The sequence below is a fragment of the Variovorax boronicumulans genome, assembly GCF_009811375.1.
In the GTDB taxonomy this organism is placed as follows: Bacteria; Pseudomonadota; Gammaproteobacteria; order Burkholderiales; family Burkholderiaceae_C; genus Variovorax; species Variovorax boronicumulans.
Map to the genome: position 1 here is coordinate 395022 of NZ_BKDH01000003.1, position 56781 is coordinate 451802.

Consider the following 56781-nt stretch of genomic DNA (forward strand, 5'->3'; position numbering starts at 1 on the left):
CTGATGCGCCGCGCCGCCAAACAGCTCATGAAGGCGGTGATGGGCGACGGCCCGCTGCCGCGCGACATCGTGACGCGCAAGGCGCTCGAAAACGCCTGCGCCGTGGTCTCGGCCACGGGCGGCTCCACCAACGCCGCGCTGCACCTGCCGGCGATCGCGCACGAGGCCGGCATCAAGTTCCACCTGGACGACGTGGCCGAGATCTTCGCGCGCACGCCGCTCATTGCCGACCTGCGCCCCGGTGGCCAGTACCTGGCGCGCGACGTGTACTACATCGGCGGCGCGGGCGTGATCCTGCGCACGCTGCTGGAGCAGGGCTTCCTGCACGGCGACGCCCTCACCTTCACCGGTCGCACGCTGGCCGAGGAAGTGGCCGACGCCTCCGCGCCCGACGGCCGCGTGGTGCGCGAAGCCGGCAACCCGATCACGCGCGACGGCGGGCTGGCGGTGCTCAAGGGCAACCTCTGCCCCGACGGCGCGCTGCTCAAGACGGCGGGCCTGAAGACGCTGGTGCACCGCGGCCCGGCGCGCGTCTTCAACTCGGAAGAAGAAGCCCAGGCGGCCGTGCAGAACCGCCGCTACGAAGCGGGCGACGTGATCGTCATCCGCAACGAAGGCCCCAAGGGCAGCCCCGGCATGCGCGAGATGCTGGGCATCACCGCGCTGCTGTACGGCCAGGGCATGGGCGACAAGGTGGCACTGCTCACCGACGGGCGTTTTTCGGGCGCCACGCGCGGCCTGTGCATCGGCTACGCGGGGCCCGAGGCGGCCGACGGCGGGCCGATCGCGGTGCTGCGCGACGGCGACATGGTGGCCATCGATGCACGCGCCGCGGCGCGCAGCATCTCGGTCGAACTGAGCGCCGAAGAAATCGCGTCGCGGCTGGTCGGACGTGAGGTAAACGCGGGGGCGGCGCACGGTGGTTTGTTGGAAAAATACGCGCTCACCGTGCGCCCTGCCCACCAGGGCGCCGTGACCCACTCGGGCGCGGTCACCTGGCTGCGCGACGAGTCGTGATCCTGTTCCCTCCTCACCCACCCGAAAAGAGACAGACATGACCTTCACCCGCCGCCACATGCTGCAGTCCACCGGCGCTTCGGCGCTGCTCGCCAGCCTCGGCCAGCAGGCCTTTGCGCAGGCTGCCGCGCTCGAGAACGCCACCATCGTCACCGGCTTCGCGGCCGGTGGCACCTCGGACACCACCTGCCGGCGCCTGGCGCTGAAGCTGAGCCCCGACTACGCCAAGACCGCCGTGGTCGAGAACCGCACCGGCGCGGGCGGCCAGATCGCCGTGAGCTACGTGAAGGGCCGCCCGGCCGACGGCACCACCATCCTGCAGACGCCCACGTCGATCCTCACGATCTACCCGCACATCTACAAGAAGCTGCCCTACGACCCGATGGTCGACCTCACGCCCGTGAGCCTGGCCTGCATCTTCGACTTCGGCTTCGCGGTCGGCCCGGCCGTGCCGGCCACCATCAAGACGGTGCCCGAGTTCCTCACCTGGGCCAAGGCCAACCCGGCCGGCGCCAACTACGGCTCGCCGGCCGCGGGCTCCACCCCGCACTTCATCGGCGCGCTGCTGGGCAAGCAGGCCGGCGTCGAGCTCAAGCACGCGGCCTACCGCGGCACGCAGCCGGCCATGCTCGACCTCTTGGGCGGCAACATCTCGGCGGTGTCGGGCCCCATCGGCGACATCACGCAGCACCTGCAGTCGGGCAAGGTGCGCATCCTGGGCGTGTCGGGTGCCAAGCGCAGCCGCTTCGCGCCCGATGTGCCGACCTTCGGCGAGCAGGGCATCAAGAACATGGCGCACAGCGAATGGTTCGCCTTCTTCCTGCCGGCCAAGGCCTCGCCCGAGCTGGTGACGAAGCTCAACACGGCGATGAAGAACGCGCTCGCACAGAAGGACGTGATCGACGGCCTCGGCACCTTCGGCCTGGAAGCCATGTCTTCCACGCCGGCCGAGCTGGCCGATCTGTTGAAGAAGGACACCGCCAAGTGGGCGCCGATCGTGAAAGAGGTCGGCTTCACGGCTGAAGGTTGATCACATGAAGGAACTGCCATGAACACACTCGCCACCGCGCCGTCGGCGCTGGTCCATCCCTCGATCCATCCCGACGAGCGCGCCGCGCGCGAGGAGCTCGCGGCCTGCTACCGCGTGTTCGCGATGCTGGGCTGGACCGAGATGATCTACAACCACATCACGGTGCGGCTGCCCGACAGCGTGACGGGTGGCGAGAAACAGTTCCTCATCAACCCCTTCGGCCTGCACTACAGCGAGGTGACGGCCAGCAACCTGGTGAAGATCGACCTGCAGGGCAAGGTGCTCGACGGCTCGACCTACCCGGTGAACCCGGCCGGCTTCGTGGTGCACGCGGCCATCCACGACGGCCTGCCCGGCGCGCACTGCGTGATGCACACGCACACCACGGCCGGCGTGGCCGTGGCCTGCCTGCAGGGCGGCCTGCAGCAGACCAATTTCTATACCGCCCAGCTGCACGGCATGGTGGCGTACCACGACTTCGAGGGCATCACGATCCATGCCGACGAAGGCCCGCGCCTGCTCAAGAGCATCGGCGATCGCAACGCGGTGATCCTGCGCAACCACGGCCTCTTGGCCTGGGGCCAGACGCTGCCGCAGACCTTCGCGATCCTGTGGACGCTGCAGCGCGCCTGCGAGATCCAGATGGCGACCTTCTCGATGGGCGCCGCCATTCCGGTGAGCGAAGAGATCGCGCAGCGCTGCACGCGCGACGCGCTGCAGTTCAGCCCCGCGCACGGCGCCGGGCAGGACGTGTTCAATGCATTGGTGCGGCAGGTGGACCGCATCGACCCGAGCTACCGCAACTGAGGCGCCTGTTCCCATGAAGATTTGCATCTACGGCGCCGGCGCGATCGGCGGATGGATCGGCGTCGGCCTCGCACAGGCAGGCCAGCGCCTGAACGTGGTGGCGCGCGGCGCCACGCTCGACGCGCTGCAGAAGGACGGCCTCTCGCTCATGCGCGGCGACGTGCGCACGCGCGTGCCGGTGAACGCGGTGGCCGACCCCGAGGCACTGGGCGTTCAAGACCTGGTGGTGATCGCCGTGAAGGCGCCCGCGCTGGCCGGCGTGGCCGAACGCATCGGGCCGCTGATCGGGCCCGACACGATCGTGCTGGTGGCCATGAACGGCGTGCCGTGGTGGTTCCTCGAAGGCGGCTTCGGCGGCGAGATCACGGGGCACCGGCTCGCGGCCGTCGACCCCGAGGGCGCCATTGCCAAGGCCATTCCGTCGCGCAACGTGATCGGCTGCGTGGTGCATGCCAGCTGCTCGCTCGACGGGCCGGGCGTGGTGCGGCACCACTTCGGCAACGGGCTGATCGTGGGCGAGCCTTCGGGCCAGGCGACGCCGCGCGTGCAGAAGCTGGTCGAGCTGCTGAAAAGCACGGGCATCGACACCACGCTGTCGCCGCAGATCCAGAAGGACGTGTGGTTCAAGCTGTGGGGCAACATGACGGTGAACCCGATCAGCGCGCTCACCGGTGCCACCACCGACCTGATCATGGGCGACGACTACGTGCGCGGATTCATCTCGGCGGTGATGCTCGAGGCCAAGGAGATCGGCCGGCGCATCGGCATCGAGATCACGCAGAGCCCCGAAGACCGGCACGCGGTGACGATGAAGCTCGGCGCGTTCAAGACCTCGATGCTGCAGGACGTGGAGGCGGGCCGTTCGGTCGAGCTCGACGCGCTCGTCACCGTGGTGCGCGAGCTGGGCGAGCTGACGGGCGTGGCCACGCCGTTCACCGATGCGCTGCTGGGGCTGGCGCGGCTGCGCACGCGGCAGCTCGGGTTGTACTGAGCGGCCTGCCGCTGGCTACCAGCGGTTTTCAGGCGCGGCGCCGATGGCCTCGATGCAACGGGCCACGATCTTCACGCGTTCCTCGCGCAGCCGCTGCCAGCCGTCGGCCTGCCACTGGGTCCAGGTCAGCGGCTCCGATTCGTAGCTGCAGCCGATCGGCGGGCGCATGAAGCCCGCGCGCCCCAGCGAGGCGCCGAACTTGAGCCGGAACAGTTCGTCCGAGCCCATCAGGTTTTCGTAGACGAGGTGCCACGACCCCGGGACCAGCGGCGAGTCGGCCTCTTTCGGCGTCTGGCGCGCGGCCTCGATCTCTTCAGGCGTCGAGCCGTCGGTCAGCGCGGTGGCGAGCGCGGTCTCGGTGCGGCGGCGGTAGATGTCGGTGGCGATCTTGCTCAGGGCCTCCTGCAGGTCGCTCATCGCCGGGTTGACGCTCACCGGGTCGTCGCGCAGCGCTTCGAGCGTGGTGCCGCCGAGGCCGTCCTTCGAGAAACCCTGCACGGCCGCACCGGTGCCGAGCACGGCGAACGCGACGTTCAACGCGACCTGGCCGGCCACGCGGCCCACCGTGTCTTCGCGCCGCACCACGCGCAGGTGATCGGCGCCGCTCTGCTGGGGCATGCGCAGGTAGCGCACGCGGGTTTGGGATGGGGGTGCGGCTGGGGTGGCTTCGGCGGGTGCCGAGGCTGCGGCCATGGGCGGTGCGGCCGCTTCGGTCTGGGCTTGTGCCGAGAAGCCGGCGATGGCCAGTGCCAGGCCGAGGGCATGCCGTGTGGCACGCGACGGCGTTCGTTTCTTCGTCGAATGGGTCATTGAACTGTTTTCCTCCGGCGCGGATTGTCTCCGGCGTGGCGGCTCGGTTCTATCGACGATGTTCAGGGCGTGTGCACAGGCCACCGGGTACTTCCCTCCGCGAATGTCCTCCGGCCTGCGGCCTCCCCCTTGATTTCGCTGCGGGAAGCACCCAGTGTCCTGCGCACGGGACACGCTGCGGGTGCTCGCCGATCAACGACCACTGCTGATGACGCTCACGCCGATGCGGTGCCTTGCGCAGCGAAATCAAGGAGGAGGGGCGAAGCCCCGGGGGACATTCGCGGAGCAAGGTACCGCGTCGGCGGGAGCGTCGCCCTGAATGTCAGGCGCTCAGTTCAACCCGCCAACCCGACGTACACGTTCTGCACGTCGTCGTTCGCATCGATCGCGGCAAGAAACGCCTCGACCTCTTCCAGGTCCGCCGCACTCAGGCTCGCCGGATCGACCGGGTTCTTCGGCCGGTAGCCCAGCTTGGCCGACAGCACGGTGAAGCCCTGGACCGGGAGCGCGCGGCTCACCAGGTCGAGGTCGGCGGGCTCGGTCAGGAACAGGGTGGTGCCGTCTTCGGCGCCCGGCTCGAAGTCTTGCGCGCCGGCTTCGATGGCGGCCACTTCGGCGTCGGCGTCCTTGCTGGCGGGCTCGGCTTCGATCATGCCGAGGTGGTCGAAGTCCCAGGAGACCGAGCCGGAGGTGCCGAGCTGGCCCTTGCGGAAGAGCACGCGCATTTCAGGTGCGGTGCGGTTCACGTTGTCGGTCAGGCACTCGACCATCACGGCCACGCGGTGCGGGGCGAAGCCCTCGTACATGACGTGGTCGAAGTGCACCGCCTCGCCCGTGAGGCCGGCGCCCTTCTTGGTGGCGCGGTCGAGCGTGTCCTTCGGCATCGAGACCTTGCGGGCCTGCTCGACGACCAGCCGCAGCCGCGCGTTCGAGGCCGGGTCGGGGCCGTTGCGCGCGGCCATCATGATTTCCTTGGCCAGCTTGCCGAACAGCCGGCCCTTGGCATTCGCGGCCACGTCCTTGTGCTTGGCTTTCCATTGCGCGCCCATGTCTGCATTCCTTGGTGTTGTGGGGGGCGGCGAAACGCCGCAGCCCCCGAGGATGCCACGAGCCGGGGGCCGCGCCCAGCCGGCCCCCTTCCGCCGTCAGGGCCGCCCCGTCTGCTCGCCCCCCTCCGGCACCAGGCTCACCCACAGGGCGGCGCCCACGATCAGCAGGCCGCCGGCCCAGCCCCAGGCGCCGATGCGCTCGCCCAGCCCGAGCGCCGCGATGGCCGCGCCGAACACCGGCTCGCTGCCCATGAGCAGCGACACCCGGCTCGGGCTGCTGCGCGAGGCCGCATGGTTCTGGGCGAAAAAGGCGAACACGGTGCACAGCAGCACGAGGTAGGCCATGCCCCACCAGAAGCCGGCCGTGGCGGGCGGCAGGTGCCAGGCGCGCCCGCCCGATGCGGCCACCAGCGACAGCGCCGCCGCGCCCAGCGCCATCACGCCCGACTGCACGGCCGTCAGCGTGAGCGCCGGCAGGTTGTGGCGGCCGGCCAGGCGGCGCGTGAGGCACACCATGACGGCGCGCAGGACGGCAGCGGCCAGCATGAGGGCGTCGCCCCACCCCATCGACAGGTCGGCGAGCGAGGGCGCCGACAGCAGGGCCGCGCCCACGGCCGAGAGCCCGGCCGCCCAGAACACGCGCCGCGCGGGCCGCCGGCCCAGCAGCCACCATTCGACGAACGGCGTGATCGCCACGCACAGGCTGATGAGAAAGGCGGCGTTGCTCGCCAGGGTCAGCGAGACACCGAAGGTCTCGCACAGGAAGATGGCGAGCAGGTTGGCGCCCAGCAGGCCGCCCACGGCGAGCCCTTGGCGCCACTGCGGGTCGCGCCACAGCGGCCGCAGCGCAGGCAGCAGCACGAGAAAGGTGAGGCCGAAGCGCAGCGCGACGAACTCGAGCACGGGCAGCTGCTGCGTCGCCTGCTTGGCCACGGCGTAGCTGCCGCCCCAGACCGCCGCCACGAGCAGCAGCATGAGTTCGGCCGGGCCGAAGCCGGCCGTCCACGACCCGCGCCCCGCCGGGACCGCACCTTGCAACGCCTTTGAATCCATACTGTCTGCCCGCGGCCCGGGGCGCCTGAAAGAAGAAGAGAAGGCGCATTGTTCCGGGCGGCACCAGGGCCGCACAGCCGTCGGCCGGAACAGGACTCTTGCGTGGTCGGAACGAATTCATTTCTCAAGGTGCTGCCCGAGATGGTGACCTTCGTGCGGGTCGCCGAACGGGGCAGCTTCTCGGCCGCCGCCGACCTGCTGGGCATCACGCCCTCGGCCGCGAGCCGGCAGGTGAAGCGGCTCGAACAGGAGATCGGCGTGCAGCTGCTGCAGCGCACCACGCGCCAGCTGCGGCTCACGGAGCCCGGCGCCGAGGCTTTTGCGCGCTGCCGCGAGCTGGTGGCGGCGGCGCAGGGCGCGATGGACATCGGCGCGCAGTTCGCGCGCACGCCGGCCGGCCGGGTGCGCCTGAGCGCGCCGAAGGCCTTTGCGCGGCGCGTGCTGCACCCGCACCTGCTCGACTTCCTGCGCGCCTATCCGGAAGTGGACGTGCAGCTGATCGTGGCCGACCGCGACATCGATCCGATCCGCGAAGGCGTCGACCTCGTGGTGCGGCTGACCAAGGCGCCGCCCGAGGGGCTGGTGGCGCGGCAGCTGATGGCGGTCGAGCACATCCTGTGCGCCACGCCGGCCTACCTGGCGCGCCACGGCGCCATCGCGCACCCGCACGACCTGCGCGCGCACAGCTGCCTGTCGCTGGGCGAGCACGAGCGCGACAACCACTGGCGCTTTCGAAAAGACGGTGAAGACGAGGTCGAGGTGGTGGTGGACGGCCGCTATGTCTGCAACCACAGCGAGATGCGGCTCGACGGCGCGCTCGCGGACCTGGGCGTGGCTTGCGTGCCGGCCTTCACGGCGCGCGAGGCGCTGGACGACGGCCGCGTGGTGCGCGTGCTGCCCGACTGGGCGCTGCAGGGCGCCTACCAGGGGCACGCGTGGCTGATGTACCCGCCCAGCCGCTACCTGCCACCCAAGTGCCGGGTGCTGGTCGAGCACCTGCTCAGCGCGGTGCCTTCCCCGTGAGCACGCGCACGGCTTCGGGCAGCGAGTGGACCTGCGGCATGAAGTGGTCGATGAGCGCGCCCAGCGCCACCGCGCAGACCACGGCGCCCAGCAGCGGCTTCCAGGTGAGCCGCACCGCCGCCATGAGCCAGCCTTCGCGCGCCACGCGCACGGCGGCGCGGGCCGACACGTAGGAGAAGGCGACCTCGATCGCCACGGCCAGCAGCGCGTCCCAGCTGAAGTACAGCAGCACGAGCGAGCCCGCGCCGAGCACGACGGCCACGCACAGCAGGAAGATGGCGAGCACCGGCACGACGATGATCGCGCCTTCGTCGGCGCTGCCCGCGGCGTCGAGCGCGCCGCTGGCGACATCGGAGAGCCCACTGCCGCCGTCGGTGGCGTCGGTCGCGCCCCCGTGATCGTCCGAGCCGTCGGAGCGAATATCCAGGTCCTCATCGGGCGGCTCGAACTCGGTGCGCCGCTCCACCAGCCGCTGCGCCCACCAGCGCAGCACGCACAGGTACCCGACGTAGCCCACGCCGAGCGTGACGAGGTAGCGCACGGCCAGCGACTCGACGTGCAGCAGGTGCATCTGCAGCGCCGACACGCCCCACATCAGCAGCAAGGTGAAAGTGCCGATCAGCAGGCCGTGCGTGCGCAGGCTGTGGTCGCGGTGCAGGTCGCGTTCGACCTGGGTTTCCCACAGGCGCACGGAGCGCCAGTTGGAAAGAACCTTCACGTCATTCGTCGGCAGGTGCGAAGGGCACCCGCGGCGCGACCGCGCACATGAGTTCGTAGCCGACGGTGCCGGCGGCCTGGGCCACCTCGTCGATGGGCAGCACCGCGCCGGTCAGGGCCGAGCGGCCCCACAGCGTGACCTCGGCGCCGAAGGCGGCGTCGGGCACGGGCGTGAGGTCGACGGTGATCATGTCCATGCTCACGCGGCCCACCATGCGGGTGCGCACGCCGTTCACCAGCACCGGGGTGCCGGTGTCGCAATGGCGCGGGTAGCCGTCGGCATAGCCGACCGCCGCGATGCCGATGGTGAGCGGGCCCTCGGCCGCGAAGCGCGAGCCGTAGCCGATGGTGTCGCCGGCCTTCAGCGTCTGCACCGAGATGAGCCGGGTCGACAGCGTCATGGTCGGCTGCAGCTGCCAGTGCGCCGCGTCGTGCTCGGGGAAGTCGGGGGCGCTGCCGTACAGCACGATGCCGGGGCGCACCCAGTCGCCGCGCGTGCGCGGCGCGTGGCGCAGCGTGGCGGCGCTGTTGGCAATGGAGCGCTCGCCGGGCAGGTCGCGCGTGGCGCGCTCGAACACCTCGAGCTGATGCTCGATGCCGCGCGGGCCGTCGGCGTCGCTGAAGTGCGTCATGAGCGAGATCTCGTCGACCTGCGGGAGCGCGTTCAGGCGCGTCCAGGCCGAGCCGAAGCGCTCGGGCGAGAAGCCCAGGCGGTTCATGCCGGAGTTCATCTTCAGGAACACGCGCTGCGGCTTGAGGGTCTTGTGGGCCGCGAGCATGTCGATCTGCTCGTCGCAGTGCACCGAATGCCAGAGGTCGAGGCGCGAGCACAGCTCCAGGTCGCGCGCGTCGAACACGCCTTCGAGCAGCAGCACCGGGCCGCGCCAGCCCAGCGCGCGCACGCGCTCGGCCTCGGCCAGGTCGAGCAGCGCGAACCCGTCGGCGCCGCGCAGGCCCTCGAAGACACGCTCGATGCCGTGCCCGTAGGCGTTGGCCTTGACCACGGCCCAGACACGGGCGTCGACGGCCGAGCGGCGGGCGCGGTCGAGGTTGTGGCGCAGGGCGGCGGTGTGGACGGTGGCGAGAATGGGGCGCGGCATGGCGGGTGTTGGGGTGGTTTCAGACCACGTTTTAGCATCTTCGGGAATGGGGTCGAATCCCGTGGGGATGCCTGAATTCGCGTCGTACCCCCATGCTATAACCGCCCATTCGCGCCTGACGCGACACTTTTTCACTACCGCCAGCAGACCCTCTGGCCAGCCAGCCCATCGATGAAGCGCGGTTTTTACACGATCATGTCGGCCCAGTTCTTTTCGTCGCTGGCCGACCAAGCGCTTTTCGTCGTTGCCGTCGATCTCATGCGAAGTTCGGGCGCTCCCGAATGGCAGCGGGCCGCCCTGGTGCCGATCTTCGCGGTCTTCTATGTGGTGCTGGCCCCGCTGGTGGGCGCCTTTGCCGACGCGCTGCCCAAGGGCAAGGTGATGTTCATCAGCAACGCGATCAAGGTCGTGGGCTGCCTGATGATGCTGTTCGGCTCGCACCCGCTGCTGTCGTATTCCATCGTGGGCCTGGGCGCCGCGGCCTACTCGCCGGCCAAGTACGGCATCCTGACCGAGCTGCTGCCGTCGTCGCAGCTGGTCAAGGCCAACGGCTGGATCGAAGGGCTGACCATCGCCTCGATCCTGCTGGGCATCGTGCTCGGCGGCATGCTGGTGGGCCATGCAGTGTCCAGCCAGCTGCTGCTGATCGACCTGCCGTTCATCGACACCGGCATCGACTCGCCGGCCGAAGCCGCCATTGCGGTGCTGATCTTCGTCTACGTGCTCGCGGCCTGGTTCAACACCCGCATCCCGCACACCGGCGTCGAGATGCGCCCGCTGCGCTCCAACCCCGAGCAGAGCATGGTGCGCAACCTGGCCGGCCTGCTGCCCGACTTCTGGCATTGCAACGCCCGCCTGTGGCGCGACCGGCTGGGCCAGATCTCGCTGGCGACCACCACGCTGTTCTGGGGCGCGGGCGGCAACCTCAAGTACATCGTGCTGGCCTGGGCCGCCGTGGCGCTCGAATACAACACCACCCAGGCCTCGGCGCTGACCGGCGTGGTGACCATCGGCACCGCGGTGGGCGCCATCGTGGCCTCGATGTACATGCGGCTGGACATGGCCACGCGCGTGATCCCCATGGGCATCGCGATGGGCCTGATGGTGATCTGCATGAACTTCATCGGCAACGTCTGGCTGGCAGTGCCGTTCCTGATCATCCTGGGCGGCCTGGGCGGCTTCCTGGTGGTGCCGATGAATGCGCTGCTGCAGCACCGCGGCCACAACCTGATGGGCGCGGGCCGCTCCATTGCCGTGCAGAACTTCAACGAGCAGGCCTGCATTCTTCTGCTGGGCGGCTTCTACAGCGTGTGCACGGGCCTGGGCCTGTCGGCCTACGGTGCGATCAGCGCCTTCGGCCTCGTGGTGGCCGGCTGCATGTGGATCATCAAGCGCTGGCACGAGAACAACCTCAAGAAGTATCCTGAGGAAGTCGAGCACCTCCTCGCGATCGCCCGCAGCGACAAGCACCACTGATTTCGCGCGACCGCGTTGGTGCAATGGCCGGCGCGCCGAGCGCCCCCCCTCCAACGCCCCATGCCCGCCCTCGCCCTGATGTTCAACGCCTTCGTGTGGGGCGTGTCCTGGATTCCGTTCCGCCAGATCGCCAGCCACGGCCTGCATCCGCTGTGGACCACCTGCCTGATCTACCTCGTCATCGCCACGGCCATGGGCCTCGTGCGCCGGCACGCCTGGAAGGCCTTTGCCGCGTTCCCGATGCTGGTGGCGCTGGGCCTGGCGGCGGGCTTCACCAACGTGGGTTTCAACTGGGCCGTGACGCAGGGCGACGTGGTGCGCGTGGTGCTGCTGTTCTATCTGATGCCGCTGTGGAGCGTGCTGCTGGCCTGGCTGCTGCTGGGCGAGCGGCCCACGGGCGGCGCGCTGATGCGCGTGGCGCTGGCGCTCACCGGCGTGGTGGTGGTGCTGAAGGCGCCGGGCACCGACTGGCCGGTGCCCTCGAGCCTGCCCGACTGGCTGGGCGTGGCGGCGGGCTTCGGCTTTGCCGTGACCAACATCGTGCTGCGCCACCTGCGGCATGCGCCGGGCGAGTCGCGCGCGCTGGCGATGTTCTGGGGCTGTACCGTGGTGGCGGGCGTCGGCGCGGTGAGCGGCACCGCGTTCGGCGGCATCGATTCACCGCTGCTCGCCTCGCCGGGCTGGCTGGGCTGGGCCGCGCTGCTGGGCACGGGCTTCATCGTCGCCAACGTGTGCCTGCAGTACGGCGCGCCCAAGCTGGCGGCCAGCGCGACCTCGGTGATCATGCTGTCGGAAGTGCTGTTCGCCAGCGTCTCGTCGGTGGCGCTGGGCGCGTCCACCATGAACTCGCGCATCCTCGTCGGCGGCGCGCTGATCGTGCTGGGCGCGGTGTGGTCGGCGTTTGCGCGAACCCCGCCCGCGCGCGATGATGGCGTTTCCGCGTCCACCTGAGGAGCTCTCTCCATGACCAGCGTCTACGACTTCCAGGCCACCCGCATCGACGGCAAGCCGGTGAAGCTCTCGACCTTCCGCGGCAAGGTGCTGCTGATCGTCAACACGGCGAGCAATTGCGGCTTCACGCCGCAGTTCGAAGGCCTGGAAGCGCTGCACGAAAAGTACGCCGGCCAGGGCCTCGCGGTGCTGGGCTTTCCCTCCAACCAGTTCGGCGGCCAGGACCCGGGCACCAACGAGGAAATCGGCGCCTTCTGCATGACCAACTACGGCGTGAGCTTCCCGATGATGGAGAAGATCGACGTCAACGGCAGCAACGCGCTGCCGCTGTACCAGTGGCTCACCAAGGAAAAGCCGGGCCTGCTGGGCAGCACGGCCATCAAGTGGAACTTCACCAAGTTCCTGGTCGGGCGCGACGGCGCGGTGCTCAAGCGCTATGCGCCGCTGGACACGCCGGCCTCGCTCACGCGCGACATCGAGGCGGCGCTGGCCGCTGGCTGAAGTTCAGAAGCGGAAGTCGGCGCTCTTCGGCGCGCCGCCGACCGTCACGGTCTGGCTCCTGGTTTCGCCCGTCGACGTGCTCACGTCGATCACGTAACGCCCCGCCGGCAGGTCGATGAGGCACACCGGGCCGGTGGCGGTGAAGGCCATGGCGGCGGACGAGTTCGCGTCGCCGCCCTTGATCGCGACATTCAGGTTGGCCAGGTAGGCGCCGTCGGCGCGCGCGAACAGCAGCGACAGCGGATGGTTCTTCATGGCGGCGCGCATGGCGTTCGACTCGTCGGAGCCGATGCCGCCGCACACATAGCGCGTGGTGCCGATGCCCTGCCAGGGCGGCAGGGCCGAGGGCGGCTGCTGCGCCTGCGCGGCGACGGTGCCTGCGATGCAGGCGGCGGCCAGCAATGCGCGGCGCAGCGGAAAAGCAGAAGCGAAAGACATGGCACGAACTCCTTGCAGCGTCTTCGGTTCGCCATGATGCGCCCCGAACGCGCGGTGCGCACGTCGGACGGCAGCGTGCCCTGCCGTGCGCGCGCGCCCTACCCTGCGGGCGGCTGCAGCGCCGCGTCGAGCAGCTCGACCCAGTGCCGCACGGGCGTGTCGCCGCTGCCGCTTTGCAGGTGCGTGATGCAGCCGATGTTGGCCGAGGCGATGGTCGTGGGCTGCAGCTGCTTCAGGTGGCCGAGCTTGCGGTCGCGCAGCGGGTAGGCCAGCTCGGGCTGCAGCACCGAGTAGGTGCCGGCCGAGCCGCAGCACAGGTGCGATTCGTTCATCGCCACGCGCACGTCGAAGCCGAGCGCGCGCAGGTGCGTCTCGACGCCGCCGCGCAGCTTCTGGCCGTGCTGCAGCGTGCAGGGCGGGTGGTAGGCGACCACGCCTTCGGGCGCGCGCACGCGGCCCTGCAGCGCGGGCACGAGCTCGGGCAGCAGCTCGCTCAGGTCGCGCGTGAGGGCGCTGATGCGCGCGGCCTTGGCGGCATAGGCCGCGTCGTGCTGCAGCAGGTGGCCGTACTCGCGCACGGTGACGCCGCAGCCCGAGGCGTTCATCACGATCGCCTCGACCTCGTTGCGTTCGACGAAGGGCCACCACGCATCGATGTTGGCGCGCATCTGCGCCTTGCCGCCCTCCTGGTCGTTGAGGTGGAACTTCACGGCGCCGCAGCAGCCTGCCTTGGGCGCCATCACGGCCTGGATGCCGGCCGCGTCGAGCACGCGCGCGGTGGCGCTGTTGATGTTGGGCGCCATCGACGGCTGCACGCAGCCCGCGAGCATCAGCACCTTGCGCGCATGCGTGGCGGTGGGCCAGCGGCCGGCGTCCTGCTTCGCGGGCACCTTGGCCTTCAGTGCTTCGGGCAGCAGGCCGCGCACCGACTGGCCCAGCGCCATCGCGGGGCCGAACAGCGGCGACGGCAGCGCTTCCTTCAGCAGCCAGCGCGTAGCCGACTCCATCGCGGGGCGCGGCACTTTTTCGTCGACGATCTTGCGGCCGATGTCGACCAGGTTCCCGTACTGCACGCCGCTCGGGCAGGTGCTTTCGCAGTTGCGGCAGGTGAGGCAGCGATCGAGGTGCAGCTGCGTGCTGCGCGTGGGCGCGTGGCCTTCGAGCACCTGCTTGATGAGGTAGATGCGCCCGCGCGGCCCGTCGAGCTCGTCGCCGAGCAGCTGGTAGGTCGGGCAGGTGGCGGTGCAGAAGCCGCAGTGCACGCACTTGCGCAGGATGGCTTCGGCTTCGCGGCCCGCGTCGGTGTCGCGGAATTCGGGGGCTAGTTCGGTTTGCATCGCGGGGGTGTCGTTTCTTTTCTTATTGGTCGCCTGCGAAGAGCCGGCCGCGGTCGAAGACCCCGTGCGGATCGAACTCCTGCATCAGCGCGCGATGGATGCGTGCCACCGGCGCGCTCAGCACGTCGAAGCGCGGCACCTGGCAGTCCGCCGCTTGCGCCGCGGGCACGCGGAACAGCGTGGCATGGCCACCCGCTGCACACGCGGCCTCGCGCAGGCGCGCGGCCTGCGCCGGCGGCGCGAGGTACCAGCGCTGCCCGCCGTGCCATTCGACCAGCGGCGCTGCGCAGCCGTCGATGGCGATCACCGGCGCGGTCTGCGGCACCGAGAGGCGCCACAGCGCCAGCGACCCGGCTTCGTCGACCGCGAACCACGGCATGCGCTGGTCGCGCAGCGCGGCCCAGCCGGCGGCCGCGCGCACCGGGTCCTGGCGTTCGCCGCCGAGCTGCGCGCAAGCGGCTTCGACGGCCGCCACGGCGCCGCGCAGCCGCAGGCGCAGCACGCCCGCGCCGGGCGCGTGTTCGAACCAGCTGCTCGCGTTCAGCGGCAACGGGCGCCCGCCCCATTCATTGAGCAAGCGCAGCGCATCGGCCTGGCTGCAGGCGAAGGCGAGCGTGGCCTCGGCGGGCGCCACGGGCAGCACCTTGAGACTCACTTCGGCGATCACGCCCAGCGTGCCGAGCGAACCGGCCAGCACGCGCGAGACGTCGTAGCCCGCGACGTTCTTCATCACCTGGCCGCCGAAGCTCAGCACCTCGGCGCGGCCATTGATGAGCGTGGTGCCGAGCACGTAGTCGCGCACCGCGCCCACGCTGGCGCGCGACGGGCCGCTGAGGCCGGCGGCGACCATGCCGCCCACCGTGCCGCCGGCATCGAAGCACGGCGGCTCGAAGGGCAGGCACTGGCCTTGTTCGGCGAGCGCGGCTTCGAGTTCGGCCAGCGGCGTGCCGGCGCGCACGGTGACGACCAGTTCGCTGGGTTCGTAGCTCGTGATGCCGGCGAGCGCGCTCAGGTCGAGCAGCTCGCCGCGCGGCGGCTGGCCGTAGAAATCCTTGGTGCCACCGCCGCGCAGGCGCAGCGATGTGGCATCGGCCGCGGCGGCGCTCACGCGCTCGACGACCTGCTGGAGGGCGGTATCCGTGTTCATGAAGCTCTCAGAATCTCGGCAGGTCGGGATGCGCCAGCCGGCCGCCGCGCACCACTTCCTTGCCGTACTCGGCGCAGCGCTGCAGCGTGGGAATCACCTTGCCGGGGTTGAGCAGCCCGGCGGGGTCGAAGGCGCGCTTGATGCCGAACATCTGCTCGTTCTCGGCCGCGGTGAACTGCACGCACATGCTGTTGAGTTTTTCGACACCCACGCCGTGCTCGCCCGAGACGGTGCCGCCCATGGCGACGCTGGTCTCGAGGATGTCGGCGCCGAACAGCTCGCAGCGGTGCAGCTCGTCGGGGTCGTTGGCGTCGAACAGCACCAGCGGATGCAGGTTGCCGTCGCCCGCGTGGAACACGTTGCAGCAGCGCAGGTTGTACTTCTTCTCCATCTCCTGGATCGCCAGCAGGATGTCGGCGAGCCGCTTGCGCGGGATGGTCGAGTCCAGGCACATGTAGTCGGGGCTGATGCGGCCCGACGCCGGAAAGGCGTTCTTGCGGCCGCTCCAGAACTTCATGCGCTCGTCTTCGCTGGTGCTCACGGCGATGGCGGTGGCGCCGCAGCCGCGCAGCACGTCGGTCATGCGGCCGATTTCTTCTTCGACCTCTTCCGGCGTGCCGTCCGACTCGCACAGCAGGATGGCGGCGGCGTCGAGGTCGTAGCCCGCGTGCACGAAGTCTTCGACGGCGGCGGTCATGGGCTTGTCCATCATCTCCAGGCCGGCCGGGATGATGCCCGCCGCAATCACGGCCGCGACCGCGTCGCCGGCTTTGCGCACGTCGTCGAAGCTGGCCATGATGCAGCGCGCCAGCTGCGGCTTGGGCACGAGCTTGACCGTGACCTCGGTGGTCACGGCCAGCATGCCTTCGCTGCCGATGGCCAGCGCGAGCAGGTCGAGCCCCGGCGCATCGAGCGCCTCGCCGCCGAACTCGATCGCTTCGCCCTCGGCCGTGAAGCCGCGCACGCGCAGCACGTTGTGCAGCGTGAGGCCGTACTTCAGGCAGTGCACGCCGCCCGAGTTCTCGGCCACGTTGCCGCCGATGGTGCAGGCGATCTGGCTCGACGGGTCGGGCGCGTAATAGAGGTTGAAAGGCGCGGCGGCTTCGCTGATGGCGAGGTTGCGCACGCCGCACTGCACGACGGCCGTGCGGCTCACGGGGTCGACCTTCAGGATGCGGTTGAACTTGGCCAGCGACAGCGTCACGCCCAGCGCGTGCGGCATGGCGCCGCCCGAGAGTCCGGTGCCGGCGCCGCGCGCCACCACGGGCACGGCCAGCGCATGGCAGGCGCGCAGCACGGCGGCCACCTGCGCCTCGGTCTCGGGCAGGGCCACCACCAGCGGGCGCTGGCGGTAGGCCGTGAGGCCGTCGCACTCGTAGGGCGTGGTGTCTTCGGCGTGCCAGATGAGCGCATGCGCGGGCAGGTGCGCCTGCAGCGCCCGCACCACCTGCGCCTGGCGCTCCGCCTTCGACAGCTGCGCGTGCTGGTCGGTCGTGACGGGAGCATTCATGGCGGGAACAACTTTCAGCGGACGACCATCAGGGTGAATGGCCACACATAGGCCTGCAGCGTCACGTACAGGCCGACCAGCGAGGCCAGCGCGATCGAGTGGAAGAACACGTAGCGCAGGATGTCGCCTTCGTGATTGAACCACCGCGTGGCGGTGGAGGCCACCACGATCGACTGGGCGTCGATCATCTTACCCATCACGCCGCCCGAGCTGTTGGCCGCGCCCATGAGGTTGGGCGCCAGGCCGAGCTGGTCGGCCGCGACCTTCTGCATGCCGCCGAACAGCACGTTCGACGCGGTGTCGGAGCCCGTCATGGCCACGCCGATCCAGCCCATGAGCGTGCCGAAGAAGGGATAGAACACGCCGGTGTTGGCGAAGGCCAGGCCCAGCGTGGTGTCGGTGCCCGAGTAGCGCGTGAGCGTGCCCAGCGCGAGCATCAGCACGATGGTCATGAGCGAGTAGCGCACCATCCAGAGCGTGCGCACGAAGGTGCGCACGATCTCGATCGGGTTGTACTTCATGAACAGCGCGCTCACGATCGCCGACAGCAGGATGCCGGTGCCCGTGGCCGACAGCAGGTTCAGCACGTACACCGCGCCTTCCTTGGTGGGCGCGGTGACCACCGGCGGCATCTTCTCGATCAGGTTGTGCAGCCCGCCCATCGGGAACGAGGGCGCGAAGACGCCGTTGAGCGCGGTCTTCACCGCCGGCAGGCCCCAGATGAAGACGAACACCGAGAGGATCACCCAGGGCATCCATGCGCGCACCAGCGCTTCGCGGCTGTGCACGACGATGGCCGCCGGCGGCTTGGCCTCGTGCGCGCTCACGTCCTTGCCGCGCAGCGAGGGCGAGCGCCACACGTTCTTGGGCTGCCACACGCGCAGGAACAGCACCAGGCTGGCCATCGACACGATGGCCGCGATGATGTCGACCAGCTCGGGGCCGATGAAGTTCGACACCAGGTACTGCGGCACCGCGAACGACACCCCCGTGACCAGAATGGCCGGCCACACCTCCATCATCGCCTTGCGTCCGGCGAAGGCCCACACCAGCCAGAACGGCACCAGCAGCGAGAAGAACGGCAGCTGCCGCCCGATCATCGCGGTGACTTCCATCAGGTCGTAGCCGTGCACCTTGGCCAGCGTGATCACCGGCGTGCCGAGCGCGCCGAAAGCGACCGGCGCGGTGTTGGCGATCAGCGAGAGGCCCGAGGCGGCCAGCGGCGAGAAGCCCAGCCCGATCAGGATGCCGGCCGTGACCGCCACCGGCGTGCCGAAGCCCGCCGCGCCCTCGAAGAACGCGCCGAAGCAGAAGGCGATCAGCAGCAGCTGGATGCGGCGGTCTTCGGTGATGCCCGAGAGCGAGTCCTGCAGCACCTTGAAGCTGCCGTTCTGTTCGGCCAGCTGCTGCAGGAAGATGATGTTCAGCACGATCCAGCCGATCGGCAGCAGGCCCGTGAAGCCGCCGAAGAGCGCGGCGCGCCCGGCCATTTCGGCCGGCATGCCGTAGGCGAACACGGCGACGGCCAGGGCCGCCAGCAGGCCGAGGCCGGCGGCGATGTGGGCCTTGATGTGAAAGAAGCCGAGGCACGCAAGCATCACCACCACCGGGATCGCGGCGAGCGCTGTGGAAATGATCATGTTGCCGAACGGGTCGTAGATCTGCTGCCAGGTCATGCGTTGTCTCCGGGGAGGCTGTTGTTGTGCCCCGCACTCTAGGGAGAAGCGCGCCGTCCGGATTGAAGGTTTTTTGCCCGGACCTTGATAAAAATTTGTCGGGCCGGCGTGTCGGTCAGTGCAGCGTCTGAACGATCCAGTCGACGAAGGCCGCGCACTCCCAGCGCTCCAGCGTGCCCGGCTGCCAGCAGATGTAGTGGCGGTGCGGCGAGGGCACGGGCCGTTCCGACAGCGCCACCAGCCGGCCCGATTCGAACCAGGCGGCGCCCAGTTTCTGTCGCACCAGCGCCACGCCGAAGCCGCTGGCGGCCGCGTCGTAGACCAGGCCCAGGTCGTTGAACTGCGCGCCCAGGTGCGGCTCGGGCTGGTCGATGCCGCAGCTCGCGAACCAGGTGCCCCAGGGCTCGAGCGGGCTGCGGATCAGCCGCGCGCTGGCGATCTCGGCCGCGGTGCGAAAGCCGTCGAAGGGCCCGAACTCGTTCAGGTAGCTCGGGCTGCAGGCGGGCACCACGTCCTCGGCGATGAGCAGGCGGTGCTCGCAGTCCGCGTACGCGCCGATGCCGTAGCGCACCTGCAGGTCGGTCTGCTCGGCCGTGACGTCGAGCAGCGGGATCGACACATGCAGCGCCAGCTCGATGTCGGGGTAGATGTTGCGAAAGAGCTCCAGCCGCGGCATCAAAAACTGGCGGCTGAAGGTGGGCGTGACCGCCACGCTCAGGCGCGGCGCGCGCAGCGCCGCGTCACGGCTGCCGGGCGTGGCCTGCTGCAGCGCGGCCAGGCCGACGCGCACGTTCGCCAGGTAGGCCGCGCCGTCGGCCGTGAGGCTGAAGTCGCTGCGCCCGAAGAGCTTGAAGCCCACGTGCGCCTCGAGCTGGCGGATGCGGTGGCTCACGGCGCTGGCCGTCACGCACAGCTCGTCGGCCGCGCGGCCCGCATGCCGCAGGCGCGCGACGGCCTCGAAGGTCAGCAGGCATTGGATCGGGGGGATGTGGTGCAGGGCCATCCTCGGCAGCGGCCCGACTCAGTCTTCGAAGAAATTCACCGGCAGGCCCGGCGTGTCGACGCGCATCGAGAGCACGGTGCCCGAGGCCGGGCGCTGCACCAGCTCGTCGGCCGGGCGGCCCTTGCGCCCGCTGGTGACGAACAGGGTGCGCAGGTCGTCGCCGCCGAAGCAGGGCATGGTCGGGCACTGCACGGGCACCGCGATGGCGGCCACGCGCTCGCCCGTGGGCGCAAAGCGCAGCAGCTGCGCGCCTTCGAACATCGCGACCCAGTAGTGGCCGGCGGCGTCGACGGTGGCGCCGTCGGGGCGGCCGTCGTAGTGCGTGGGCGTGCTGGGTACCCAGCCCGCGGGCTTGGGATCGAACTGCTGGAACACGCGCGCATGCGACAGCGTGTTGGCCTCGGCGTCCCAGTCCCAGGCGCGCACCACGTGCGCGGCGGTGTCGGCCCAGTACAGGGTGCGGTTGTCGGGCGAGAACGCCAGGCCGTTGGCGGTGGTGACGTGTTCCAGCATCGACGTGATGGTGGGCGAGACGTCGCCCGGACGTGCGTCGAAGCAGTAGAGCGCGGCGTTGGCGCGGTCCTTGGCCTCGTTGAGCGAGCCGGCCCAGAAGCGGCCGAGCACGTCGCACTTGCCGTCGTTGAAGCGCATGGTGCGCACGTCGTGCTCCGCGCGCGCCATCGCGACGAGGCTGCCGCCCCACTCGCGGGCCCGGTAGATGCCGTCGCGCAGCGCGATCACGAGGCCGCCCGTGCGTGCCGGCGCCATGCAGCCGGGCTCGGTGGGCAGCGCCCATCGCTCGACCGTGGCCGTGGGCGAACCGATCTCGCCGCGCGTGCGCAGCACGGCACGGCCCGGGATGTCGAGCCAGTAGAGCGCGCGTTCGTGCGGATGCCAGAACGGCGATTCACCCAGCTCGCAGAGGCTGTCTTCGATGGAGGTCCACATGGTGGGGCGATTGTGCCCCCGGCCACGCGGGCCGCGGGCAAAAAAAAGCCCGCTGACGCCGAAGCGCTCGCGGGCTGAACATCCAAAGGAGACTCGCCTGAAAAAACCGGGAGTGGTTGTTCTTCTTTGTATCGAAAAGGGGGGTGGTGGTCTTTGAAGCGCGGGGGCCGGCGCCGTGCCGGGCCACCCGCTGTCTGTGTGCGAATCAGCGGTTGTAAGCCGTTTCGCCGTGGGACGAGATGTCGAGGCCTTCGCGCTCTTCTTCTTCCGACACACGCAGGCCCAGGGTCAGGTCGGCGATCTTGTAGGCGATGAAGGCGACCACGCCGGACCACACGATGGTGAACAGCACGCTCTTGACCTGGATCCAGACCTGCGCGCCCATCGAGAAGGTGTCGGGGGTCAGGCCGCCGGTGCCGCCCAGGCCCTTGGCAGCGAACACGCCGGTCAGGATGGCACCCAGGATGCCGCCCACGCCGTGCACGCCGAACACGTCGAACGCGTCGTCCGCGCCCAGCATGCGCTTGAGACCGCCCACGCCCCACAGGCAGACCAGGCCGGCCAGCAGGCCCATCACGATCGAGCCCATCGGGCCGACGAAACCGGCGGCGGGGGTGACGGCCACGAGGCCGGCCACGGCACCGGATGCGGCGCCCAGCATCGAGGCCTTGCCCTTGTGCAGGCTCTCACCCAGGATCCACGACAGGGCCGCGGCAGCGGTGGCGAGCACCGTGTTCACGAAGGCCAGGCCGGCGGCGGCGTTGGCCGCACCTGCCGAGCCGGCGTTGAAGCCGAACCAGCCGACCCACAGCAGCGAGGCGCCGACCATGGTGAGCGTGAGCGAGTGCGGCGTGAAGGCTTCCTTGCCGTAGCCCACGCGCTTGCCGACCATGTAGGCACCGACCAGGCCGGCGATACCGGCGTTGATGTGCACCACGGTGCCGCCGGCGAAGTCGAGCGCGCCGTCCTTGCCCAGCAGGCCGCCGCCCCACACGATGTGGGCCATGGGCACGTAGCTGAAGGTGAACCAGATCACCGAGAACAGCAGCACGGCCGAGAACTTGGCGCGTTCTGCAAAAGCGCCGACGATCAGCGCCACGGTGATGGCCGCGAAGGTGCCCTGGAAGGCGAAGAACACGTATTCGGGAATCGTGGTCAGCGCGCCGAAGGTCTCCTGCGTGATGCCCTTCATGAAGATCTTGTCGAAACTTCCGAAGAAGTTGCCGTCGCCCGTGAAGGCCAGGCTGTAGCCGTAGATGGCCCACAGCAGGCTGATGAGCGAGAAGATCACGAAGACCTGCATCAGCACCGACAGCATGTTCTTGGAACGACCCAGGCCGCCGTAGAACAGCGCCAGGCCGGGGATGGTCATCAGGATCACGAGCAGGGTCGAGGTGAGCATCCAGGCGGTGTCGCCGGAGTCGACCTTGGGCGCGGGGGCGGCCGCCGGTGCGGCGGGCGCAGCTTCGGCTGCAGCGGGTGCCGCAGCCGCTGCAGGAGCGGGCGCAGCCGCGGCAGGTGCCGATGCAGCCGGTGCCTCAGGGGCGGCGGCGGGTGCCTGGGCCAGCGCCGAAGTACCGGCGACGAAGACGCTCAAGCCGAGCGCAAGAGAGACAAGAAGTTTTTTCATAGTCGTTGTTCTTTCGGGCCAGGACTCGATCAGAGGGCTTCGCGGCCCGTTTCGCCGGTGCGGATGCGCACGACCTGCTCGAGGTTGTAGACAAAGATCTTGCCGTCGCCGATCTTCCCGGTGCGCGCGGCGCCTTCCACCGCCTCGATCACGCGGTCGACCAGCTCGTCGGAGATGGCCGCCTCGATCTTCACCTTGGGCAGGAAGTCGACCACGTACTCGGCGCCGCGGTACAGCTCGGTGTGGCCCTTCTGGCGACCGAAGCCCTTCACTTCCGTGACGGTGATGCCCTGCACGCCGATGGCCGAGAGCGCTTCGCGCACCTCGTCGAGCTTGAACGGTTTGATGATGGCTGTGACCAGCTTCATGATGAGTTGCTCCTTCTGGATGGATGAAAGGCGGCGCGGCAACGTGGGCCGCGCCTGGTTGTTGTGTCGATTACAGCGTCTTCGTCAGCGTGAGGATGAAGCGTGCCTTGTTGGGCGAGTAGTAGGTGGTGCCGAAGGTGCCGAAGTCGGGGATCTCGATGCCCGGGTAGGCCACGACCTGGTAGTTGGACTTCTTGTTGGCGCCCTGCACCGAGCCCGTGAGCGTCAGGCCGCTGCCGAAGTCGTAGGTGGCGCCGATGTTGTAGTCCACGTAGCTCTTGTAGCCCAGGCTGCGGATGTCGCTGGACATGTTGGTGAAGCCGACGGCGGCCTTGAGCGTGACCTTGGGCACGATCTCCTTGCTGTAGGCCAGGTTCAGGTAGCCGGTGTTGCGGCCCTTCAGGCCCGAGCCCGTCTTGGCGCCGGCGTAGCCGAAGTAGTCCTTGGACACCGTGTGCGAGTACTTGGCCGTGAACGAGCCGAAGCTGTCGTTGGCGTAGGTGGCGCCCACGTACAGCTCGGTGGTGTTGCCCACCGAGTTGCCCGGGTAGATGTAGGTGAGCGCACCCACGTCCATGTCGACCGGGCCGGCCTTGAACTTGTAACCGCCGTAGATGTCGCTCTCGATGCTGTTGCCCTTGAGCCAGTTGACGCTGGAGTTCCAGTTGCCGATGTAGAAGCCGCTGTCGCCGAAGGCGTAGTCGAAGCCGCCCTGGATGGCGGGCTTGAAGCCCTTGGTCTTGGCGTAGTCGTTCTTGCCGATCATGTCCTGGTCCTGGCCGCGGAACTTGTAGTTCGTGGTCAGCGAGACATTGCCCGTGAGCAGGGGCGCGGGCGCCGGTGCGGCGGCGTCGGCGGCCTGGGCCATGGCGGCGCCCGAGGCGGTCAGTGCAGTGGCCAGAACGATCAACGCCTGGGCGGCGGTACGGTGCGTCATCAGGGAACTCCTCGCAAGTGTGTTGTTGGACCTGAGCACCCTCAAAGCAGGGAGCGTGCCAAACTGCACGAATACCGCCCCGGCCAGAGGGCGCAGGTGTCCGGCGATGAGCGCCAAATCGTTACAAGCCCTGTTTCCGGCAGTTGCACACGCTTGCACGCTGCACGGTCCTGGGCTTGCACGTCGCAGGCGCACCAACTTGGGGAGAGGGAGAAAAATGAGTCTGTCTTTGGTGCAAAGCCGCGCCTTGCTCGGCCTGGAGGCCGCCGCCGTCACGGTCGAGGTGCATCTGGCGAACGGCCTGCCGAGCTTCACGCTGGTCGGGCTGGCCGAGACCGAGGTCAAGGAGGCGCGCGAACGCGTGCGCTCGGCGATCCAGAACGCCGGGCTCGAATTTCCGACCAACAAGAAGATCGTGGTCAATCTGGCGCCCGCCGATCTGCCGAAGGACTCGGGCCGCTTCGACCTGCCCATTGCCCTGGGCATCCTCGCGGCCAGCGGGCAGATCGAGAACGCCCGCCTCGCCGGCCACGAGTTCGCCGGCGAGCTGTCGCTGTCGGGCGAACTGCGCCCCGTGCGCGGTGCGCTCGCGATGGCCGTGGCCACCTACACGCAAGGCACGGCCGTGCGGCTGGTGCTGCCCCTGGACAGCGCCCAGGAGGCCGCGCTGGTGCCCGGTGCGCAGGTGTACGGCGCCCGGCACCTGCTCGACGTGGTGCGCCAGTTCGTCGCCAGCGGCGGCGGGCCCGTCGACGCAACCGACGACGGCTGGACCCGCGTGCGCGCCGCGCCCGGCGACGGCGCCCCGCGCTATGCCGACCTGGCTGACGTCAAGGGCCACACCGGCGCCAAGCGCGCCCTCGAGATCGCCGCGGCCGGCGGCCACAGCCTGCTCATGGTGGGCGAGCCGGGCTCGGGCAAGTCGATGCTGGCGCACCGCTTCGCCGGCCTGCTGCCGCCGATGAACGTGGACGAGGCACTGGAGAGCGCGGCCATCGCCAGCCTCGACGGCCGGCTGGCGCCCGAGCGCTGGATGAGCCGCCCGACGGCCACGCCGCACCACACGGCGAGCGCGGTGGCGCTGGTGGGCGGCGGCTCGCCGCCACGGCCGGGTGAGATCTCGCGCGCGCACCACGGCGTGCTGTTTCTCGACGAGTTCCCCGAGTTCACGCGCGCCGCGCTCGAAGCCCTGCGCGAGCCGCTGGAGACCGGCACCATCACGATCACCCGCGCCGCCCGGCGCGCGGAGTTTCCGGCGCGCTTCCAGCTCATCGCCGCGATGAACCCCTGCCCCTGCGGCTACCTCGGCTCCACGCTCAAGCCCTGCCGCTGCACGCCCGAGCGCATCGCGCGCTACCAGGGCAAGCTCAGCGGTCCGCTGCTGGACCGCATCGACCTGCACATCGAGGTGGCGGCCGTGTCGGCGCCGCAGCTGCTCGATGCGCCGGCGGGCGAATCGACCGACAGCATCCGTGCGCGCGTGGTGGGCGCACGCGACCGCGCGCTGCAACGCCAGGGCCATGCGAACCAGGGGCTGCAGGGCCGCGCGATCGACACGCATGCCGTGCTCGACAACGCCGCGCGCCAACTGCTGCAGCAGGCGGCCGCGCGGCTGGGCTGGTCGGCGCGCAGCACGCACCGCGCGCTGAAGGTGGCGCGCACCATCGCCGACCTCGCGGGGCAGGACGCCGTGCAGGCCGCGCACGTGGCGGAGGCGGTGCAGTACCGCCGCGCATTGCGCACCGGCACGCCTTGACCCGCTGCCCTCTTACTTGAACTCGTGGCTCACCACCGGTGCGGACTTGCTGTCCTGCACCGTCACGCGCTGGCGGTAGGCCGTGAGGTCGCCGTTGCGCACCTCGATCGTGTAGATGCCGGGGCGCAGCGGCAGCGACTTGAGCGGCGGGCTCACGCCGCGGTCCGCGCCGTCGACGAAGACCTGGCCCCAGGGCCGGATGTTGAACTGCACGCGGCCCATGCCGGGCGCCGCGGCCGGCGGCGGTGGCGGGGCCGGCGGTGCGCCCGCGATCACGGTCGGCACGGGGTTCGTGCTGCCCGCAGCGGGTGGCGGCGGTGACTGCCGGTTGAGCTGGGCGATGGCGTTGCGCGCCTCGCGCGCATGCAGGCCGCGGCGGTGGCGCCGCAGGTAGGCCTCGTAGCCTTCGCGGGTGTTCTCGGCCTGGGCCAGGTTCCAGTCTTCCACCTCGGCGACCACGGCGGGGTCGGGGGGCGGCGGCGCTTCGGGTTGGGCCGGTTGTGCGGGCGGTGCGGGCTGTGCCTCGGGCTCGGCCGGCGGCGCAGCAGGCGGCGTGGGCGCGGCGGCGATGGGCACGTTGTCGAGCGGGCTCAGCGGGGCGCTGGCCGATGCGGCGGGCGCGGACGCCGGCGGCGCCTCGGAGGTCGCGCCGGCCGGCGGCATCGCGGCCGGGGGTGCGCCCGGATCGGACATCGGCGTGCCCGGCGGCGGCGCAGCCGCAATCATCGGATCGGACGGTGCCTTGGCCGTCAGCCGCCAACCGATCCAGCCGCCGACCGCGAACAACGCGAGCACCAGCGCGCCCACGAGGAACCACGGCGGGCGCTTCGATGCCTTCTTCGGTCGTGCAACAGGCGATGGCGGCGCAGGCGGCGGCGGTGCCTGCACGCGCGCGGTCGCCGCTTCCACAGGCACGGGCTGCACCTCGGGCGCGGGCGGTGGCGCTTCCTCCACCGGCTCCGGTGCAGGCGGCTCCTGCGGCACAGGCGCCGCGACGGGCACGGCAGCAGCTGCAACCACCGCCGGCGCCGACCGGTCCACCACGTACAGGTCACCCAGCTTCACCAGCCCCAGCTCCGCCGCAAAGGCCGCCACCGTCTGCGTGCGGTCCTTGCTGTGCACGGCCAGCGTGTGGTCGACCGCGGCGCAGAAGGCCGGGCTCAGGTCGTCGCGGTCCATCGACGACAGCGGCACGTAGGCGTCCTGCACGCTGCGCACCACGGCCGAGGGCGGCGGGTGGCCGGTCACCGCGCGGTACAGCACGGCGCCCAGCGCGTAGAGGTCGGTCCACGCGCCCTGCAGCAGCGTGTTGTCGTCGGCGTACTGCTCGATCGGCGAGTAGCCCGACTTCACCATCACCGCGACCTCGTCGACCAGGTCGGCAATCGACTTGCGCGCGGCGCCGAAGTCCAGCAGCACCGGGCGGTCGTCCTGCTGCTGGATGAAGATGTTGTCGGGCGCGATGTCGCGGTGGAAGCACTGGCTGTGGTGCAGCGTGTCGAGCGCGCCCAGCAACGGCCCCAGCATGCCCAGCAGCCAGGGCTCGGTCAGCGTGCCCGGCTCGCTCTCGGCCAGCTGGCGCAGCGTGCGGCCCTTGTACAGCTGGATCGCCATGTAGGCGGTGGAGTTGGCCTCCCAGAAGCGATGCACCCGCACCAGCGCCGGATGGCTGAACTGCGCCAGCGTGCGCGCCTCGTTGATGAAGCTGCGCAGGCCCGCAGCGAAGGTGGCGGTGAGGCGCTCGGAGCGCACGTGCACGCTGTTGTCGCCCACGCGGCGCGCGAGCATCGAGGGCATGTATTCCTTGACCGCCACCTCGCGCTGCAGCGAGTGGTCGTAGGCACGGTAGACGATGCCGAAGCCGCCCTCGCCGATGACTTCGAGCAGCTCGAACTCGTCGAGCCGGTGGCCCGTGCCGAGGGGATGGGGGCGCTCCTCCTGCGGGTCGGGCGTCGCGCTAGGGCTGGCGGGCGTCGTCATGGGGTGTCTCTTCTTCCTGCGGGTGGGTCGGGCGCGTCATGCCCATGGCACGTGGCCTTGCGAAAACAACTGGGAAAACAGCGGCGTGTTGAGCCCGCCGCCGTGCGCCGCGGTGCGCAGCGGCGAGCCGTCGGCCTGGTTGGTCCACCAGTAGCTGGTGCCGCCGAAGGGGTCGAAGCACAGCGGCAGTTCGGGCCAGCCCAGGCGCTGCTGCGCGCTCGCACCGCGCGCACCGTTGGCCGGGCCGGCGGCCGCGCCGAGGATCGAGAGGATGTCGTCCGAGCCGCCGCTGGCCGTGCGAAAGCCCGTGCGCCCCGCGGCCAGCACCTGGCCGTCGAAGAGGTCGGGCGCCACGCCGTGGCGGATGGCCTGCAGCAGCGCGCTGCCGCACTGCCAGTACCACGCGGCCGAGCCTTCGAGCAGCGCGGGGTGGTAGCGCGCCGCGTCCACCTGCAGCGCCACGCAGGCCGGGTAGTAGCGCCCCACGCGGTCGCAGCTGGGCGCGATGCAGCCCAGCTGCACCGCGTTCACGCCGTGCGTGGCCGGAATGGCGAAGTTCCAGACCGGGGCCACCGCGTAGTGGCGCGTCATGGCGTCAGGCCAGCGCTTGAAGCTGCCCAGGCCGTTCTGCATCCAGCGGTCCCACCAGGCCTGCAGCTCGCGCGGCATGCGGCGGTAGAGAAAGTCGCCGGCCGACGGCAGCTTGCCGTACCAGCCGATCTGCTCGTCGAGCGGCGACCAGGCGTGCGGGGGAGGCGTCATCCTAGGATTTCCCGGGGCAGGAGAAGCTGTTCATCTGCGACAGCCGCAGCGGGTTGTAGACGCTGTTGGCCGTCACCGCGAGCACCACCTTCTTGCCTTGCAGGTCGAAGGTCGCGTTGAACGACTCGGGCGTGCGCCCCGACGAGATCGAGGCCTTGTCGAACAGCCGGTGCAGCGCCCACGGCCCTTCGGTCACGATGCCGCCGGCCGGCGTGCCGTTGGCCACCGTGACCTGCAGCCGCACCTGGTTGCTGTTGCGCGGGCCGGGCCACTTGATGCTGCTGGGCGCCTGCGGGCCGTGGGCGTAGCGCACCGTCTGGCCGTCGATGTCCAGCGTGAACTGCGTGAGCGTGGCGTCCATGTCCTCGGGCCGGATGTCCAGCGTGAACGAGGGCGTGCGCCCGCCCGCCATGCCCGTGAAGAACACGTCGCGGATCGCCTGCGCCTTCTGGAACGCATCGAGGTACGCCGAGCGCCCCGACGCGCTGCCGTCCACGCCGCGCTTGAAGGTCCACGGGTTGACCGAGGTGTCGACCTGCGAGGCGAGGTTCTTTTGAAAGAAGTCGTCCATCATCCCGCCGGGCGCGAACAGCTGCGCGAAGTCGCCGGCCGCCACGTCGCGGTTGGAGCCGCGCGCGAACGGGTAGCGCCCCGCGATCGCCTGGCTGCAGAACTGCCCGATGGTCGCGGCCGCGTTCTGCCCGATGTTCTGCCGCGTCACCGCCGCGGCCTTCGACGACGCGGTGGCCGACAGGTCGTTCAGCATGCCCTGGAACGGCACCGGCAAACGCCCCGCTTCGGCCTGCAGCTTCGTCACGGCGTCGCCCGGCGGCGGGATGTTGCCGCTGCGCAGCGCGGTGTCGGTGGCGGTGAGGAAGGTGTACAGCTCGTTGATGAGCGCGGCCGTCTGGTCCAGCGGCGTCTGGCCGCCGGCCTTGGGCGCGGTCACCATGCGCCGCAGCGGCGCGAAGTGGTTGTCGACCAGCGACTCGGGCCGGTCGGGCGCGGTGTTGCGGCGCTGGCTGCCGTCGGGCTGGCCGATGAGCTGCTCGATGCGCTCGCGCGTGCTGGTCACGCGGTTCTGCGCCTGGTCGAGCAGGCTGCGCGTGGCCTCGTCGTGGTTGCGCAGCAGGTCGGTCTCGCGCGCCGCGCCGCGGATGAGGCGCGACATCGGCGACTCGCCGGTCGACAGCACGCGCGTCATCTGGATGCTCTGCAGCAGCGACTTGCTCTCGGCCAGCCGGATGTCGGCCAGGTACTCGTCCCAGGTGCGGATGTAGTCGCTGAGGTACAGGCGCCGCACCTCGCGCAGCAGCAGCTCGCGCGAGGTGATGTCGGCGATGCCCGGCGCGCGGATCTGCAGCACCCAGCGGTCTTCCTGCTCCAGCGCCAGCGTGGTCTCGGCCATGCGCTTGTCGAAGATGTCCCAGTAGCCGCGGTAGGTGAACAGCGTGGGAATGCCGTCGGTCAGCGGCTTGCCGCTGGCGCGCCGGACCACCAGCGCCGACTCCGCGCCACCCGCCTCGGCGATGGTGAAGGCGTTGGGCGCGCTGGTCTGCAGCAGGATGCGGCGCAGCCGCGCGTACGAGCGCTGCGCCAGCGGCACGCCGGCCAGGCGCTCGCGCGTCTGCGCGATGAGCTTGTCGTCCTTGGTGAAGGGCGAGCTCACGACGCGGTCGGCGAACAACGTCTTCAGGTGCGCTTCGAGGTTCGTGCGTTGCTCGCGCGTGAGCGAGGCGCCGATCTTGCGGTCGACGTCGGTCAGCAGCCAGGCCTGCAAGAAGTCGGCGTCGTAGCGCTCGGGGTCGTACAGCATGAGGTAGGCCTTGAGCGCCTCGTAGCTGTATTCGGCATCGGCCTTCGCGGCCTCGCGCAGCGACTGCTCGACGCGTTGCGCGGCCTGCGGCAGCAGCACGGTTTCGAGCGCGCGCTGATACACGCCGTCGGTCGCGGCCTGCAGCTTCTCGCCCTGGTAGAGGCCAAAGCGGTAGCCCACGGGCGGATCGCCGATGTCGAACTCGGCCGACTTCGGCAGGTCGCGCAGCCGGTCGAGGATGAGCAGCGAGCTCGCGATGTCGCCGCTCGAATCGACCACCGTCGGCAGCTCGCCGCGCGCGGCGGCCTTGTTGAAGGCCTTGGCGTTGCCGTCGACCTCGGCCACGTAGGCCTTGTTGTGGCGCCAGCTGTTGGCCCACGCGCCCAGCAGCACCACCGCGAGCACGCCGACCAGCGCGTAGCCCGCGAGGTCGATGGCGCGGCGCCGGCGGTACCAGCGCAGGTTGGTGCCGGCCACGCCCGCGTCGCGGAAGATCACCTGCTGCAGCAGCTCTTTGAGGAAGTAGCTCTTGCCCGGGCCCGGCGGCGGCGCGGGCGGCGCGTTCACCTGCAGGTAGCGCTTGATGGCGCCCATCACGCGGTCGAAGGCCGTGCCCTCCTGCGTGCCGCTGGTGAAGTACACGCCGCGCAGCAGCGGCGCCACCTCGAACTTCGACGGGTTGAACACGTCGGCCAGGAAGGTGCCCAGGATGTCCTCGAAGCTCGCGAACTGCTGCGGCAGCAGGTAGGCCTGCGCGCGCCGCATCGGGTCGGGCTCGGTGGCCATCAGCTCGGGCAGGCGCTCGTCCAGGCGCTGGTGCAGCAGCTTGTATTCCTGGTGGAAGCGCTCGCGCAGGTCGGCCTTGGCCGGGTCGGCGGGGTTGCCTTCGATGGGGAAGGTGAAGCCCCACACCTGCTGGCGCTCGGCGCGGCCCAGCGAGCCGAAGTACTCGTTGAAGCCGGCCAGCAGGTCGGTCTTGGTGACCAGCACGTACACCGGGAAGTTGATGCCCAGGTCGTTGCGCAGCTCGAGCAGCCGCTTGCGCAGTGCCATCGCATGGCGCGCGCGCTGCGCGTCGTCGGCCAGCGGCAGGTCGGCGATGCTGATGGTGAGGATCGCGCCGTTGATCGGCTGGCGCGGCCGGAACTTCTTGAGCAGCTCGATGAAGCCCTTCCACTCGCCCTCGTCGGTCTCGCGGTGGCTCTCGTGCGTGGTGTAGCGACCGGCCGTGTCGATGAGCACGGCCTCGTTGGTGAACCACCAGTCGCAGTTGCGCGTGCCGCCGATGCCGCGCACCGCGGCCTTGCCGAGCTGGTCGGCGAGCGGAAAGTCGAGGTCGGAGTTGACCAGCGCCGTGGTCTTGCCCGAGCCCGGCGCGCCGATGAAGATGTACCAGGGCAGTTGGTAAAGGTACTGCCGGTCGAACAGCGCGAAGCGCCCGGCCGCCTTGCCGCCGGGGCCCGGGCCGAAGCGCATGTTCTTCAACACCGCGGTGGCGTCGGCGAAGCCGCTGTGCAGCTCCTTGATCTCGGGCGCCTCTTCGGGCTTGGCCTCCTTCGCCTTGGGCGACGGCGTGCGCAGCTGGTGCAGCAGCTGCGCGTTGAGGCGGCGCTCGCGCCACTTGCGGTAGGCCACGCGCACCAGCCACACGCCGAACATCAGCGCGATGACGACGATGCGCACGAACTCACCTTCGAGCGGGCGGTAGCGGCCCACGGCGATCACCGGACCGATGACCCAGATCAGGAACGCGAGCGCGACCAGCCCGAAGAAGACCCAGAGGTCGCGACTGACGAGAAAACGGAAGAGCGCGCGCAGCATCAGCGGGTTCCTCCTTGTGGTTGTTGCTGCCGGGGTTGCGGCGCAGACCCCGGCACGGGCACGCCCGCCACCGGCGCCACCAGCAGCGTCACCTCGACGCGCCGGTTGCGCGCGCGGTTGGCCGCCGAGTCGTTGGGCACCAGCGGGTCGGCGTCACCGCGGCCTTCGGCGCGCAGGCGCTCGGGCCGGCTCAGGCGCGTGGCGATCATGGCCTTCACCGCATCGGCGCGCGCCTGCGAGAGCTGCCAGTTGGACGGGAAGCGCACGCTGCGGATCGGCTGGTCGTCGCTGAAGCCGCTGACCAGCACGTTGCCTTCCACCGCGTTGAGCGCGTCGGCCACGCGCGCGAGCACCGGCGCGTAGCGGTCGAGCACGCGGTCGGAGCCCGAGGCGAACAGGCCGTCGCCGCGCAGCACCACCACGCTGCGGTCGGCCTCGTCGCGCACCGTGAGCAGGCCGTCGCGGATCTCGGGCTCGAGAAAGCGCTGCAGGCGCGGCTGCGCCGCGGGCACCGCCACCGCGCGCTGCGTCTGCGGCAGGCGCACCGCGTTCACGGCCGAGAAGGCGCCGTCGGAATGGCCCGCGAGGTTGAAGGTGAGCACCGCGAACACCAGCACCAGCAGCACCGCCGCCACCGCGCCCACGGCCCACACCGGCAGCCAGTGGCGCGTGCGGCGCACGGGCGCGCTCGCGTCCTGCCAGTGCGGCGACAGCGGCGCGGCGATTTCGCCGCGCGCCTGCCGGATGATCTGCAGCAGCCGCTGCTTGAGCGTCTCGAGTTGCGAGCGCCCGTTGTCGATGACGCGAAAGCGCCCCTCGAAGCCCATCGCCAGGCAGAAGTAGATGAGCTCGATGAGATGCAGGTGCTGCTGCGGGTTCTGCACCAGGCGCGACAGCAGCTGGAAGAACTTCTCGCCGCCCCAGGTCTCGTTGTGGAACATCACGAGCAGGCTCTGCGACGACCAGATGCTGCCGCCCCACGGCGTGAGCGCCGCGGCCTCGTCGACCGCCGTGCACAGGCAGTAGCGCGCGCCGATGATCACTTCGGGCGCGATGCCGGCCTGCTGCGCGCGCGTCTCGAAACGACGCACCTCGTCGACCAGGTGTTCGCGCAGTTGCGCGGGCGACGGGTGGTGGCCGGTGGCGCGGATCTGCGGGATCAGGTCGAGCAGCGGGTTGGCCGCCGCCACCAGCGGGTTGTTGCCCGCCAGCGCCGTGTCGCCCGCATGCGGGCGCCGCGCGTCGTGCCACGCGGTGAAGGCATCGGGCTGGGGTTGCTGCTGGGGTTGCGGCCCCGGGCCGCTGTGCGTGGTCGCGCCGCCGCCCGGATTCGGCGGCACGAAACCACCCGGGCCGACGGCCATGTCATTGGCACCGTTCATAGGGTCCCTCACGGACGGATGGCCCAGAACTCCATGGCGAGCCCCGGAAAGTCGCCGGCCAGGTGCATGGCGACGCCGCCCGATTTCTCGAGCTGGCGCCACATGTCGCCGCCCTTGTCGAGTTCGAAGTAGTGGTAGCCCGCGTGGTACGGGATCTGGCGCGGCGCCACCGGCAGCGAGCGCACGACCACGCCGGGCAGCTGCAGCTGCACGAGGTCGCGGATGCGCTCGACCGAGCCGATCTTGACCTGCGTCGGAAAGCGCTGCTGCACGGCATCGGCCGGCAGGTCGGCATGCACCGCGAGCACGAAGGCCGCGTTGCGCACCAGCACCGGGTCGGGCATGCGCCCCACGCGCACGCCGTGGCTGCGCTCTTCGAGTTCGATGGCGATGGCGCTCTGCTCGAGCACCGCCGACAGCGAACGCCGCAGCTCCTCCATCAACGGGCGGATGCTCTCGTTGAGGTTGTCGTGGTCGTACACCGGCCACACCACCGGACGGCGCGTGGGCGAGGTGTGCGTGGCCAGGTCGCAGGCCAGCTTGAGCCAGTCGACGAACAGCGTCTCGGGGTGCACCTGCACCGCCTGCTGCGCATGCCAGGTGAGAGCGAGGTAGCGGTTGACCAGCTCCAGCAGCAGGAAGTCGGAGACCTCGCTCACGCCGCCGCGCCCCGGCTGCGACAGCCGCGAGGCCAGCGCCTCGGAGCGCTGCGTGAGCAGGCCGTGCAGCTCGGCCGTCATGCTGCGCAGCATCGGGTGCGCCGAGGCGTCGAGCACCGGCGGAATGTAGTTGGCATCGACCACCAGCTTGTGGTCGGTGCGCCGCTCGATCACGCGCACCGCGCCGATGGCCTGCCACTCGGCCGTGAGCGACGACGCGCGCGCCAGCCGCAGGCGCGGCTTCGCCAGCTGCAGCACCGCGGGGCCGAGCGCCACCGCGTTGCCGTCGGCCACTTCGCGCTCGACCACGCCGAAGCGCGCGGCCGAGCCTTCGTCTTCCGAGAAGATCACCTCTTCGCTGCCGGGCCTGCGCAGCGGCAGTGCGAGCACGATGAGTTCGTCGGTGAGGTCGGTGGGCACGTCGAAGGGCATCGGTGCGTCTTCGAGGCCGAACGAGAACGGCGTGCCGTCGGGCAGCACGCCCGCGCCGCCGAGCAGCGACACGCGCCCGAGCGCGAAGGCATCGCGGTCGATGTCCAGGTGCAGCCATCCCCAGTAGGCACCCTGCATGCCCGCGGTGCGGCGAGTGACGTACTGCTCGACATAGCGCTCCATCTGCTGGAAGTGCTGGGGCCGCAGGTACATGCCTTCGGACCACACCACGCGATTCGCCAATGCCTGAGATTGGGCGCCCTGACCGGCTGCGCCCGCGTTGCGAACTGTCACCAAAGAACCTCCTGGAGTGCTCACACGGAGGCGGGAAATGCGCTGTACAGCGGCTCCCCGCTCGATCTTCTTTCGCGTCTGATGCTACACGGCGCCTCTTGCGTTTTGCATGCCTTTTCAGAGGCGAATGCGCCGCACTTTCGTATTAGCGCGCGCTGAAACTTAACGACTTGGTAGCAGTTCGAGGCCGCTCTTGCGCACCGCGATGCGCACGCTCTGCTCGCTCGGAGAAAACTGCCACACCTTGTAAAGATTCGTTTGTTTCGGCTCCTTCAACGGCAACACGATGCGCCACCGCGCCGCTTCCAGCTTGCGATAGCCGGCGATCACGCCGATGGCGCGCGAGTCGAGTCCGGCCTCGCGCTTGAACACGCGTTCCTCGCCGCTGCGCAAGATGGCCTGGTCCGCATTCACGAGCTCGGTCATGAGCGTCTCGCGGTCGCGGTCCTGCAGCGCGAAGTAGTCTGCCGTTTCAAAGTTGCCGGAAGATTTCAGTTCAAAGACCTTCACGAGAATCGGTGCGGCCTGGCCGCGACCATCGGGATTCACGCCGTCGTCGATGCGCACGGTGATGGCATACGGCGTGGGCATCGACTTCGCTGTCGATGCGCAACCAGCGAGGCCTGCGAGCAACGGCGATGTGGCCAATGCGCCTTGAATCAAGGTCCGTCGATGCATGAGATCTCCCTGAAAGCTTCGCGATCTATATTATCGAAACCATGCACGCGCACGGTGTGCATTGCGTGCTGTTGCATCGTGATGCAACAGCACGCCCTCTCTCACGCATTGCCTCTCGCGAAGTAGGAGAAAAGATTGAAGTCTTGCCTGCCTGTTCTGTCTTTTGCCTTCATGCTTGCGCTGTTGAGCGGCTGCCAGAGCACCCCGGATGCCTCACAGCAACCCGAACGCCTGAGCCAGCAAGTGGCACGCACCACGCTCGAACGTGCGCAGCAGGCCTACGATGCGGGCGACTACGCCAAGGCCATCTCCACCTTGAAGAGCGGCGGCGTGTCGGTGTTCGACGGGGCCGAGCCCGCGACGCGGCTGGCCGCACTCAAGCTCGAAGCCTTCAGCTACTGCGTGAACAACCAGATCGCGGAATGCCGCACGCAATTCCGCAAGCTCCTCGATGTGTTCCCGAGCTTCGACCTGAATGTCGCGGAACGCACCCACCCCGTGTGGGGCCCCGCGTTCGAGGCCGCGAAGAAGATGAAGCGCGGATGACACGCGGCCGGCCACGGCCGCGCCCGGGCACGCTCGCGCCCACCGCGACGAACATGGAGATGCCATGCGCTGGACAGTGATTGAACACGGCGGCATGCCCGTGGCCTCGGGGCCGTCGGCGCTGCTCGCCGCCCCGGGCGGCACCATCGGCCGCAGCCCCGACAACCACCTCGTGCTGCCCGACGAGCACCGGCAGATCTCGCGCCTGCAGGCCACCGTGCGCTTCGACGACGACGGCGCCGCCGTGGTGCGCAACATGAGCGCGGTGCTGCCCATCAGCGTGAACGGACGCACGCTGCGCCACGAGGAAGAATCGCGCGTCGCGCTGGGAGACCGCGTGACCATCGGCAGCTACGTGCTCGAAGCCGCGAGTGCAAGCCAGGCCCAACCGCCTGCGATCGCCGAGGCGCCCATCACCGAGCCGCTCACGGAGCCACCGGCCGCACCGATCACCGAGCCGTCGCTGTCGCAGTTGGTGTCTGCTCCGCCTGTGGCATCGAACCTCGCATCGGCCCCGTCGATCAGCGCGCTGCTGCCCACTGCAGCACCGGCCTCCGATGTCTTCGCGGACCTGTTCGGCGAAGGCGCGCTGCCCCTGGGCGATGCACCGCCCGAGAAGACGGTCGTGATGCCGACCTTCGCGCCGGCGCCGGTGAATGCGCCGGCCCCTGCGCCCTTGCCTGCACCGCCGCCGCCGTTGTCTTCTACTGCTGCAGCGCCTTCCACGACCACGCAGGTCTCCGCGCAGATGCCGTCGGCCGCCGACTGGGACGCCATCCTCGCGAACGCACCGCGCCGTGCCGACGATGCGGCAGCGCCCATGCCCGACCCGCTGGCGCACGAGCCCTTCGCCCTGCCCTCGCAGGCGCAGCGCAACCCCGTCGATCCGCTCGCCGGGCTGGACCCGCAGGCGACGCAGGGCCTGTCGGACCTCGCGCTCAAGCGCAGCATGGACCCGCTCTCCTTCTTCGCCGAAGACCGCGATGCGCCCTCGCCGCTGTCCGACCCGCGACCTACGGCGCTGACGCAGGACAACCCGCTCGACGACGTGCACCCGGCCATGGATCTGATCGCACGGCCGCCGGCCGCGACGTCGGGCCACAGCCTCGCGAACCATGCGCGCGAGATGACGTCGCAGTTCAATCCGCCGCAGCCGGTGGCAGTTGCGCCATCGGTTGCCGTGCCGGAGCCTGTGGAAGAGATTGCGCCTGTTGAAGAGGAGCCCGTGGTTGTCGCAGCGCCGGAGATTCCCGTCGCACCGGCGGTTCCTGAAGAAGCGCCGCCTGCATTACCCGTCGCTGCAGTTCCTGCACCAGCGCCGACCTCGCCACGCGCCCCCTCTTCCGGCGACGACCTGTTCAAGGCGTTCCTCGAAGGCGCCGGCGTGCCCGAGATCGCGGGCCAGCAGCCGCTCGATGCCGAAGCCATGCGGCACCTGGGCCGGCTGATGCGCGCCTTCACCGACGGCACCATCGAGCTGCTGTCGTCGCGCGCCATGCTCAAGCGCGAGGTACGTGCCGAGATCACCATGATCGTGGACGAAGAGAACAACCCCTTCAAGATCCTGCCCAACGGCCGCGCGGTGCTGATGCAGATGTTCGGCGCGCGCATGCCCGGCTTTCTCACGCCCGAGGCCGCCGTGCACGATGCGCTGGGCGACCTGCAGTCGCACCAGCTCGGCATGGTGGCCGGCATGCGCGCCGCGCTGCTCACGCTGCTGCACCGCTTCGACCCGGGCGGTCTCGACAAGGCCACGCCGCACGACGGCGGTCTCGGCGAGAAGTTGTTGCCCGGTGGTCGCGAGGCGCGGCTGTGGCGCCAGCTGAAGCAGCTGCACGCCAGCACCACCGCCGCCGTCGAGGACGACTTCCAGGCCGTCTTCGGCCGCGCCTTCCAGCAGGCCTACGACCGCGAGATGGAACGCTTGAAGGAGGCGCGCCGTGCTTGAAGCCACCCACGCCTTCGCCGTGCCCATCTCGACCTCGCAGTTCTCGTGCGTGGGCGAGCGCAGCGGCAACCAGGACGCCATCGGTTATCACCTGGACGAACGCAACGCCTGCTTCGTCGTGAGTGACGGCGTCGGTGGCCACGCGGGCGGCGAGCTGGCCTCGCGCATCGTGGTCGACACCGCGCTCAACACTTTTGTCGACCACCCGTCCGTCGCGGCCGAAGACATCCGCCATGCCGTCAAGGAAGCCAACGACGCCGTGCTCGCCAAGCAGCGCGAGCTGGCCGACCAGAACCGCATGAGCGCGACCATCGTCTCGCTGTTCGTCGACCGCGCCACCGGCGAAGCCTGCTGGGCCCACGTCGGCGACAGCCGCCTCTACTGGTTCCGCCGCGGCGCGCTGATGCAGCGCACCGAAGACCACAGCCTGTCGGAACGCTCGGGCGAAGCCGCCGCGGGCCAGGGCGCGAATGGTGGCGAGCGCCTGGTGAAGAGCAACCTGCTGTACCGCGCGCTCGGTGCGCGCGCGACGGCGGAGACCTCGGTGTCGACACCGCAGCGGCTGGCCGACGGCGATGCGTTCCTGCTGTGCACCGACGGGCTCTGGCAGCTCATCTCGCAGCAGGTGATGGAACGATCGCTGCAGCTGGCCGACAGCGCGGAAGAGTGGCTCGCGCTGCTGCGCCGCGCGGCCGAGGCCAAGGCCGACAAGTCGCGCGACAACTACTCGGCGCTGGCGGTGTGGGTGGGGTCGCCGCAGCAGGTGACGCTGGCGGGGGCAACTTCGACAGCGCAGCCAGTCGCGCCCCGTTAAGCCGGGGAAACAGCCCCGTCGCGCACCGCTCGACAGGGCGGCGCCTCAGGCCGCCAGCACAAGCACCTTCAACTGGCTTGGCACCAACCGCATGCCGACGATGTTGCAGCGGTTCTGCAACGTGATGCTTGTAACGCGCGTGGCTGGCGTGCCCTTGAGCAGCACGGTGAAGGCGCCCGTCAGGTGGCGCGACTGCTGCATGAAGGTCTGGGACACCACACCGCCAAGCGCACCCGGCTGATCGCCGAGCGTGATCGGTGTCACCGTGGCCATGTTATGGGCCGGCATGCCCGCGAACAGGATGTTCCATGCATTGGGAATGGCCATCGGCCCCAACGCCATGTTGGGGAAAGGGATGGGAACCGGCGTGCGGCACACGTCGGGAAACGCGAGATCCATCCCCATGAGTTGGCAATTGGCGAACATCGTGCGACCTCCTCAGCCCATGTGGATCTGCGAGGCATCGACCTTCACGAGGTCCTGCCCCGTGACCATCGTGTGCCGGCCATGGATACGCACCGTGTCGCTGGCCTTGCAGTCGAGGTGACGGACCCGGGACTGGTCCATCTCGTCGACGATCCGCAACGTGTTGCGTGCCATCTGCACGATCCGGTCGGCCACCGTCTCGAGGACCTTGCCGAAGAACCTGGTCGTTCCTGCGGTCGCCTCGACGGACTTCGCGGTGAAGCGCAATTCGTCGGTGCGGCAATCGGCAGTGTCGGCCTGCAAGGCCCACTGCCCGGCGCTCATGGCGAGCCGGGTGCCGCTGCGCAGGCGCACCTCGCCCTCGCTCTCGATCGCGACCGGATGCGCATTGCCGCCGAGCACCAGTGCGCCATCGACCTCGATGCGGCTGACGGCGGCATCGGCCTGCTCGAGCACCGCGATCAGGAAGACGCGGTAGGAGTCCGGCCCCGAGAGCAGCACGGTGTCGCCGACCTGCGGCTTGAGCAGGCAACTGGCCGCACGCCGGCAGGTGCGCACGCCACCGGCCTCGTCCTCGACGGCGAACTGCCCGTCGTCCAGCAGGCGGCGAACCGTGCCGATCGAATGAACCGGGGATGAGGCGTCGGATGCGACGCGCAGCGGAACAACATTCATGATGATTTCCCTTTTCGAACTGGACGAGGCTTCGGCCCTCGTATGAAAGGATGGCGAGCCATCAGCGAGCGTCGGACCACGACTGTGCGCGGTGCAGGTCCGGATCGTTTTCGATGATGCCGCCGCGCCCGGAAAAACGGGTCCCCTGTTGGACGGCGCGGTGCAGGCGGGTGCGCAGAAAGCGGGCGTCCCTGAGGTCCGCGTCCGTGAGGTCCGCATAGGAGAAGTCTGCGTCTTGCAGGTCGGCCTGCGCGAAGCTGCTGCCTTTGCAGCGTGCGCGCTGGAACACGCTGAGCGGCAGCCGCGCCTGCGCGAAGCTCACCCCCTCGAGCGCGGCATCCACCCACAGCGACTGGTCGAACCGCCCCGCGGTGCAGTCGGCACCGCCCAGGTCGGCTTCCGCGAAGATCGTCATGCCGGCCTCGACCCCGGTGAAGCGGGCGCCGCGCAGCGAGGCCCCCTTGAAGTTGCTCTGCGTGAGCGTGGCATGGCGGAAATCCGCTTCGTCGAGCTTGGAGTCGGTGAACTGGCAACGGCGCAGCACGAGCCCGGCCAAGTGCTGACGCGCGAGGTCGCATTCGAGGAACACCACACCCTCGCCTTCGAACTGTGCGAAGACGGCGGTGCGCAGGTCGAGCTTGAACATCGTCACGGTGTTCAGGCTCGCACCGGTGAGATCGCAGCGTGCCAGACTCGATTCCATGACCGTGGCCTGCGCCATGCGGCGGGTCCGCAACGAGGCGGCCGCCAGGTCGCAGCGGAAGAAGGTGACGCGATCGAGCACCGCCTCGTCGAAGCGGGCGCCCGCCAGATGAGACTCGACGAACGACGCCTGCTCGAGCATGGCCTGCGAGAGATTCGCGCCCTCGAAGCGCCCGCGGAACATCTGTACCTGTTTGCCCGTCGCACCCGAGAAATCGCAGCGGTCCATCGGGCAATGGGTGATGACGCTGCCCGACAGATCGGCGCCGCGGAAATCGGCGCCGGTGAAGTCGATGCGGTCCCACAGCGCCCCCGAGAGGTCGAGCCCGCGCAGATCCCAGCCGCGGCAATCGAGTCCGTGCAGCTGCACGCCGTGCCGCACGTCGTCCAGCAAGGACTCGGGAGTCATGATGCCGCCTCCGGGTCGCGCCGCGGCCAGACCTTGGCATGCTGCGTGTAGGCGTCGTCGAGCAAGGTGGTGGCATCGATGAAGGCCTGCGACACGTCGGCGCGAAACAGGTTCGCCTCGCGCAGGTCACAGCCGAGCAGGTTCGACTTCGAGAGGTTGGCGTCGATCAGGTGGGCCTTGCGCAGCGAGGCGCGCGCGAGGTTTGCGCGCACGAACAGGCTTTCGCCGGCGACGAAGCCGTCCAGCCGCGCATCGGACAGATCGCACTCCGAAAGGTCGCAGTTCTCCAGACGGGCCGCGGTCAGGTCCGCTGCCGCGAAGGAGGTGCCGCGCAGCCCGCACTGCTTCATGAACATTCCCACGGCCGTCGCGCCGGCGAATGAGCTGCCGAGCGCGACACCACAGGCATCGAACCGCGCATGGGACAAGTCGACATCCGCAACCAGCGTGACCGTGACGAAGCCGCAGCGCACCAATCGCGCGGCCTTCAAGGACACACGCTCCAGGCTGCATTCGAGCAGCACGACCTGGTTCAGCTCGGCCTGGTCCAGCACCAGATCGCGCAGCGTCATGCGGCGCAGCGCGACCTGCGTCCAGCGCGAGGATTGCATGGCGCATTCCACCATTTCGGTCTCGTGCAGCTGGGTCTGATCGAGCTGCGCGCCACGCAGGCTGCAGCCCCTGAAGCGCGTGCCATGGCACAGGGTCTCGCGCAGGCTGGCCGACGCGAGATCGCAATCTTCGAGGCGCGCGCCACCCAGGTTGGCCTTGTCCAGCCGACTGCCCACGAGGCGTGTGTCCGTGAGAACGGCCCGCGCGAGCACGGCTTCGGAGAAGTCGCAGCCCTCGAGATTCGCTCCCTGCAGGTTCGCATCGGCCAGGACCGCGTGGGTGAAATCGGCCCCGCGCAGGTCCATGCCCGACAGGTCTGCACCGGTGAGATTCATCTTCGAGAAGTGGCGCCGCCCAGGCTCCGCCGCGGCCAGCCTGCGGCGCAACTTGGCAGCCCTGAAGCTCGGCACGCGCGGTGGCGTCGGGGTCAGGTGCGCCGAATAGAGGCGGCCCTGAAGCTTCAGCGGATCGGTCTCCACCGGGGCATCGACGCTCTCTTCGTTCGCTTCGCTTTCCTCGCGCGAGCCTTCTGCCTCCTCCTCGAATACCGAAGGCACCGGGGCCTCGGCGCCCTCGGGAACCTCGGGCTCCGATGCGCGTTCGGCCTCGACCCGGGCCACCTCGCCCTCCAGCCGCGCGCGCGTCTGGACCGCCTGCGCCTCGGCGCGCTCCAGGTACTCGGGCAGGTCGTCGAAGGCCGGCAGGACCTCGGGCGCCGGCGGCGGCGTGAGGTAGTCGCCGGGGTCGAGCCCCTGTGCGAGCAACTCGGCACGCTGGCTCTCGTAGTGCCTGCGCATGCCGGCCTGCAGGTTGCGCGGCAAGGGCTCGGCCAAGGTATCGGGCATGCGCATCGCAGTCCATTCCGCGAGCAGCGGGCGCGGCACCAGATCGCTGTCGCGCAGGACGTGGATGCTGCTCTTTTCCGGGTCGATGCGCTTGCGCATCACGTCGGCGTAGTGCGTCAGCGTGCGCGGCGCGTCCGGCAGTTCGATCGACGGCATGATGTGCGTCACGTCCGCGGCATCGTCCTCCCGGATCGGGGTGGTGCCGTGCCACACCAGCACCACCCGTTCGCGGTCGGGAAAGAACCAGGCGGTGCTCAGTCCGAGGTCGACGCGGCGCAACTCACCGACCTCTTTGGAAAAATTGAGGTGGCAGACCGCATGCCACGCGGGCAGGTTGCCGCGCAGCACCGGGATGCGCGGGTGCATGTTCCAGAGCTCGTAGGGCGCACCCGTGGGAAGCACGGGCTGGCCGGGCCAGCGCTGCTCGGGGCTGGCGGCATTGAAGAAGCGCCAGTCCAGGTCGTCGGCAAAGCCGGGGAATCCCGTCTGCAGCCATGCATCGTCGTACTTCGTCCCGGCCAGCGCCATGCGCTGCGGTGCATCGGGCAGGTAGCCCGAGAACGAGGCCGGCCGCGAGCGCTGCCCGCGGCGCTGAATCTGCTGCCCGACCACCTCCACATTGGGAAGCCGGCAGGTCTGTACGCCATTGACGAGTTCGTCGACCGTGCCCAGCCCCAACGGGTTGTCGGGAACATTGGGGCCGCCGAACGCGTGGCGCCAGTCGAGCGGCATCTGCTCGAATGCGGCCGGCTCGGTAATACGCCCGCCCAACCAGAAACGGTCGCCGAACACGGCCAGCGAACGGTCGACCCCGCCGACGCGCAACCGCACCGCGCACCGGGTCTTGTCGTCCTGGTGCGCCGTGTAGGCGAATCCGCTGGCCAGCACCTCGGCCTCGCCCTTGGGCATGCTCATGTCGAGCACGCTGCCGGGATCGAGCACATCGCCCGCCATCTGCCAGAGCTCCTGCTCGGGCTGCAGGCGCGACTCGGCCTCCAGGCTGGCGCAGGCCAGCACAGCAATGCCCAGCTGGTTGCGGGAACGCCAGCGGTAGGGGCGGGTGAGAAGGCTGAGGCGAAAGGGCTTGACGATCTTCAAGGTCGGCTTCGGGTGTGGGCAGTGCGCGGTGGGGGCGCGGAATCAGAAGGAAAAACCGCCCGGCGCGACGATCGGCGAGATCACCAGCTCGGTGGTGGGCGATGCGGAGGCGAAGCGCACGAGCACCGGCCGCCCCATCGCGTACAGCGGCAGCTCGTTCAGCATCACCACCTTCTGCACGACGACCTGCCGCTCGACGCCGTCGCGGTCGGCGAAGCGCACGGTGAGATTCATCAGCGGGCTGGTATCGCTGTAGGCGCCGCCGACCTCGCTGCCGACGATGACGCCCTGCGCCTGCGCGTCGAAGCCGCGGCTGCGCGCCTCGCGGCGACGGATCGACAGCAACTCCCACGCGCCGCACAGCAAGGCCGAGCCCGCGAAGATCGATGCGATGCAGGGCAGCACGAGCCACATCGAGAGGGTTTCCATCGGCAGCAGGAGCGGCAGCAGGCCCGCCGCCACCAGCACGGCGCCCAGGACTCGGATCGCGCGTCGATGGGGCATCGCGGTTGCGGTCATCACGGGATCAGCACGAGGATCTTGATGTCGATGTAGACCGTGCCGATCGAGACCTTGGCTTCAGCCTTCTGGTTGAAGGCCTGGTTCGACCAGCGATAGGCCTTGATGTCGAAACTCGCCCCACCGATGTTGGTGGAGACCGCATTGAAGGTCTCCGACAGGGTGGCGTAGGTGAGCGAGTTCACCCAGGCGAACGAGAACATGAGCTTGGCCTGCGAGCGGATGTAGCTCGACGCCTTGGTCGTGGCGCTGCCACCCGCCACGGTCTCGATGCTGCCGTCGTACTTGTTGGTGTGCTTCTCGGTCGAATGCAGGAGGATCTTCTTGGCCTTGACGTTGAAGTTCGTCTCGGCGTCGATGGACACGTTCTTGGCCTTGCCCACGTAGTCGCCCGCCGACACGGTGGACGTGTGGTCGCCCGTTTCGATCGTCTCCGTGAGGCCACCCTTGATCGTGTCCTTGCCGCCGCCGCCCAGGACATCCCGCTCCCACCCTGTCTTGTAGCTCTCGAACCGCTTGCCGGCCCAGGTTTCCAGCCTGGAGTCCCCGGTGTAGACGTGCTCGGTCATGCCGTTCTTCACGTCGACGTGCAGCGCGTTGTCGAAATTCTCCTGTCGCAGGCCGGCCATCACGTGCACGTTGGAGTCGCCTGTCTCAACGGTCTCCGTGGCCCCCTCCTTGGTCGTGATCGCGATGGCGTTGTTGAAGAAGTGCTCGGCCTTCTTTGTCACTTCCAGCTTCGAGCCCGACTTGTAGATCGCGTGATCGAGGCCGTTGACCACCGTCGTGGTCCGCGCCTGGTCCACGGTGAGCTCGTCGTTCTTGTGGACGTTGGTGGTGCGGTGACCCTCCACCGTGTGGGTCTCGTCGTTCTCGACCTCGATGAAGAAGTCCTTCTGTGCATGGATCTTGATCGACTCGTTGCTCGGGTCGTCGTCGATCACAAAATGGTTGGCCAACTCCCCATCGCCTTTCACGGTGCGGCTGATGAACCCGCTGACCGTCGCCTTGGCCGGCAATTCCAGCGGCGGCATCTGGTCCGCGTTGTAGACACGCCCGATGATGATCGGCCGGTCGGGGCAGCCCGCGATGAAATCGACGATCACCTCCTGCCCCACGCGCGGATGGTTCACCGCGCCGAAATTGGAGCCGGCCCACGCGCTCGACACGCGCACCCAGCACGAGCTGTCTTCGTTGCGCTGGCCGTAGCGGTCCCAGCGGAACTGCACCTTCACGCGGCCGTACTTGTCGATCCAGATGTCTTCGCCGGGCGGCCCGACCACGGTGGCGGTCTGCGGGCCCTGGGTGCTCGGCACGCGCGTGATGCGGCGCGCTCGGAAGGGGAACGAGGTGGGCTGCACGCCGAAGTGAAAGCTGTACTCGCCCGACATGCCGCCGCTGGCGTAGCCGCCCTCGCGCAGGCTGTACATCACCGAGACGACGAGGTACTCGCGGTTGTCCTCGTTGCGCGGTGCGTTCTGCATGGTGAAGCGGTAGCCGGGCGCCATGCCGCGCACGTTGGTGTGGCCGGTGTCGACCTCGGCCTGGGCCTGCGCTTCCTCGAGGCGGATGCGCGCGTAGTGCTCGCCCTGCCCCGCATCGCTGTAGCCGCCCATCCACTCGTACATCTCGTAGCGGCCGTGGTCGTTGCCGCGCGGCTGGCTGCGCGTGTTGAGTAGGTCGGCCCGGGGCTTCTTGAAGTCGAAGTCGTCGACCACGTAGGTGCCGGGGCGGATCTCTTCGGTGACTTCCCACTGGTCGATCACTTCGCGGCCGGGGTCGGTGGCGCGGTCGCTCGCGAGGTAGCCGATCTTCGGGTAGCCGGGCAGCGTCTCGTGCGCGCTCATATCGTCGGCCAGCACCAGCGTGTGCTGGTTCTTGTCGTGCTTGAAGTAGTAGTAGATGCCCTCATGCTCCATGAGGCGGCTCACGAAGGCGAAGTCGGTCTCCTGGTACTGCACGCAGTACTCCCACTGGCGGTACGAGGCGCTGAGCTTCTTCTCGAAGGCGAAGCCGTACTCGCCCAGCACGTCTTCGAGGATCTCGACCACCGACTTGTTCTGGAAGATCTTGCAGTCGCTGGTGCGCGTGAGGTACCAGAGCCACGGCCGCACCGAGGCGCGGTACACGGTGTAGCGCGAGGAGCCGCCCTCGCGCCCGATCATGGTGAAGCGCGTGATCTGGCCATTGAGGTAGCGCGGCGTGCCGCTGAGCGTCTGTATCTCGAGCGCGAGCGGCTTGCCGAGCAGGCCCTTCATGTCGACCGAGGTGTTCGGGCTCAGCAGGTCGACCTCGAACTCGAACAGCTGCGACAGCCCTTCGCTGCCGTGCATCGAGCGGAACAGCAGCTGTTCTTCTCCGAGCGGGGTGTGGGCTTTGACGACTCTGTCCATGCGGCTCTCCCTTGGGTCTACGCGGGGCGTTCTGAAAACTCGTACTGGAAGTCGTCGCCCGCCGCGCCCAGCTGCACGCCGGCGAGCTTGCGCGCACTGACGGTGGCGCCGATGACTTCCTCGCTCAGCCGGGGCAGGATGGTGTGCGTGAGGATCGCGTCGATCATCCGGCCACCCGACTCTATGGCCGTGCAGCGGCGTGCGACAAGCGCGACGGCGCTGTCGTTGTAAGCCAATGCAATGCCGTGGTTGGCCTGCAGGCGCGCCGCGATGCGGTCCAGCTGCAGGCGAATGATCCGGTGCAGCGCATCGGCCTGCAGCGGGTAGTAAGGCACGACCACCAGGCGCCCGAGCAGCGCGGGCGCGAACACCTTGAGCAGCGGCTCGCGCAGCGCGGCGGCCAGCGGCTCGGGGTCGGGGCGCAACGTCGGGTCTTCGCACAGCTGCATGACGAGGTCGGTGCCGACGTTCGACGTCATGATGATCACGGTGTTGCGAAAGTCGATGTGGCGGCCTTCGCCGTCTTCCATCCAGCCCTTGTCGAAGACCTGGAAGAAGATCTCGTGCACGTCGGGGTGCGCCTTCTCGATCTCGTCGAGCAGCACCACGCTGTAGGGCCGGCGGCGCACGGCCTCGGTGAGCACACCGCCTTCGCCATAACCCACATAGCCGGGCGGCGCGCCCTTGAGCGTGGAGACGGTGTGCGACTCCTGGAACTCGCTCATGTTGATGGTGACGAGGTTCTGCTCGCCGCCGTACAGCGCCTCCGACAGCGCGAGCGCGGTCTCGGTCTTGCCCACGCCCGAGGGGCCGCACAGCAGGAACACGCCGACGGGCTTGTTGGGGTTGTCCAGCCGCGCACGCGCGGTGCGGATGCGGCGCGAAATGGTCTCCAGTGCATCGGGCTGCGCGACCACGCGGGCCGACAGGATCTCGCCCAGGCGCAGCACCGACTGCGCGTCGTCGCGCACCATGCGGCCGATGGGGATGCCGGTCCAGTCGGCGACCACGGTGGCGACGGCCTGCGCATCCACCGCCGCGAGGATGAGCGGTGTCTCGCCTTGCAGCTTCACGAGCTGGTCTTGCGCTTCGTTGAGTTCGGCGCGGATGGCTTCGGGTGTTCGCTCGGGCTCGGCCGGCGGTTCTTCTTCGCGGTCATCTTCCGCTTCAGATTGCACCGGCACCGCCGCAGGCGACAGCAGCTTGCGCAGCGCAACGATGCGCTCGACCAGCGCCGCCTCTTCCACGCGCCGCTGCTCCAGCAGTTCAAGTTCAGCCTGCGCGGCAGCCACCTGCGCCGCGATGTCTTCGACGCGCTGGTGCTCGCCGACCCCGATCGCCGCCTCGCGCCCCGCGATGCCGGACTCGATGCCCAGCACCTCGATGCGCCGCTTCAAATCTTCGAGCGCCGCAGGCAGCGCATGCTGGCTCAGCGCCACGCGCGCACACGCGGTGTCGAGCAGGCTCACGGCCTTGTCGGGCAGCTGGCGCGCGGGAATGTAGCGGTGCGACAGGCTCACGGCCGCTTCGAGCGCGGCGTCGAGGATGAGCACGCCGTGGTGCTTCTCCAGCTCGGCCGAGATGCCGCGCAGCATGACCACGGCCTTGGGCTCGGTGGGCTCGTGCACCTGGATGGTCTGGAAGCGCCGCGTGAGCGCCGGGTCTTTCTCGATGTACTTCTTGTACTCCGACCACGTCGTGGCACCGATGGTGCGCAGCCGGCCGCGCGCGAGCGCAGGCTTGAGCAGGTTGGCCGCGTCGCCGGTGCCAGCCGTGCCGCCCGCGCCGACCAGCGTGTGCACCTCGTCGACGAACAGCACGATGGGCTTCGGGCTTTTCTCAACCTCGTCGATCACCTGCCGCAAGCGCTGTTCGAACTCGCCCTTCACGCCCGCGCCGGCCTGCAGCAACGTGGGGTCGAGCACCCACAGCGACACGTCCTTCAGCGACGGCGGCACGTCGCCCGCGGCCAGGCGCGAGGCCAGGCCTTCGACCACCGCCGTCTTGCCGACGCCGGCCTCGCCGGTGAGCAGCGGGTTGTTCTGGCGGCGGCGCATGAGGATGTCGACGATCTGGCGGATCTCGTCGTCGCGGCCGTACACGGGGTCGAGCTCGCCGGCGCGCGCCTTGGCCGTGAGGTCGCTCGCGTACTTGGCGAGCGCCGAGCCGCCGGCGGCGGGCGCGTCACCCTGGTGCTGCGCAACGGGTGCGCCCGTGCCCGCCTCCGACGCGGCGTCGAAGTCGTCTTCCGGCGAGCCTTCGGTCCATGCCGCAAGCTGCGCGACCAGCACGTCGGGCACGAGCTTGTCGAACTCGCGCGAGATGCCCGAGAGCACCTGGCGCAGGCCCGGCGTCTTCACGATGCCGGCGAGCAGGTAGGCGCCGCGAATCGACGTGGCTTCGAAGCGCAGACTTGCATAGACCCACGCGCGCTCCACCGCATGGTCGACGTGCTCGGAGATGTCGCTGATCGACGTGGCGCCGTGCGGCAGCCGGTCGAGCGCGCGCACGAGGTCCTGCTCGACCGCGTCGAGGTTGAGCCCCGCGCGCTTGATGATGCGCAGCAGGTCGCTGTCCTGCAGCTGCAGGATCTGGTGCAGCCAGTGCACGAGCTCCACGTAGGCATTGCCGCGCAGCTTGGCAAAAGCGGTGGCGGTCTCCAATGCCTTGTAGAGCATCGGATTCAGTTTCGAAAAAAGAGAGACGCGGCGGATGTCGGTCATGAGGAAGCCGGTGCGTTGCGGGAAAAGAGCGCCTCGGGCTGGAACACCATGTCGCCGGCGTCGGTGTCGGACAGGCGGGTGCCGAGCCAACTGCCCCAGCCCAGGCGCTGGTCGCTGCTCAGCCGCATGCCGCGCGCCTCGGGCTTGCTGAGCACCAGCCGCAGCTCCCAGGCGAATTCGATGCCGACGTACTGGCGCACCCAGTCGACCACCTGCTGCAGCCGCGGGCTGCCCGGCAGGAACTCGCGGAATTGCTGCTGCGACAACGGGCCGAGTTCGAGCCTGAACTTGCCCTGCGCATCGCGCACCGCCAGGCCGATGGTGGCGCCGCTGCCGAGCCGGTGGTTGCGCCCGAGCTGGCCGATGCGGCTGACCTGGCGCTCGTCGATGTGCACCCAGTCACTCACGAACTCGACCACGCGCACGGGCACGTCGAAGTACAGGCGAAGAATCTGGATGAGCCCTTCGGGGTTGCGCGTCTGGCGCACCAGGTGCCCCGCCATGTGGGTGCGCGCATGGTCGGCGATGCGGTCGCGCGCCTTCAGGCCGGGCTGCCCCATGTTCATGAGGCTGGCCACGTAGTCGACGAAGCGGTGGCCGTCGGGGCGGTCCAGGCTGTTGACCGACTGCGCGTCGGCCCAGGCGCGGTAGAACAGCAGGATCAGCCGGTGATGGAACAGGTCGGCGAACGCGCTGAGCGTGTTGTCGGCGTGGTGGCGCTTGCGCTCGCGCGCGTACTCGGTCAGGTGCAGCGGCAGCGGGCCGTTGGGACCGAACAGGCCGAAGCCGTAGATCGAGATGCGCGGCGCGCCGTCTTGGTCGACCTCGACGCCCGACACGTTCGACGGCGCGAAGGCCATCGAGGGCTCCTGCCCCAGCCGCAGCGGCTCGTCGCGCGGGCGCGGCGCGCGGCCCAGCAGCGGATGGTCGCCCTGCGCGTCGAGCCGGCGCAGCAGCATGAACAGGTCGTGCTCGAAGGGCTGCTCGACGAGCCGGGCCCACAGCGCGGGGTCGGCCTCGGGCACGCCGCGGCGCGGCGCGGCTTTCGCCTTCGCGTGCGCCGGGCTGCGCGCATCGACGGCCGCCTCGTCGCGCGGCTCGGCCTCTGCCGGCAGCAGCTGCAGCATGGCGTCGTCGGTGAGGCCGGTCGTGCTCATACGGTGGGGCGGCGTCCCACGCGCGGGGTCCAGCGCGCAATTTCGCCGCGCTGCAGGCTGGACAGCGCGAACTCGGTGAAGGCGTTGAGCGACACATGTCGGCTGAAGAACTGTTCCAGCACGGCACCGAACAGGTACGGGCTCGCGCCAGAGAACGCGACCTCGTCGATCTGCAGCGCGATCTCCACGCCGCGCCCGAACACGATCGGCCCCGGCTCGGGCAGGCGACGGAACACGGGCGCCAGCGCCATCGAGCGCACGCCCTGGATCTGCCGGCGCACGGCCGGGTCGGCGAGGTTGCCGTACAGGTCGAGCATCTCGCGCAGCGCGGCGGCGCCCTGCGCGGCATCGACGTCGGTCAGGCTCAGGTAGTTCAGGCCCAGGTGGCTGATGAGGCGCCAGGTGAGCGCGCCTTCGGCCAGCGCCGGGTACGGCCGCGACGGCCCGCGCAGGATGCGCACGCCGCGCACCGGTGCCGACACGCGCAGCGTGAAGTCCGATTCGAGCCCGGTGGGCAGCAGCAACGGCAGGTCGCGGTTGGTGCACAGCGCGTCGATGGTGATGTGGCGCAGGCTGTGCGGAAACGGCGCGTCGTGCTGGTCGACCAGCGACACGTACACCTCGCTGCCGGTGTAGCTGGTGCGCGTGCCCTGCGCGCGTGCGCGGTCGGACACCAGGCGCGGCTCGCGGCGCAGCGAGAAGTAGGCGCCGAAGTCGCCGTCGTCGGACGCGAACGAGCCCAGGAAGGGCCGGAACTCGCGCTCTTCGGAGCCGTTGGCCATGTGGCCCGTGACGCGCTCGACGGTGAAGATCTCGAAGTCGCGCGGGCGCGTGCGGTCGATCACCGCATGGTGCTCGTGCTGGCCGGGTCCGACCGGGATGCGGTCGCTGCGGCGCGGCACGAGGTTGATGATGGGCGTGCAGAACAGCGAGAAGTGCCTGGCATCGACCAGCCGCTCCAGGTCGGCGTCGGCGCGATCGAGCAGGATCACGATCTCCATCGTGGTGCCGCCGATGGCCGAGGCCGCCGCGCGCAGGTGCTTCACGCTGAAGAAGAGGTAGCGCTCGGGAAAGGCGAAGTACTCGTGCAGCAGGCGGTAGCCCTGGAACGAGCGCGCGTCGTAGGGCAGCAGCGACTGCTCGGGGTCGAAGCCCTCGTGGCGGATCGCCTCGTCGCCCAGCGGCACGATGCGCGCCGTGCTGCCGGGGCCGGCACGGCACACGGTGGCCACGCTGTGGTGGGCCACCAGTTCGAGCACGCGCAGCGCATGCAGCTCGGCGCCCGAGAGAAAGAACTCGAGCCGATCCAGAGGCATCTCGGCAAAGCGCGCGCCGCCCACCGCCTCGAGCTTGATGGTGATCGCGCTCTTCGCCTGGCGCCCCGCCATCGGCAGCGCATGCGCGATCTCGGCCGGCACCGGGCCGAGGCTCGCCTCGGCAATCCTGATCGGCCACAGCGTGACGGCGTGCCCCGTGCGGAACTCGCAGGCCGTCTGCTCGCCCTTGATCATGCGGCCGCGCAAGAGCGTGTGGCGCGGCAGCTCGTAGCCCGCCTTCAGCGAGCCTTCGTTGAGGTTGCCGTCGATCTGCACCACGGCCATCGCGGGCAGCGGTGCAAGAAAGTTGGGGTACACCACCTCGAGCAAGCGCTGCGAGAAGCGCGGAAACTCCGCGTCCATCTTGAGCTGGATGCGCGCCGTGAGAAAGCTGAAGCCTTCGAGCAGGCGCTCCACGTACGGGTCGCTGACCTCGATGCCGCGCATGCCCAGGCGGCCCGCGATCTTGGGGTAGCGCTGCGCGAACTCGGCCCCGAGCTCGTGCATGTAGGTGAGTTCGCGGTTGTAGTAGTCGAGCAGCCGCGAATCCATCAGAGCCCTCCCGTCGGCCGCAGCACCATGTGCCCGCTTTCAAGATCCAGCTCCGAACGCAGGATGAACTCGATGGGATACGGCACCGACCACAGCGTGCCGCGGATCTCCAGCGCGAGCAGGTTGTGGTGCTCCAGGTCGGTCGCATCGGTCACGCAGCGCACGTCGATGCTGTCCTTCATGATGCGCGGCTCGAAGTCGATGATGGCCGCGCGGATGGCCGCTTCGACGTCGGCGAAGTCGACCTCCGACATGCGCCCGCCGGCCCAGCCGCGCACGCCGTAGTTCACCACCGAGCCGCGCGCGCGCGGCATGCCGTTGATGCGGTGCTCGGCGCCGAAGTTGGTGGTGTTGAGCAGCCACTGCAGGTCGCGCAGCACCGAATCGCGCAGCAGCTTTCCGCTCATGAGGAAGGCGCCCGCGCGCTCCTGGCCGTTCTGCGGCGCCTTGTCGGTGAGGCGGTCCAGCAGCACGGGCTGCAGGCGGTCGCGCGCGACGCTTTCCTGGGCGTCGCCGTCGATGTCGGTGGTGACGGCGGGGGTCATGCAGCCACGCCTTCCGTCGCTGCGGCGAACTCGATGCGCCGCAGGTCGAGCAGCGAGTGGTCGCCGGCCTCGCTGATCAGCGTGCGCTGGCCGATGCCCGCGAACTGGTCGTCGCCCGAGAGCGGTTGCCAGTCGGTGCGGCGGCCCAGCGCGGTCTCGTCGTCCAGGCTGTCGAGCGCGCCCGGGTAGCGCACGGGCACGAGGCCGTTGAGGCCGCGGCCGTCGTGCAGCTCGATCTCGGCCGGCGCCCACAGCAGGTCGACCAGATGCTGCGGGCGCGAGAACTTGATGCGGCGCACCGCCGGCAGCGGCAGCCACGCGTAGCCCGAGGGCGTGAACAGTTCGAGCACGGCGCCGATGCGCGCGTCGCCGTCGCACAGCCAGGCGAAGTTGCTGTGTGCCGCGGGCTCGCCGTCGAGCGCCTGCACGGCCCGCGCATCGGAGCGGTCGACGGTGGTCAGCGTGCCCTGCAGCGCGGGCGCCGCATCGCGCGCGGCTTCGCGCAGCGCCGCAGCCTCGTCGGCACGTTCAGCGGGCAACACGGCGGCGCCGAGCAGTTGCTCGACCCAGTCGGCATTGCCCGAGACGATGGCCGGCGTGCGTCCGCCGCCGGCCCAGAAGTCGCTGCGCTCGCGCTCGCCTCGCAGGGCCATCGCGCAGGTGACGCTGGCCGGCGTGAACCTGGGGTCGAGCTTGGTCGCGAGCTTGAGCTGGTCTTCGGCCCGCTGCCATTCGCCGCGCAGCGCGAGGAAGTGGCACAGGGCAAGGCGCAGGCCGGCATTCTGGGGACTGGCGCGGATCTGCCGCTGTACCCATTCGGTGTGCTCGGCCACGGAGCGCTCGCCCAGCACTGCAAACCCATCGCCCATGAAACTTCCCCGTTGACTGGCTGAAAGGTGAAAGGCGGCGCGCCGCGAAGGGGCGCCGCAGGAGACAGACAAACGGCTGTGGACCGCCGGCGGGGGCTGCATGGCCCCGAAGGCCACGGCCCCGCCGCGCAACAAGGAAATCAGGCTTCCTTGTTTTCCTTGATGTTCCAGCCCAGCACCGTCTCGGCGCCCTTGCCGCCCTTGTCGGTCTGTTCCCAGTACTGCTGTTTCACCTTCGCGGCCTGGAAGGCGTACTGCACGAGCACCGCATCGCCGCCCTGCTCGGCCGTGTACTGCACCGAGGTGACGAGCACCTCTTCGAGCGTGACGCGCGTGTATTCGATCTGCGAGCCGCCGGCCTTGCACACGGCCACTTCGACCTTGCTCAGGTGCTTGCCGCTCGCGCAGTTCTTCAGCACGGAAGGCGCGGCCTTGTCGATGCGCGCGAGCACCTGCAGGTCGTTGAAGCTGGCCTTGCCCACGCCGCCGCCACCGCCGCTGACCATGTTGCCAGGCTGCGTCGCTCCCCATGCAAACGACTTGATGTCGGTCCAGTCCTTGTGGTTGGAGTCCTTGGACTCGCCGTTTGCACCCTCGACGCGCATGAACATGTCTACTGCCATGATTGACCCCCAAAAGTTATCGATGAATTGCCCGGTAGCGGGACAGTGGAATTAGCTGCTGTCCTTCTTGTTGGACGGCAGCTTCGAAACCAGCCGCAACGACACCGTCAGCCCCTCGAGCTGGTAGTGCGGCCGGAGAAAAAACTTGGCGGCGTAGTAGCCGGGGTTGTCCTCGATGGCTTCCACCTGGACCTCGGCCGCCGCCAGCGGCTTCATCGCCTTCGTGTCCTGCGACGAGGTGCCGGGGCTGCCGTCGACGTAGTTCATGATCCAGTCGTTGAGCCAGCGCTCCATGTCCTCGCGCTCGCGGAACGAGCCGATCTTGTCGCGCACGATGCACTTCAGGTAGTGCGCGAAGCGGCAGCACGCAAACAGGTACGGCAGGCGCGCCGCCAGGTTGGCGTTGGCCGTGGCGTCGGCGTCGTAGTACTCGGCCGGCTGCTGCAGCGACTGCGCGCCGATGAAGGCCGCGAAGTCGGAGTTCTTGCGGTGCACCAGCGGCATGAAGCCGTTCTTGGCGAGCTCGGCCTCGCGCCGGTCGCTGATGGCGATCTCGGTCGGGCACTTCATGTCCACGCCGCCGTCGTCGGTCGGGAAGGTGTGGGTGGGCAGGTTCTCGACCGCACCGCCCGACTCCACACCGCGGATCGAGGTGCACCAGCCGAACTGCTTGAACGAGCGGTTGATGTTCACGCCCATCGCATAGGCCGAGTTGGCCCAGGTGTAGCGCGTGTGCAGCGCCGAATCGGTTTCTTCCTCGAACTCGAACTCGTCGACCGGGTTGGTGCGCGCACCGTAGGGCAGGCGCGCCAGGAAGCGCGGCATGGCCAGGCCGATGTAGCGCGCGTCTTCCGAATCGCGCAGCGAGCGCCACGCGGTGTGTTCGGTGTTCTGGAAGATCTTGGTCAGGTCGCGCGGGTTCGACAGCTCCTGCCACGAGTCCATCTGCATCACGGTGGGCGAGGCGCCGGCGATGAAGGGGCAGTGCGCGGCGGCGGCGATCTTGGCCATCTCGCCGAGCATCTCGACGTCGGGCGGGCTGTGGTCGAAGTGGAAGTCGCCGATCAGCGCACCGAAGGGCTCGCCGCCGAACTGGCCGTACTCGGCCTCGTAGATCTTCTTGAACATCGGGCTCTGGTCCCAGCCGATGCCCTTGTGGCGCTTGAGCGAGCGCGCCACTTCGCGCTTCGATGCGCACATGACGCGGATCTTCAGCTGCTCGTCGGTCTCGGTGTTGTTCACGAGGTAGTGCAGGCCGCGCCATGCACCTTCGAGCTGTTGAAAATCTTCGTGGTGCAGGATCTGGTTGATCTGCTCCGACAGCTTGCGGTCGATCTCCGTGATGATGGCCTGCACGCTGCGGTAGGCGTCGTTCGAGATGGTGACGGTGTTCTCGAGCGCCTGCACGGCCAGCGTCTTGACGGCGTTCTCCACCGCCTCGCGCGCCTGCTCGGTCTTGGGCTTGAACTCGCGCTGCAGGAGGTCGGAGAACTCGTTGGGCTCGAGCGCTTCGACGGTGGCGGTGCGGGCGCGTGCGCCTTGCTGGGATGCGGTGCTCATGGTGCGGTCCTGTCGTCGGCTTGCTTGGCTGCTGCGGCATCGGCGGCCGCCTGCGCGACCGCGGGGTTGGGCGCGGACGCCAGCGACTTGAGCAGCGCCGGGTTCTGCAGCGCCTGCGCGATGAGTTGCTCGGCGCCGTTCTTGCCGTCCATGTACGAGAGCAGGTTCGACAGCTCGGTGCGCGCCTCGAGCAGCTGCTGCAGCGCGTCGACCTGGCGCGCAATGCGCGCGGGCGAGAAGTCGTCCATGCTGTCGAAGGTGATGTCCACGTTCATCTGGCCTTCGCCGGTGAGCGTGTTGGGCACCTGGAACGCGACGCGCGGCTTGATGGACTTCATGCGCTCGTCGAAGTTGTCGATGTCCACCGCCATGAACTCGCGCTCCGCGAGATCGGGCATGGGGTCGGTCTGCTTGCCCGCGAGGTCGGCGATGACGCCCATCACGAAAGGCAGCTGGATCTTGCGTTCGCTGCCGTAGATCTCGACGTCGTACTCGATCTGCACGCGCGGCGCCCGGTTGCGCGCGATGAACTTCTGACCACTGTTCCTGACACGGTTGTCTGCCATAAGCGTCCTCTTGAAACTGAATGCATGGGTCGTACCGGTCGACCGGTGCCGGCGCGTTGTTCCTGCTCGCCGGCAGCAACGGCCGCTAGGGCAATGCGGCGTCGCCGTTCAACGGGCGGCCGGCAAGGCTTTCTATCTTTTGCAATCCCTCGGGCACGAGCTCTTCGATGATCTGGAAGAAGTTGAGGTCCATCAGCCGCTGGGCCCTGCGGATCAGCATGGGTGCCGGATGGCTCGGTTCCGTTCGTTCCAGGAACTCACATGCTTTTTCCAACAACACTTGCACATCTTCACGAGCCGATATTTCAATCTCTTGAATGCGCAGCGGACGCACTGCAGCCTGCGTGGCCGCTGCAACGTGCGCTGCGGGTGCGTGCACGTGCGCCGCACCGCTTGTGTCTTCTGCACGGCCCACTGCCGACGCCTGCGGCACCTCGCTGTGCGGCTGCTCCGGCAGCAACTGGCCCACGGTGCGCAGCGACCGTTCGAGCCTTGAAAAATCGGGCGCCCAACTCTGGCCCAGCGCGCGCTCGCAGGTCTCTCGGATGCGCTGCAGAAGTGCCAAAGCCTCACGCAGGGCCACGACCGGCGCTGCCGCCTTGTCGTGTGCGCGGCGTGCGGCCTCGCGCAGGCGGCCCACGCCGCCGGGGTAGTCCACCTGGTCGCTCTTGCTCGAATCGAGCAGCGCCTCGACCTGCCGCAGGCTCATCGCCGTGCCGCCGTCTTCGAGCAGCCGCGCATCGCGCACGCTGCGTCCGAGCCCTTCGGCTTCGGCCAGTGCAGC

48 protein-coding genes (2 of these 48 running past the window's edge) are annotated in these 56781 nt (G+C 69.3%); 12 read left to right on the forward strand and 36 right to left on the reverse strand.

Going from position 1 to position 56781, the window contains the following annotated elements; all coding sequences use genetic code 11:
• The 4 genes in view from ilvD to VHAB30_RS24535 are tightly spaced (at most 37 nt apart) and all read left to right on the forward strand, a layout consistent with a single transcriptional unit that may run on beyond the window.
• Positions 1–1017 carry the 3' portion of a dihydroxy-acid dehydratase gene (ilvD, locus tag VHAB30_RS24520; protein ID WP_159278885.1) on the forward strand. 717 nt of this gene lie to the left of the window's left edge, so 1017 of the gene's 1734 nt are visible here — the last part of the coding sequence; its start codon lies beyond the left edge, outside the window; it ends in the stop codon at positions 1015–1017.
• Between the two features lie 37 nt (positions 1018–1054).
• On the forward strand, positions 1055–2047 hold the full coding sequence (locus VHAB30_RS24525) for a Bug family tripartite tricarboxylate transporter substrate binding protein (RefSeq protein ID WP_095743196.1): 993 nt from the start codon (positions 1055–1057) through the stop codon (positions 2045–2047).
• A gap of 18 nt (positions 2048–2065) precedes the next feature.
• The gene (locus VHAB30_RS24530; protein WP_070063516.1) at positions 2066–2854 is read left to right on the forward strand and encodes a class II aldolase/adducin family protein; all 789 of its coding nucleotides are present in this window, start codon (positions 2066–2068) and stop codon (positions 2852–2854) included.
• Between the two features lie 13 nt (positions 2855–2867).
• Complete coding sequence (locus VHAB30_RS24535) at positions 2868–3845, forward strand: 2-dehydropantoate 2-reductase (RefSeq protein WP_095949818.1); 978 nt, start codon at positions 2868–2870, stop codon at positions 3843–3845.
• A 15-nt stretch (positions 3846–3860) separates the two neighbouring features.
• Here VHAB30_RS24535 and VHAB30_RS24540 read toward each other — a convergent pair whose 3' ends face one another.
• The 3 genes from VHAB30_RS24540 to VHAB30_RS24550 form a co-directional block, all read right to left on the reverse strand.
• Positions 3861–4655, reverse strand: a complete 795-nt coding sequence (locus VHAB30_RS24540) for a hypothetical protein (RefSeq protein WP_159278886.1) — start codon at positions 4653–4655, stop codon at positions 3861–3863.
• Positions 4656–4990: 335 nt separating this feature from the next.
• A complete protein-coding gene (locus tag VHAB30_RS24545; RefSeq protein WP_159278887.1) occupies positions 4991–5704 on the reverse strand; it encodes a YebC/PmpR family DNA-binding transcriptional regulator in 714 nt (237 codons plus the stop codon).
• 96 nt (positions 5705–5800) lie between these two features.
• Entirely contained in the window at positions 5801–6757 is a 957-nt protein-coding gene (locus VHAB30_RS24550) for a DMT family transporter (protein ID WP_159278888.1), read from the reverse strand.
• Between the two features lie 141 nt (positions 6758–6898).
• Between VHAB30_RS24550 and VHAB30_RS24555 the strand changes: the two genes are divergently transcribed.
• Positions 6899–7780 (forward strand): LysR family transcriptional regulator, encoded by an 882-nt coding sequence (locus VHAB30_RS24555; RefSeq protein ID WP_159278945.1) that lies wholly within the window; start codon positions 6899–6901, stop codon positions 7778–7780.
• Here the strand turns inward: VHAB30_RS24555 and VHAB30_RS24560 are convergent.
• Both VHAB30_RS24560 and alr read right to left on the reverse strand, forming a co-directional pair.
• Positions 7758–8498, reverse strand: coding sequence for a hypothetical protein (locus VHAB30_RS24560; RefSeq protein ID WP_159278889.1), 741 nt, complete (start codon positions 8496–8498; stop codon positions 7758–7760). The genes VHAB30_RS24555 and VHAB30_RS24560 overlap by 23 nt on opposite strands.
• Before the next feature lies 1 nt (position 8499).
• On the reverse strand, positions 8500–9597 hold the full coding sequence (gene alr, locus VHAB30_RS24565) for an alanine racemase (protein WP_070063521.1): 1098 nt from the start codon (positions 9595–9597) through the stop codon (positions 8500–8502).
• Between the two features lie 171 nt (positions 9598–9768).
• Here alr and lplT point away from each other — a divergent pair, with 171 nt between their 5' ends.
• The 3 genes from lplT to VHAB30_RS24580 are packed head-to-tail and all read left to right on the forward strand — an operon-like array spanning position 9769 to position 12525.
• Positions 9769–11073: a lysophospholipid transporter LplT gene (lplT, locus tag VHAB30_RS24570; RefSeq protein WP_062476894.1), complete on the forward strand. Its 1305-nt coding sequence runs from the start codon at positions 9769–9771 to the stop codon at positions 11071–11073.
• Between the two features lie 60 nt (positions 11074–11133).
• A complete protein-coding gene (locus tag VHAB30_RS24575) occupies positions 11134–12024 on the forward strand; it encodes a DMT family transporter (protein ID WP_062476897.1) in 891 nt (296 codons plus the stop codon).
• 12 nt (positions 12025–12036) lie between these two features.
• Entirely contained in the window at positions 12037–12525 is a 489-nt protein-coding gene (locus tag VHAB30_RS24580; protein ID WP_070063522.1) for a glutathione peroxidase, read from the forward strand.
• A gap of 3 nt (positions 12526–12528) precedes the next feature.
• Here VHAB30_RS24580 and VHAB30_RS24585 read toward each other — a convergent pair whose 3' ends face one another.
• From VHAB30_RS24585 to VHAB30_RS24630, 10 genes are all read right to left on the reverse strand, one after another.
• Positions 12529–12963, reverse strand: coding sequence for a carboxypeptidase regulatory-like domain-containing protein (locus VHAB30_RS24585; RefSeq protein WP_159278890.1), 435 nt, complete (start codon positions 12961–12963; stop codon positions 12529–12531).
• A 98-nt stretch (positions 12964–13061) separates the two neighbouring features.
• The gene (glcF, locus tag VHAB30_RS24590) at positions 13062–14300 is read right to left on the reverse strand and encodes a glycolate oxidase subunit GlcF (protein ID WP_159278891.1); all 1239 of its coding nucleotides are present in this window, start codon (positions 14298–14300) and stop codon (positions 13062–13064) included.
• A 22-nt stretch (positions 14301–14322) separates the two neighbouring features.
• Entirely contained in the window at positions 14323–15447 is a 1125-nt protein-coding gene (glcE, locus tag VHAB30_RS24595; RefSeq protein WP_159278892.1) for a glycolate oxidase subunit GlcE, read from the reverse strand.
• A gap of 7 nt (positions 15448–15454) precedes the next feature.
• Positions 15455–16957 (reverse strand): FAD-linked oxidase C-terminal domain-containing protein, encoded by a 1503-nt coding sequence (locus VHAB30_RS24600; RefSeq protein WP_159278893.1) that lies wholly within the window; start codon positions 16955–16957, stop codon positions 15455–15457.
• Positions 16958–16971: 14 nt separating this feature from the next.
• The gene (locus VHAB30_RS24605) at positions 16972–18633 is read right to left on the reverse strand and encodes an L-lactate permease (protein WP_159278894.1); all 1662 of its coding nucleotides are present in this window, start codon (positions 18631–18633) and stop codon (positions 16972–16974) included.
• Positions 18634–18748: 115 nt separating this feature from the next.
• Positions 18749–19636 (reverse strand): LysR substrate-binding domain-containing protein, encoded by an 888-nt coding sequence (locus VHAB30_RS24610; RefSeq protein WP_062482020.1) that lies wholly within the window; start codon positions 19634–19636, stop codon positions 18749–18751.
• Positions 19637–19654: 18 nt separating this feature from the next.
• Positions 19655–20584, reverse strand: a complete 930-nt coding sequence (locus VHAB30_RS24615; protein WP_159278895.1) for an SMP-30/gluconolactonase/LRE family protein — start codon at positions 20582–20584, stop codon at positions 19655–19657.
• Between the two features lie 205 nt (positions 20585–20789).
• The gene (locus VHAB30_RS24620; protein ID WP_159278896.1) at positions 20790–22214 is read right to left on the reverse strand and encodes an ammonium transporter; all 1425 of its coding nucleotides are present in this window, start codon (positions 22212–22214) and stop codon (positions 20790–20792) included.
• Positions 22215–22243: 29 nt separating this feature from the next.
• Entirely contained in the window at positions 22244–22582 is a 339-nt protein-coding gene (gene glnK / locus VHAB30_RS24625) for a P-II family nitrogen regulator (RefSeq protein ID WP_056583732.1), read from the reverse strand.
• Positions 22583–22652: 70 nt separating this feature from the next.
• A complete protein-coding gene (locus tag VHAB30_RS24630; RefSeq protein ID WP_159278897.1) occupies positions 22653–23519 on the reverse strand; it encodes a TorF family putative porin in 867 nt (288 codons plus the stop codon).
• Positions 23520–23736: 217 nt separating this feature from the next.
• Here VHAB30_RS24630 and VHAB30_RS24635 point away from each other — a divergent pair, with 217 nt between their 5' ends.
• The gene (locus tag VHAB30_RS24635) at positions 23737–25275 is read left to right on the forward strand and encodes a YifB family Mg chelatase-like AAA ATPase (protein ID WP_159278898.1); all 1539 of its coding nucleotides are present in this window, start codon (positions 23737–23739) and stop codon (positions 25273–25275) included.
• Between the two features lie 12 nt (positions 25276–25287).
• Here VHAB30_RS24635 and VHAB30_RS24640 read toward each other — a convergent pair whose 3' ends face one another.
• From VHAB30_RS24640 to tssJ, 6 genes are all read right to left on the reverse strand, one after another.
• Positions 25288–27255 carry a serine/threonine-protein kinase gene (locus VHAB30_RS24640; protein ID WP_159278899.1) on the reverse strand — a complete coding sequence of 656 codons (1968 nt, stop codon included), beginning with the start codon at positions 27253–27255 and terminating at the stop codon, positions 25288–25290.
• A 36-nt stretch (positions 27256–27291) separates the two neighbouring features.
• Positions 27292–28017, reverse strand: coding sequence for a type VI secretion system-associated protein TagF (gene tagF / locus VHAB30_RS24645; RefSeq protein WP_062473933.1), 726 nt, complete (start codon positions 28015–28017; stop codon positions 27292–27294).
• A gap of 1 nt (position 28018) precedes the next feature.
• Positions 28019–31654: a type VI secretion system membrane subunit TssM gene (gene tssM / locus VHAB30_RS24650; protein WP_159273468.1), complete on the reverse strand. Its 3636-nt coding sequence runs from the start codon at positions 31652–31654 to the stop codon at positions 28019–28021.
• Positions 31654–33036, reverse strand: coding sequence for a DotU family type VI secretion system protein (locus VHAB30_RS24655; protein ID WP_095949834.1), 1383 nt, complete (start codon positions 33034–33036; stop codon positions 31654–31656). Before VHAB30_RS24655 ends, tssM begins: the two co-directional genes overlap by 1 nt.
• Positions 33037–33044: 8 nt before the next feature.
• On the reverse strand, positions 33045–34340 hold the full coding sequence (gene tssK / locus VHAB30_RS24660) for a type VI secretion system baseplate subunit TssK (RefSeq protein WP_235926916.1): 1296 nt from the start codon (positions 34338–34340) through the stop codon (positions 33045–33047).
• Between the two features lie 243 nt (positions 34341–34583).
• Positions 34584–35099 carry a type VI secretion system lipoprotein TssJ gene (gene tssJ, locus VHAB30_RS24665; protein WP_062473939.1) on the reverse strand — a complete coding sequence of 172 codons (516 nt, stop codon included), beginning with the start codon at positions 35097–35099 and terminating at the stop codon, positions 34584–34586.
• A gap of 171 nt (positions 35100–35270) precedes the next feature.
• Here tssJ and VHAB30_RS24670 point away from each other — a divergent pair, with 171 nt between their 5' ends.
• The 3 genes from VHAB30_RS24670 (at position 35271) to VHAB30_RS24680 (ending at position 38407) form a co-directional block, all read left to right on the forward strand.
• Entirely contained in the window at positions 35271–35645 is a 375-nt protein-coding gene (locus VHAB30_RS24670; RefSeq protein ID WP_223301458.1) for a TssQ family T6SS-associated lipoprotein, read from the forward strand.
• A 64-nt stretch (positions 35646–35709) separates the two neighbouring features.
• Complete coding sequence (gene tagH / locus VHAB30_RS24675; RefSeq protein ID WP_159278900.1) at positions 35710–37593, forward strand: type VI secretion system-associated FHA domain protein TagH; 1884 nt, start codon at positions 35710–35712, stop codon at positions 37591–37593.
• Positions 37586–38407, forward strand: a complete 822-nt coding sequence (locus tag VHAB30_RS24680) for a PP2C family protein-serine/threonine phosphatase (protein ID WP_159278901.1) — start codon at positions 37586–37588, stop codon at positions 38405–38407. Before tagH ends, VHAB30_RS24680 begins: the two co-directional genes overlap by 8 nt.
• A 45-nt stretch (positions 38408–38452) precedes the next feature.
• On the opposite strand, the gene VHAB30_RS24685 is transcribed toward VHAB30_RS24680, so the two are convergent.
• The 15 genes from VHAB30_RS24685 to tssA all read right to left on the reverse strand — a co-directional run.
• A complete protein-coding gene (locus VHAB30_RS24685; protein ID WP_062473947.1) occupies positions 38453–38833 on the reverse strand; it encodes a DUF4150 domain-containing protein in 381 nt (126 codons plus the stop codon).
• A gap of 12 nt (positions 38834–38845) precedes the next feature.
• The gene (locus tag VHAB30_RS24690; RefSeq protein WP_062473948.1) at positions 38846–39508 is read right to left on the reverse strand and encodes a DUF3540 domain-containing protein; all 663 of its coding nucleotides are present in this window, start codon (positions 39506–39508) and stop codon (positions 38846–38848) included.
• Positions 39509–39569: 61 nt separating this feature from the next.
• The gene (locus VHAB30_RS24695) at positions 39570–40619 is read right to left on the reverse strand and encodes a pentapeptide repeat-containing protein (RefSeq protein WP_159278902.1); all 1050 of its coding nucleotides are present in this window, start codon (positions 40617–40619) and stop codon (positions 39570–39572) included.
• Positions 40616–43174, reverse strand: coding sequence for a DUF2169 family type VI secretion system accessory protein (locus VHAB30_RS24700; RefSeq protein WP_062473953.1), 2559 nt, complete (start codon positions 43172–43174; stop codon positions 40616–40618). Before VHAB30_RS24700 ends, VHAB30_RS24695 begins: the two co-directional genes overlap by 4 nt.
• Positions 43175–43216: 42 nt before the next feature.
• Entirely contained in the window at positions 43217–43678 is a 462-nt protein-coding gene (locus VHAB30_RS24705; protein WP_157627346.1) for a hypothetical protein, read from the reverse strand.
• A gap of 14 nt (positions 43679–43692) precedes the next feature.
• Complete coding sequence (locus VHAB30_RS24710) at positions 43693–46086, reverse strand: type VI secretion system Vgr family protein (protein WP_159278903.1); 2394 nt, start codon at positions 46084–46086, stop codon at positions 43693–43695.
• Between the two features lie 17 nt (positions 46087–46103).
• Positions 46104–48809 carry a type VI secretion system ATPase TssH gene (gene tssH / locus VHAB30_RS24715; RefSeq protein WP_159278904.1) on the reverse strand — a complete coding sequence of 902 codons (2706 nt, stop codon included), beginning with the start codon at positions 48807–48809 and terminating at the stop codon, positions 46104–46106.
• Positions 48806–49966: a type VI secretion system baseplate subunit TssG gene (tssG, locus tag VHAB30_RS24720; protein WP_390904032.1), complete on the reverse strand. Its 1161-nt coding sequence runs from the start codon at positions 49964–49966 to the stop codon at positions 48806–48808. Before tssG ends, tssH begins: the two co-directional genes overlap by 4 nt.
• Positions 49963–51834 carry a type VI secretion system baseplate subunit TssF gene (gene tssF / locus VHAB30_RS24725; protein WP_159278905.1) on the reverse strand — a complete coding sequence of 624 codons (1872 nt, stop codon included), beginning with the start codon at positions 51832–51834 and terminating at the stop codon, positions 49963–49965. Before tssF ends, tssG begins: the two co-directional genes overlap by 4 nt.
• Positions 51834–52379, reverse strand: coding sequence for a type VI secretion system baseplate subunit TssE (gene tssE / locus VHAB30_RS24730; RefSeq protein ID WP_095949841.1), 546 nt, complete (start codon positions 52377–52379; stop codon positions 51834–51836). The genes tssF and tssE overlap by 1 nt, the downstream gene beginning before the upstream one ends.
• Positions 52376–53248 (reverse strand): type VI secretion system accessory protein TagJ, encoded by an 873-nt coding sequence (locus tag VHAB30_RS24735; RefSeq protein WP_159278906.1) that lies wholly within the window; start codon positions 53246–53248, stop codon positions 52376–52378. The genes tssE and VHAB30_RS24735 overlap by 4 nt, the downstream gene beginning before the upstream one ends.
• 140 nt (positions 53249–53388) lie before the next feature.
• On the reverse strand, positions 53389–53871 hold the full coding sequence (locus VHAB30_RS24740; RefSeq protein WP_062473964.1) for an Hcp family type VI secretion system effector: 483 nt from the start codon (positions 53869–53871) through the stop codon (positions 53389–53391).
• Positions 53872–53922: 51 nt separating this feature from the next.
• The gene (gene tssC, locus VHAB30_RS24745; protein WP_056583649.1) at positions 53923–55431 is read right to left on the reverse strand and encodes a type VI secretion system contractile sheath large subunit; all 1509 of its coding nucleotides are present in this window, start codon (positions 55429–55431) and stop codon (positions 53923–53925) included.
• Positions 55428–55997, reverse strand: coding sequence for a type VI secretion system contractile sheath small subunit (gene tssB, locus VHAB30_RS24750; RefSeq protein WP_062473966.1), 570 nt, complete (start codon positions 55995–55997; stop codon positions 55428–55430). The genes tssC and tssB overlap by 4 nt, the downstream gene beginning before the upstream one ends.
• Before the next feature lie 85 nt (positions 55998–56082).
• Positions 56083–56781: the 3' portion of a type VI secretion system protein TssA gene (gene tssA, locus VHAB30_RS24755; RefSeq protein ID WP_159278907.1), read on the reverse strand. It continues 387 nt past the right edge of the window; the window shows 699 of its 1086 coding nt (coding positions 388–1086); its start codon lies off the right edge, out of view; the stop codon is at positions 56083–56085.

Excerpts from the sequence above, each read along its gene's own strand:
- VHAB30_RS24525 (WP_095743196.1), top strand. The coding sequence starts at position 1,055 with ATGACCTTCACCCGCCGCCACATGCTGCAGTCCACCGGCGCTTCGGCG.
- VHAB30_RS24530 (WP_070063516.1), top strand. The coding sequence starts at position 2,066 with ATGAACACACTCGCCACCGCGCCGTCGGCGCTGGTCCATCCCTCGATC.
- VHAB30_RS24535 (WP_095949818.1), top strand. The coding sequence starts at position 2,868 with ATGAAGATTTGCATCTACGGCGCCGGCGCGATCGGCGGATGGATCGGC.
- VHAB30_RS24540 (WP_159278886.1), bottom strand. The coding sequence starts at position 4,655 with ATGACCCATTCGACGAAGAAACGAACGCCGTCGCGTGCCACACGGCAT.
- VHAB30_RS24545 (WP_159278887.1), bottom strand. The coding sequence starts at position 5,704 with ATGGGCGCGCAATGGAAAGCCAAGCACAAGGACGTGGCCGCGAATGCC.
- VHAB30_RS24550 (WP_159278888.1), bottom strand. The coding sequence starts at position 6,757 with ATGGATTCAAAGGCGTTGCAAGGTGCGGTCCCGGCGGGGCGCGGGTCG.
- VHAB30_RS24555 (WP_159278945.1), top strand. The coding sequence starts at position 6,899 with ATGGTGACCTTCGTGCGGGTCGCCGAACGGGGCAGCTTCTCGGCCGCC.
- alr (WP_070063521.1), bottom strand. The coding sequence starts at position 9,597 with ATGCCGCGCCCCATTCTCGCCACCGTCCACACCGCCGCCCTGCGCCAC.
- lplT (WP_062476894.1), top strand. The coding sequence starts at position 9,769 with ATGAAGCGCGGTTTTTACACGATCATGTCGGCCCAGTTCTTTTCGTCG.
- VHAB30_RS24575 (WP_062476897.1), top strand. The coding sequence starts at position 11,134 with ATGCCCGCCCTCGCCCTGATGTTCAACGCCTTCGTGTGGGGCGTGTCC.
- VHAB30_RS24580 (WP_070063522.1), top strand. The coding sequence starts at position 12,037 with ATGACCAGCGTCTACGACTTCCAGGCCACCCGCATCGACGGCAAGCCG.
- VHAB30_RS24585 (WP_159278890.1), bottom strand. The coding sequence starts at position 12,963 with ATGTCTTTCGCTTCTGCTTTTCCGCTGCGCCGCGCATTGCTGGCCGCC.
- glcF (WP_159278891.1), bottom strand. The coding sequence starts at position 14,300 with ATGCAAACCGAACTAGCCCCCGAATTCCGCGACACCGACGCGGGCCGC.
- glcE (WP_159278892.1), bottom strand. The coding sequence starts at position 15,447 with ATGAACACGGATACCGCCCTCCAGCAGGTCGTCGAGCGCGTGAGCGCC.
- VHAB30_RS24600 (WP_159278893.1), bottom strand. The coding sequence starts at position 16,957 with ATGAATGCTCCCGTCACGACCGACCAGCACGCGCAGCTGTCGAAGGCG.
- VHAB30_RS24605 (WP_159278894.1), bottom strand. The coding sequence starts at position 18,633 with ATGACCTGGCAGCAGATCTACGACCCGTTCGGCAACATGATCATTTCC.
- VHAB30_RS24610 (WP_062482020.1), bottom strand. The coding sequence starts at position 19,636 with ATGGCCCTGCACCACATCCCCCCGATCCAATGCCTGCTGACCTTCGAG.
- VHAB30_RS24615 (WP_159278895.1), bottom strand. The coding sequence starts at position 20,584 with ATGTGGACCTCCATCGAAGACAGCCTCTGCGAGCTGGGTGAATCGCCG.
- VHAB30_RS24620 (WP_159278896.1), bottom strand. The coding sequence starts at position 22,214 with ATGAAAAAACTTCTTGTCTCTCTTGCGCTCGGCTTGAGCGTCTTCGTC.
- glnK (WP_056583732.1), bottom strand. The coding sequence starts at position 22,582 with ATGAAGCTGGTCACAGCCATCATCAAACCGTTCAAGCTCGACGAGGTG.
- VHAB30_RS24630 (WP_159278897.1), bottom strand. The coding sequence starts at position 23,519 with ATGACGCACCGTACCGCCGCCCAGGCGTTGATCGTTCTGGCCACTGCA.
- VHAB30_RS24635 (WP_159278898.1), top strand. The coding sequence starts at position 23,737 with ATGAGTCTGTCTTTGGTGCAAAGCCGCGCCTTGCTCGGCCTGGAGGCC.
- VHAB30_RS24640 (WP_159278899.1), bottom strand. The coding sequence starts at position 27,255 with ATGACGACGCCCGCCAGCCCTAGCGCGACGCCCGACCCGCAGGAGGAG.
- tagF (WP_062473933.1), bottom strand. The coding sequence starts at position 28,017 with ATGACGCCTCCCCCGCACGCCTGGTCGCCGCTCGACGAGCAGATCGGC.
- tssM (WP_159273468.1), bottom strand. The coding sequence starts at position 31,654 with ATGCTGCGCGCGCTCTTCCGTTTTCTCGTCAGTCGCGACCTCTGGGTC.
- VHAB30_RS24655 (WP_095949834.1), bottom strand. The coding sequence starts at position 33,036 with ATGAACGGTGCCAATGACATGGCCGTCGGCCCGGGTGGTTTCGTGCCG.
- tssK (WP_235926916.1), bottom strand. The coding sequence starts at position 34,340 with ATGTACCTGCGGCCCCAGCACTTCCAGCAGATGGAGCGCTATGTCGAG.
- tssJ (WP_062473939.1), bottom strand. The coding sequence starts at position 35,099 with ATGCATCGACGGACCTTGATTCAAGGCGCATTGGCCACATCGCCGTTG.
- VHAB30_RS24670 (WP_223301458.1), top strand. The coding sequence starts at position 35,271 with ATGCTTGCGCTGTTGAGCGGCTGCCAGAGCACCCCGGATGCCTCACAG.
- tagH (WP_159278900.1), top strand. The coding sequence starts at position 35,710 with ATGCGCTGGACAGTGATTGAACACGGCGGCATGCCCGTGGCCTCGGGG.
- VHAB30_RS24685 (WP_062473947.1), bottom strand. The coding sequence starts at position 38,833 with ATGTTCGCCAATTGCCAACTCATGGGGATGGATCTCGCGTTTCCCGAC.
- VHAB30_RS24690 (WP_062473948.1), bottom strand. The coding sequence starts at position 39,508 with ATGAATGTTGTTCCGCTGCGCGTCGCATCCGACGCCTCATCCCCGGTT.
- VHAB30_RS24695 (WP_159278902.1), bottom strand. The coding sequence starts at position 40,619 with ATGACTCCCGAGTCCTTGCTGGACGACGTGCGGCACGGCGTGCAGCTG.
- VHAB30_RS24705 (WP_157627346.1), bottom strand. The coding sequence starts at position 43,678 with ATGCCCCATCGACGCGCGATCCGAGTCCTGGGCGCCGTGCTGGTGGCG.
- VHAB30_RS24710 (WP_159278903.1), bottom strand. The coding sequence starts at position 46,086 with ATGGACAGAGTCGTCAAAGCCCACACCCCGCTCGGAGAAGAACAGCTG.
- tssH (WP_159278904.1), bottom strand. The coding sequence starts at position 48,809 with ATGACCGACATCCGCCGCGTCTCTCTTTTTTCGAAACTGAATCCGATG.
- tssG (WP_390904032.1), bottom strand. The coding sequence starts at position 49,966 with ATGAGCACGACCGGCCTCACCGACGACGCCATGCTGCAGCTGCTGCCG.
- tssF (WP_159278905.1), bottom strand. The coding sequence starts at position 51,834 with ATGGATTCGCGGCTGCTCGACTACTACAACCGCGAACTCACCTACATG.
- tssE (WP_095949841.1), bottom strand. The coding sequence starts at position 52,379 with ATGACCCCCGCCGTCACCACCGACATCGACGGCGACGCCCAGGAAAGC.
- VHAB30_RS24735 (WP_159278906.1), bottom strand. The coding sequence starts at position 53,248 with ATGGGCGATGGGTTTGCAGTGCTGGGCGAGCGCTCCGTGGCCGAGCAC.
- VHAB30_RS24740 (WP_062473964.1), bottom strand. The coding sequence starts at position 53,871 with ATGGCAGTAGACATGTTCATGCGCGTCGAGGGTGCAAACGGCGAGTCC.
- tssC (WP_056583649.1), bottom strand. The coding sequence starts at position 55,431 with ATGAGCACCGCATCCCAGCAAGGCGCACGCGCCCGCACCGCCACCGTC.
- tssB (WP_062473966.1), bottom strand. The coding sequence starts at position 55,997 with ATGGCAGACAACCGTGTCAGGAACAGTGGTCAGAAGTTCATCGCGCGC.